Origin of the sequence: Bradyrhizobium sp. LjRoot220 (assembly GCF_964252915.1) — a bacterium.
GTDB lineage: Bacteria > Pseudomonadota > Alphaproteobacteria > Rhizobiales > Xanthobacteraceae > Bradyrhizobium.
This window is the reverse complement of the sequence record NZ_CAXUPS020000001.1, coordinates 228234-285904: the sequence shown is the minus strand read 5'-3', so window position 1 is coordinate 285904 and position 57671 is coordinate 228234. Positions and strand designations below refer to the sequence as shown.

The window sequence follows — 57671 nt, the reverse complement described above, 5'->3', positions numbered from 1 at the left end:
TGCGGACGCGCGGCGTGCCCGCCGTGCCCCTCGATCCTGATGGCGACGGCATCGCCGCCGGCCATGATCGGGCCGGGCCGAATGGCAAAGCTCCCGACCGGAATGCCCGGACCATTGTGCATGCCGTAGACCTGCTCGATGCCGAAACGGTCCATCAGGCCGTCCTTAAGCATCGCGACGGCGCCCGCGCCGCCCTCTTCCGCCGGCTGGAAGATCACGACCGCATCGCCGGCGAAATTGCGCGTCTCGGCGAGATAGCGCGCGGCGCCGAGCAGCATCGCGGTGTGGCCGTCATGGCCGCAGGCGTGCATCAAACCCGGGTTCCTGGAGGCGTAAGGCAGGTTGGTCGCTTCCTCGATCGGCAGCGCGTCCATATCGGCGCGCAGCCCGATCACCTTCATCTCGCCTTTGCCGGCGGGCCTGTTGCCCTTGATGACGCCGACCACGCCGGTGCGGCCAAGCCCGGTGACCACCTCGTCGCAACCGAATTCCCGCAACCGGTCCGCCACCAGCGCCGCCGTGCGGTGCACCTCGTACAGCAGCTCGGGGTGTTGATGGATATCGCGGCGCCAGGCCTGGATATCGGGTTGCAGATCGGCGACACGGTTGACAATGGGCATGGAACTGATCGGTTCTTTTTGGGGTGAGCGCTGTTTTCCTGTAGCATGCAAGGAGCGGTCCACCCAACACACGCGGCTGCAGAGGCCCATTTGCTTTGGCAGCTTTCCGTCATGGCCGGGCTTGTCCCAGCCATCCACGTCTGACTATTAGGACTGAAAGAACCTAGATGCCCGGCACCCGTCTCCGCCAGGGCTTCGACGAGGCCACGAGTGGCCGGCCCGCCGAAGCTTTAGCGAAGGCGGCAAGGCCGCGCATGACGACTATTGAATGGGTGGAAATCGAAAAGATGCCGAGCAGGCTTGAAGGTGATTTCGACTATATCGTGGTCGGCGCGGGCACCGCCGGCTGCATCTTGGCCAACCGGCTGTCGGCCGATCCCGGCAATCGCGTGCTGATCCTGGAGGCCGGCGGCAACGACAACTGGATCTGGTTCCACATTCCGGTCGGCTACCTCTTCGCGATCGGCAATCCGCGCTCCGACTGGATGTTCAAGACCGAGCCCGAGCCCGGCCTCAACGGCCGCGCGCTGGCCTATCCCCGCGGCAAGGTGATCGGCGGCTCGTCGGCGATCAACGCCATGATCTCGATGCGGGGCCAGGCCGCCGATTACGATCACTGGCGGCAGCTCGGCCTCACCGGCTGGGGCTATGACGACGTGTTGCCGCACTTCCTGCGGCTCGAGGATCATTTCCTCGGGAAGAGCGAGCACCACGGCACGGGCGGCGGCTGGCGGATCGAAGCGCCGCGGCTGTCCTGGGAAGTGCTCGACGCGGTCGGTGACGCCGCCGAACAGATGGGCATCCGCCGCATTGCCGATTTCAACACCGGCGACAATGAGGGCATCAGCTATTTCCACGTCAACCAGAAGCGCGGCCGCCGCTGGTCTTCGGCGCGGGGCTTTCTGAAACCGGTGCTGAACCGCCAGAATTTGCGGCTGGAAAAGCACGTGCTGGTCGATCGGCTGATTGTCGAGAACGGCCGCGCCGTCGGCGTGCGTTTCTATCAAGGCAATGACCTCATTGAGGCCCGCACCCAGGGTGAAGTCATTCTGTGCGCCGGTGCGATCGGATCGACGCAGATATTGCATCGTTCGGGGATCGGGCCCGCCGACTGGCTGTCGCCCCTTGGCATCGACGTCACGCTGGATCGCGGGGGTGTGGGACGCAATCTGCAGGACCATCTGCAGCAGCGCGCGATCTACAAGGTCGAGGGCGTCCGCACCCTGAACGAGACCTATTACAATCTGTTTCGGCGCGGCCTGATGGGGCTGGACTATGCGTTCCGCCGCCGCGGCCCGCTGACCATGGCGCCGTCGCAGCTCGGCATCTTCACGCGCTCCGATCCGCATCGCGCGCGCGCCAACATCCAGTTCCACGTGCAGCCGCTGTCGCTCGACAAGTTCGGCGATCCGCTGCACCGGTTTCCCGCCATCACGGTCAGCGCCTGCAATCTGCAGCCGACCTCGCGCGGCACCGTGCGGGTGCGATCCTCACACGCCGACGAGGCGCCCGCGATCGCGCCGAATTATCTGTCGACCGGCGAGGATCGCCAGGTCGCGGCGGATGCCATCCGCACCACCCGCCGACTGATGAAGCAGCAGGCGCTGGCGCGATTTCACCCGCAAGAGTACCTGCCCGGTCCCAGCGTCGGCGACGACGATGCGTCGCTCGCAAAAGCCGCCGGCGACATCGGCACCACGATTTTTCACCCCGTCGGCACCGCGAAGATGGGCACGGCGAGCGATCCGATGGCCGTTGTCGACGAGCGCCTGCGCTTTCACGGCATCGCCGCCTTGCGCGTCGCCGACGCCTCGGTGATGCCGACGATCACCTCGGGCAATACCAATACGCCGACCGCGATGATCGCCGAAAAAGCTGCGACAATGATTCTGGAGGATGCCCGCGCTTGACGGACCCGGTTCGGATTTCGATTGGAAATGCCGACGCGCGCATCGCACTGGCGAGATGGGGGCTTGAGGATCGAGCCAAGCCGCCTGCCCTTCTGTTGCACGGCACCGGTTTCGTCGCCGAGGTCTGGGACGACGTCGCCCGCGAACTCGCGTTACGCTACACGGTCTATGCGCTCGACCGCCGCGGCCATGGCGACAGCCACAAGCCCGCGGCCGACCACTATCACTTCCAGGATTTTGCCGAGGATGTGTGCCGGGTGATCGAGGCGCTCGACCTCACCAGCATCTATGGCATCGGACACAGCGCCGGCGCGACCGACCTGCTGCTGGCCGCGAAACTGCTTCCCGAGCGTTTTGCCCGCCTGTTCGTGATCGAGCCCACGATCATGGATCCGCGCGCGCCGCCTCCAGATCGCACGAGCGACTTTGCCAACGGCGCCGCGCAGGGCGTGCTGCGCCGCCAGGCCGAGTTCGAGAGCGCGGAAGCCGCGTTTGCGCGTTATCGCGCGGCGCCTGCCTTTGCGGCATGGACGGAGAATTCGCTGCGGGCCTATATCCGACACGGTTTCGCAGCTCAGGAAGACGGCCGGGTGCGGCTGCGCTGCACGCCGGAAATCGAGTCAGCCGTGCTGCTTCCGATCCTTCAGGCGATGGAGCAGGTTTACACAGGCGACGCGCGCGGCAATCCGTTCGCGTGGCTGCCCGAGATCAAGTGCCCGGTGCGCGTGGCGACCACGGAAAAATCCTGGCCGATCTACAAGGAGATGGCTTCGCGCGCCGTCGCGCTGTTGCCGGCCGCGACCGAAATGAAATTCGACGGCGTGGGTCACAGCGTTGCGCAGGAAGCGCCCGAACTCGTGCTAGGGGCACTGAAGGCGTTCGAAGCACAAGACCGGTAACGGCCATCGCAACATGACAGTATGGATTGCCTGCACGCGCAGGCGCGTTTGACTCGCCTGCGAAATGAATGTAGGTTCACATTTCCTGAATAAAAATTCACACTACTTGAAGTCCAGATTCACAATGGCGCAAGCGCAGAGACGACGGCAGCAGATCGAGGACACGCTCAAGAACGTCGTCAGGGTCACGCGCGAGCTGATCGCCGAGGGCGGGTGGTCGGCTGCGCAGATATCGGTGATTGCGAGCCGCGCCGGCCTGGCGACCGGCTCGGTCTATCGCTACTTCGATTCCAAGGTCGATCTGTGCGTGCAGGTGCTGTCGGAAGTTTCGAAGCGCGAGGCCGAAGTCGCCGCAAGCATCATCGATTCCGAAGGCGACGCCACCTCGCGGATGCATGACGCCGTGGCGACGTTCGTGCGCCGGGCCGCGCGCGAGCCGCGGCTGGCCTATGCCCTTATCGCCGAACCCTGCGAGCCCGCGCTCGACGAAGCCAGGCTGCAATACCGGGATGCGCTCGCCAAGCAGTTCGCGCGGCTGATCGACGACGGCATTCGCCGCGGCGAGTTCATCGACATGCCGAGCGACGTGCTTTCCACCTGTGTCACCGGCGCCATGATGGAGCCGCTGATCCGGCCGCTGGCGCGCGCCACCCGCCCCCGGAAACAGGAAATCGAGACGCTTGCCGAACAGGTGGCGATCGCTTGCGTTCGCATGGTCCGCGCCAATTCGCCAAGACTGACCAGCATCAAGAAGCCGCGGAGAGCCCAATGAACGTGACGCTCCAGGCCGCGCCGCTTGCGGATCATCCATTTCCGTCCATCGAAACCCACCAGGTTCTGAACCAGGCCAGTCCCTGCAGCGGCTACGACGCCTTCGCGGGCGATGTCGTGCTGCGCGACATGGTCGATCGCCATGCGCCATGGAGCGCCACCAACGCTTCGGTGGTCGGGGCGCTTGCCGGCGACGCGCAGGTCCAGGAAGCCGCACGGCTGGCCAACGAGCACGCACCGCAGCTCCGAAGCCACGACCGCTTCGGCAACCGCACCGACTGGGTCGAATTCCATCCGTCCTGGCATCAGCTGATGGGACTGGCGTTCGGCAACGGCGTCCACAGCCTGGCATGGACCACCACGCAGCCCATGGGCCATTTCGCGCGCGCGGTGCTCAGCTATCTCTGGAACCAGGTGGAAAGCGGCGTCGGTTGCCCAACCGGAATGGCCTACGCCGCCGCCGCCGGTTTTGCCGGCAAGCCTGAGTTTGCGCTGTGGCGCAAAAAGACGCTGTCGACGCACTATGATCCGCGGCGCCTGCCGATCGAGCAGAAAACCGGCGCGGTGATCGGTTACGCGATGACCGAAAAACAGGGCGGCTCGGACCTGCGGCAAACGCAAACCGTCGGCGTGTTTGCCGGCAGCGAAGACGGCGCGCAGATCTACCTGCTGACCGGACACAAATGGTTCTTCTCCGTCCCGACCTGCGACGGGTTTTACACGCTGGCGCGGACTAAATCCGGCGTCAGTTGCTTCTTCGTGCGCCGCCTGCTTGCCGACGGCAGCAGCAATCGCGTTTTCGTGCAACGTCTGAAGGACAAATGCGGCAACCGCTCCAACGCATCGAGTGAGGTCGAATTCAATCGCACTTTCGCGATGCTGGTCGGCGAGGAAGGTGGCGGCATCCGCGAGATCCTGTCCCATGCCCACCTCACGCGGCTCGACTTCGCGGTGGGATCGGCCGGCTTGATGCGGCAGGCACTGACACTGGCGATCAACCACGCCTCGACGCGCAATGGCTTTGGCCACCGGATGGCTGAGCTGCCGATGCAGGCCAACGTGCTGGCCGACCTCGCGCTGGAAAGCGAAGCGGCAACGCTAGCCGCGTTTCGGATTGCGCGCGCGACCGACGGCATGCACACCAGCGAAAGCGAACGGTTGCTCGCGCGGGTCGCCACCCCCGTCGTAAAATTCTGGAACTGCCAGCGCGCCGTTACCTTCGTGTATGAAGCGCTGCAAGTTCACGGCGGCAACGGCTTCATCATGGAGAACCCGATCGCGCGGCTCTACCGAGAGGCGCCGCTGAACTCGATCTGGGAGGGCACGTCGAACATGATGTGCATGGACGTGCTGCGGGCACTGAGCCGCGAGCAAGGCGCACGCGAGGCGTTCATGGCCGAAATGTCCGGCGCGGGCGCGGCGGATCGGGCCCATGGACAATTCCTTTCCGACCTGAACGACGATCTCGGCGACCGCGTCAATGACGAGGGTGACGGCCGCCGCATCGTGGCGCGCATGGCGCTGGCGTTGCAGGCCAGCGAAATGTTGAAGCACAGCCCCGCAAGCGTTGCGGATCGCTTCGTCAGCTCACGGATGGGAAACCGGCATGCCGGCCTGATCGGCACGCTCGCGAACGGTCCGGACTTCGGCGACATCGTCGCCCGCGCCAGCGTCACCGCCAACTGAGGACCTCCTGATGGGCAAGATGGAAGTCATCCCGATCTCGAATGTGCAATCCGCGGTTTCGAGCGAAGAATGGCGAACCCGAATCCACCTCGCCGCCTGTTACCGCCTGATGGCGGCATTCGGCATGACCGACTTGATCTACAACCACATCAGCGCCCGGATTCCCGGCGCAGCAGAGCACTATCTGATCAACCCCTACGGCATGTTGTACGAGGAGATCACGGCATCGAGCCTCGTCAAGATCGATGTCGAGGGCGCGACCATCCTGCAACCGGATCACGGTTACAATGTCAACGTGGCCGGCTTCTACCTGCACGCGCCGATTCACAAGGCCCGTCCGGACCTGCAGTGCATCATCCACACCCACAGCCGCGCTGGCACGGCGGTCAGCGGACTGCGCGAAGGGTTGTTGCCGCTGTCGCAGACGGCGATGCGCTTTCACGGCCGCATCGGCTACCACGATTTCGAGGGGCCGGCGATCAGCGGGGCGGAATGCGACCGCATCACCAGCGACCTTGGCCCTCACGACATCCTGATCCTGCGCAATCACGGACTGCTTGCCTGCGGCCGCAGCATCCCACAGGCCTTCAACGCCATGTACTGGCTGGAGAACGCCTGCCGCATCCAGGTGGACATGCTCTGCTGCAATCGTCCGCTGCACCCGCCGACCGCTGCCGCCATCGACAGTACGGTGACGTGCTTTGCAGGCACCGAAATCACCTTGCTGAACGAGGCCGAGACCAATCCCACCGTCAATGAAGGCGCCCGCGGCAACGCCGGCGGCTATGGCGGGCTGGAGTGGGACGCCTTGCTGCGCAAGCTCGACCGCATGGATCCCGCCTTCCGGAGTTGACGATGCAGGAACAGAGGCACGGCTTCGTCGGGTGCGGCCGCGTCGGCCGCACGCTCGCGCAAGCGTTTGCGAATGCCGGTTACCAGGTGACAGCTGCCTGGAGCCGGAAAGCCGCCGATCTGGCGTTGATGGCGAAAGAAGTACCTGGCTTGCAGCCGCTTGCAAGCGCGCAGGCGGTTGCCGATGCCTGCGACTTCGTCTGGCTGACCGTGGCCGACGACGCCATTGCGACGGTGGCCGACGGCATCGCGTGGCGTGCGCGACACCGGGTCATTCACTGCAGCGGCGCGACCGAAGTCGATGCGCTTCGAAACGCAGGGAATTGCGGCGCGTCGATCGGCGGATTCCATCCGATGCAGATGTTCACCAATCCGGCCGTCGCGCTGAAGGGGCTGCCGGGTTGCACCGTCGGGGTCGAGGCGGAAGCCGAACTTCTCGAATCGCTGCAGCAGATGGCATCGAAAATCGGTTGCGTTCCCGTGCAAGTGCCGCCCGGGCAGCGCGCGCTGTATCACGCCTCCGCCTACTATGTCGGCCCGTTCCTGATAGCGCTGCTCGCCGAAGGCGCGAACCTGTGGCGCACGTTCGGCGCGAGCGAGAAACAGGCGCTCGATGCCATGCTGCCGCTGCTTGCGGGCACGCTTTCTGCCGTCCGCGATGGCGGCCTCGCCAACGGCATGGGCGGGTGTGTCGCAAGGGGCGACATCGGAACGGTGCGCAAGCATTTGACTGCGCTGGACCACCTCGACGCCGATGCAGGTCAACTCTATCGCGCACTCGCAAGGCGCAACGTTCCGCTCGGCCTCGCCCGCGGCAGCCTGAGCGCTGCCGCGGCCGAACGCATCGGCGAGACGCTGGCGATGGACGCAAAGGCCGATGCCTGAGGCCATCAAGGTTGCGGGTGATGATCTGCCGGCCGGCTATGTCTGCGCAGGGTAACGTTCGAATACCGGCAATTCGTGCGCACGCTCCATCCAGCCGATCCGCTCGGCGACCTGGATGTGCGCCATGACAGGAACGACATCGGGATCGTCATAGGTGCCGCTTTGCACGTCGATCATCCCGGGCAGCATGTTCGCATTGGTATAGAACAGCCCGGTTCCGCAATTGGCGCAAAACTGCCGCCGGCCGTGTTCGGAAGAAGCGTAGATCTTGGGCTCGCCTTGCGTCACCTTGACCGCATCTTCGGCGTACATCGCCCAGCCCACCATCGGTGCGCCGGCGTGCCGCCGGCAATCCGCGCAATGACAGAGCGCATGCACGATCAGGTCGCCCTCCACCTGGTAGCGGATCGCACCGCAATGACAGCCGCCGGTAATGCGCATCGGTCTCCTCCTCGTGAATTTATTCGGGTGAAGAAGAATACTATCGCGCGGATCGGCCGAAACTGCGGCATAAGCGCAGTCGCGCCGCCCAGAATTCAGAAGGAGTCCTTGCACTCGCCGCGAGGGCGATCGCGCGCGGCGCGTAAGCGTTACGCCGACTTCCGCACGGCGTTGTCGACCAGGGTCTTGCCGAGCGACCAGATCGCGCCGGGCACCTTGTGGCTGGAGGCGATCACGGTGTCGAACGCCTTTTCGATCCAGCTGCAGTCTTCTTCGGAGATGACGAGCGGCGGCAGCAGCTTGATGGTGTGGCTGCCATGGCCGGAGACCTGGGTCAGGATCTTGTGATCCTTGAACAGCGGCACCGTGATGAGCTGGCAGAACAAGCCCTTGTTGGCGGTCTCAAGCACGTTCCAGGAAGCTTTCAGCCGCAGCGATTTCGGCGGACCGAACTCGATGCCGATCATCAATCCCTTGCCGCGCACTTCCTTCAGCAATTCGTAGCCGGGCACCATGCGGGTCAGCGCGAGCCGGAGCTCGGCGCCACGTTTCGCCGCCTGCTCGACCAGTTTTTCGGCCTTCATCACTTCGAGCGTGGCGATACCGGCCGCCATCGCCAGATCGTTCTTCGCAAAGGTCGAGCCGTGCACGACGGCGCGATCCATTTGATTGAAGATCTTGTCGAAGATGCTCTTGCGGGTCAGCAGCGCGCCGACCGGCACATGTCCGCCGGACAGCGCCTTCGCCAGCAGCACCATGTCGGGCTCGACATTCCAGTGCTCGACCGCCAAAAACTTGCCTGTACGGCCGATCCCGGTCTGGATTTCATCGGCAATGAACAGCGTGCCGTATTTGCGGCACAGCGCCAGCGCGCCCGGCAGAAATTCGTCGGTGGGCAGGTTGACGCCCTTGCCCTGAATCGGCTCGACGATGAAGGCGGCAACCTGACGCGACGACAGCGCCTGTTCCAGCGCGGCCAGATCGTTGAACGGGATCTGGGTGCATCCGGGCAACAGCGGCTCGAAGCCGGTGCGGAAGTTGGAATCGTCCATCAGCGACAGGGCGCCGTAAGACAGTCCGTGAAAGGAGTGCGAACAGGAGACGATGCCGGGCCGCCCGGTGGCGCCACGGGCGAATTTGATCGCCGCCTCGACGGTTTCGGCGCCGGAATTGGCGAAAAACACCTTGTCCAGATACGGCACATGTTCGAGCAGGCGTTCCGCCAGCACGCCGGCCAGCGTTGAGACGTCCAGCTGCACCAGGTTGGGGAAATCGCTGTCGAGCACGCTTTTCAGGGCATGGCGCAGCGCCGGATGATTGCGGCCAATCGCAAAAACGCCAAATCCGCTCAGTAGATCCAGATAGCGCGCCCCGTCACGATCGAACAGGTATTGACCTTGACCCTTCTGAAAGCCGACATCGTAACCAATGGTCTTGAGCACGCGGACCAGTTGCTCGTTCAAATGGCGCGAATGCATGGAACTGCGCTGCGCCTGGCGCTCCACAAACATCTCGGAAACGTCTAGATTTGAACTTAGCATTCGCTACATACGTCGGTTGCTGGTCATTTCGTCAACTGAAAACGCTCAATGCGGCGTTTTGACCCCGCTTGCACATCTACTTAAGCATAGGTTTGAACCATGTTGCACTGCCCAAGAACCCTCGCGCGCAGAATAGTTTTTTCCGGATTCTTTTTAGCCACAGGTGTTACCTCCGCTCTGGCCGCCGATCCCACCGGCGACTGGAAAGTGGCCGACGGCGTCGCCAACATTCGCGTCGCTCAATGCAACGGCAACATGTGGGGTGCCGTCGCCTGGGAGAAAACGCCGGGTGGCCGTGATTCGAATAATCCTGATCCCGCAAAGAAGAGCCGGCCGACGCTCGGCATGGCGATCCTGATCGACATGAAGAAGAAGCCCGGCGTCGATGCGTGGGAAGGCCAAGTCTACAACGCCAAGGACGGACAGCTTTATAGTTCGACCATCAAGCCAATTGGGACCGACCAGCTCGAAATTCAAGGCTGCGTGCTGGGCTTCCTGTGCGGCGGCGAGACCTGGACCCGTGCCGGACCGCCGATACCCTCAAGCCCGTCCAACAGCATGGCCAAGGGCGGCGCGCCGAAAAATCCGGGCGCCCCGAAGGCCGGTGCGGGTGCCACGGCAACCGCTCCGGCGGGCGGGCCTCCCGGGCCGAAGACCACCGGCGCCGTGGGCCCGGTACCGGGTCAGAAGCCGGTCGCCGGCCAGAAGCAGGCGGCCGCCGATGCCGTCGGCGATATCTGCCTACTCCCCGACGTCGCGCGGTTTGCCCATTAGCGCGGGCTGAAACAGCAGCACCGCGGCCAGGGTGGTGACGAGCGACAGCGCCAGCAATTTACCCATGCTGGCGGTGCCGGGATGACTGGATAGCCACAGGCTTCCGAAAGCCGTGGCGGTCGTCAGCGCGCTGAAAAAGATCGCGCGCGTCAGGCTGGTCTGCAGCAGGTTGGTTCTGCCCGACCGCCATGCCGTCACATAATAGATCTTGAAGGCGACGCCGATGCCGAGCATCAGCGGCCATGCGACGATGTTGGCGAAATTGAGCGGGAGCCCGATCAGCACGCAGATCTCCATCGTCACCGCACCGGCCACCAGCAACGGCACCAGCGTCAGCAGCACGTCGGTGACTCGCCGCAATGCCAGCCAGAGCAACAGGCTGATCACGATCAGCGCCCAGATGCCGGCGTGGATGAATGCCTTGACGACGGTATCGCCGGACTTGAGAATCGAGACCGGGCCACCGATCGCAGTCGGCTCGGCCGCCAGAACCGCATCGGCAAACTTGCGCAGAACGTCATTGTCGTTCGGGTCACCCTTCGGCAGCGCCTCGACGCGCATCAGGCCGTCCTTGGTCTTCCAGCTGCTCACCAGTTCGGGCGGCAGCGTTTTCAAGGTGACCGGCTGGGCCTGCATCGTGTTCTTGAGCTGGTCGAAGGTTATCTTGAGGGGAACGACGAAAATGCCCTGCGCCTTGTCGCGAACCGCCTGGGTTGATTCGGCAAGCTTCGACAGCGCGTCCGCCAGCCGTCGCGACGCGGCCGCGCCCGGCCCCTTGCCGTCGCCAGCGGTCCTGCGCAGGCTGTCGACCGAACTCTTGAGCGCTTCGACGTTCTCGGCATCGGTCGGCGCGGCATCGACGGACTCCGGATTGAGCGCGGGGTCGACCACCTTGGCGGCCTGCGCAATCAATTTCAGTTTGGCCGGCTGATCCTGCGGCACGAAACTGTCGAGCGACATCACGCGAAGCACTTCCGGCAGCTTCTCCAGCTTCGCCTCGATCTTCTTGGCGTCGGCCTCCGAGTTCGTCATCACGTTGATGGCGTTGGCGCCGGTGTTGGGATCCTTGCGCAGATCGAGGAAGGTCGCGATCGACTCCACCCTCGAGTTGCGCAGATTGATCGGGTTGAAGTCGAACTTCATGAAATAGAGCAGCGGCAGACCGGCCAGCGCGACCAGGATCGTGCCGACGATGATGATGACGCGGTGCCGCTCGAGAAAGTCGTCGACCGGCGCCAGGAAAGCATAGCCGACCGGCTCGCTTTCGCCGGGAGGATTGAGCAGGGTCAGCAGTGCCGGCAACGTCGTGATGCTGGTGATGAACGCCACCACCATGCCGGCGCCGGCGATCTTGCCGAGTTCGGAAATGCCCTTGTAATCAGTCGGCAGGAAGCACAGGAAACCGGCGGCGGTCGCCATCGCCGCCAGCGACAACGGGACCGACGAGCGGCGTGCCGCGCTCTCCAGCGCGAGCACCAGATCGTCATTCTTGAAGCGCTCCGAACGGTAACGGACGCTGAACTGGATTCCGAAATCCACGCCGAGTCCGACGAACAGCACCGCGAAGGCGATCGACAGCAGATTGAGCGAACCCACCATCATCAGACCGACCGCCGTGGTGATGGCAAGGCCGACGAACAGGTTCACGAACACCGCGAAGATAATCTTGCCTGAATGCAGCGCCATCCACAGAATCACGAGCACGATTGCAACGGTGCCGATGCCGTTGACGATCGCACCGTCCTGAACGGTAGCGTATTCCTCGTTGGCGATCGGAACCGGCCCGGTCAGCCGCACGCGCGCGCCATACTCGCTCGCGAAATTAAGCTCCTTGGCCGCCTGCCGGATCGCGTCGGTGGCGTCCTTGCCGGGCTCGAGCGCGTTGTAGTCGAGCTTCGGCTTGAACTCGATGAAGGCGCGTTTGTCGGAGTCGGCCAGCGGCTTGTCGCTGACGAGTTCGCGCCACGAGAACGTCGCGGTTCCCTTACTCAGGATGTTCTCGACCGTCTGCGAGATCAGGTTGAAGGGCCGTTCCGCGTTGTCGAGCTTCACCTGGCCGCGCTTGATGCCGGCAAGGCCGGTTTCCAGCGCGCCGGTCAGGCCGCGGATCGATGGATCGCCGGCCATGATTTCGATCAGGGGGGCGGCGGCTTCGAGCTGCCCGGCGACCTTGCCGACCTCCTCCACCGGCAGGAACAACAGCCCGCTCTTCTCAAAGAACTCGCCGGAGCCGAGCGGCTGCACCGATTCGAAATTCCTGGTGTCGCCCGCAAGCTTTTCGGACAGCGCCTTGGCAGCGGCGCCGGTGAGCTCGGGTGACGGGGCCTCGATGACGGCCAGGATGAGCTTTTCGCGATCGAACGCCTTCTCGAACTGGTTGTCGCGCTGGCGCCAGTCCAGGTCGGGCGAGATCAGCGTGTTGATGTCGGTATTGATGGAGAAATTCCGCGCGGCATAGAAGCCGCCGCCGATCGCGAGAAGCAGCGAAATGACGACGATGAAGCTGGCAAACCGCGTGCACGATCTAACAATTGAGACAACCAGACTGGTCAGCACATTATTTCTTTCTAGGTCTTAGGGAGCTTGCCGAAAACGCCCGCTGTCTAGCGGAGTTCCAGCGAGCGATCTACATGGGTCGATCTTGGGTCGGTCTAATGTTGGTTTTGGTTACTTTCAGAAGAGTCCCGCGCAGGAGCGGCAAAAACCGGCCGAAACGGCATCGAGGGACCTCATATAGACGCCCACTGCGGGCGAGAAAGTGACGAAATGATGAGAGGCGTGCGCACTTTTGGTATCATGATACTTCCCGCGGCCTTGATCGGCACACGGCCTTTTGCGTACCGGCTTTTCTAAACGCAAATTTTTTGACACAAAGCCCTGTGGTTCCATGCGCTTGGGCGGAGATTACCTCCCGGAACCGGTAGTGCGGTTTAACTGGAATTTGTCCGGCGGGACTGCACGAAGGCATTTGAATGAATTTGGTGCAACTTGCGTAATGAGCGTCCCATGGAAGTGTATCTGGCGCAGCCCCGCGGATTTTGTGCGGGCGTCGTGCGTGCCATCGAGATCGTCGAGCGGGCGCTCGAGAAATACGGCCCGCCGGTCTATGTACGGCACGAAATCGTGCACAATAAGTACGTGGTCGAAAGCCTGAAGAACAAGGGCGCGATTTTCGTCGAGGATCTCTCGGAAGTTCCCCCACTCGCCGTCACCGTGTTCAGCGCCCACGGCGTCGCACGCAGCGTCGAGGAGGAGGCTGCCGCGCGCGGCCTGCCGGTGCTCAATGCCACCTGCCCGCTCGTCACCAAGGTCCACAATCAGGGCAAACGGTATATGTCGAAGGGCCGGGCCCTGATCCTGATCGGCCATGCCGGACACCCCGAGGTCGAGGGAACCATGGGTCAGGTTCCCGGACCCGTCCTGCTGGTCCAGAACGTCGGCGACGTGGCGGCCCTGACGCTGCCAGCCGACACCCCGGTGGCCTATATTACCCAGACCACCCTCAGCGTTGACGACACAAAAGACATAATTGCGGCCCTTCAGGCCCGTTTTACAGATATTCAAGGCCCAGACATCCGGGATATCTGCTATGCGACACAGAACCGCCAAACTGCGGTAAGGGACCTGAGCAAACTTGTGGACGTCATTTTGGTGGTGGGGGCCACCAATAGTTCCAACTCAAACAGGCTTCGCGAAATCGGCACCGAGGTCGGGGTCGCGAGTTATCTCATTGCCGATGGGAGGGAGTTGAACCCTGATTGGCTGAAAGATGCAAAAGCCGTCGGCATCACGGCGGGCGCCTCGGCGCCCGAAGTTTTGGTCGACGACGTGATCGAGGCTTTGAGGCGTATCGGACCCGTCACGGTGTCGATACTTCCCGGCCGGGAAGAAAATATCGAGTTCCGGCTTCCGGCCGAACTGACTGCGGGCTGATCCACTTCACGACGACTTAGGTCCTAGAAAGAAATCCTGTAATGGCAATACCGTTCTTCAAGGAGTTGCGTATCGGCGGTTATCTGATCAAGCAGAAGCTGCTTGGCCGAAAGCGCTATCCGCTGGTGCTGATGCTCGAACCGTTGTTCCGCTGCAACCTGGCCTGCGTCGGCTGCGGCAAGATCGACTATCCCGATGCGATCCTCAATCGCCGCATGTCGGCACAGGAATGCTGGGATGCGGCCGATGAATGCGGCGCGCCGATGGTGGCGATCCCGGGCGGTGAGCCCCTGATCCACAAGGAGATCGGCGAGATCGTGCGCGGCCTCGTGGCGCGCAAGAAGTTCGTCTCGCTCTGCACCAACGCGCTGCTGCTGGAAAAGAAGCTCGATCTGTTCGAGCCCTCGCCGTACCTTTTCTTCTCGGTGCATCTCGACGGCCTGAAGGATCACCACGACAAGGCGGTGTCGCAGAAGGGCGTATTCGACCGCGCGGTTTCCGCGATCAAGGCCGCCAAGGCGCGCGGCTTCGCCGTCAACGTCAATGCCACGATTTTCGACGGGCATGCGGCGGAAGACATCGCCAAGTTCCTCGACTTCACCACCGAACTCGGTGTCGGCGTCTCGATGTCGCCGGGCTACGCCTATGAGCGCGCGCCCGACCAGGAGCACTTCCTCAACCGCACCAAGACCAAGAAGCTGTTCCGCGACGTCTTCGCGCTCGGCAAGGGCAAGAAGTGGAACTTCATGCATTCCGGCCTGTTTCTCGACTTCCTGGCCGGCAACCAGAGTTACGAATGCACCCCGTGGGGCATGCCGGCGCGCAACATCTTCGGCTGGCAGAAGCCCTGCTACCTGCTCGGCGAGGGCTACACCAAGACCTTCAAGGAATTGATGGAGACCACCGACTGGGAGACCTACGGCACCGGCAAGTACGAGAAGTGCGCCGACTGCATGGCCCACTGCGGCTACGAGCCGACTGCTGCCAACGCCGCGCTGGTCAATCCGTTGAAGGCGATGTGGGTGGCGCTGCGCGGCGTCCGGACCACCGGCCCGATGGCGCCCGAGATCAACCTCGATAAGCAGCGTCCGGCGCAGTACATCTTCTCGGCGGAAGTGCAGAAGCGCCTGTCGGAGATCCGCAAGGACGAGGCCGCCGCCGCAGCCGCCAAGCAGCAGCAAAAGGCCTCCACGGCCGCCTGAGGGCGACCGGCGCAACGCGGCTCGCCCGCGTTGCGCGAAGGCGAGACTGAGTTCAAACAAAATGCCGTCGCGTTGCGACGGCATTTTTCATTTCAGCGACTATTTCGGTGCAAGCTATTTCGAGCGTCAGGCGTTGGCCGCAACCAGCCTCTCGCCGCCGGTGATGAAGCCGCGGCAGCCGCGCAGCGAGCGTAGCGCACGGTTGAAATCGATTCCGGTGGAGACCAGCGCACGCAGCGTCCGCGGATTGCGTGCGAGGCCGCGCAGCACCTTGCGCAGGTCGATATCGCCGTTCGGCTTGATCGCGCTCTTGGCCAAGGCCGGCAGCGCGCGGCTGGCAGGATCGGAGATGACGCGCAGCGCCGCGAACGGAATGCCCGCCTTGGCGGCGTAGGCCGCCGCGATATGGCTCTCCATGTCGACCGCCGCCGCACCGGTCTCCGAATGCAGCGCGGCCTTGCAGGCGGTCGCCGCAATCACCTGCTCCACCCCGGCAAGACCGCCGCGAATCACGCGCCGGCGCCGCAGCGCCGCGCTGGCGATCATTTCCTCGTTGAGCGCCAGGCCCGCCAGAAACCGGGTATCGCCAGAAAGAACCTCGGTCGCGACCACGACATCGCCCGCCTTCAGCGACGGATCGAGCCCGCCGGCGACGCCGAACGAGATCACGCCCCTGAATGTCGATGAATCCAGTGTCGCGAGCAGCGCGCGCAATTGCTGCGGATCGCTACTGCTGCAGATCACGATCATGCCCGGACCGGCCGCGATGCGGGCCTCCTGTACCAAGCCTGTAACGATCAAAACCGGCCGCGGATCGATCGAACTGTCCCCGATCGAATTATCCGCGAACGCGGCGGCCCCCGCCCCCAAAGTCACATCCCGACCCCTACCACCCTGCTGTTGGTGCTTCTCAAATTCCGATACCGCGCCAGCGCCCAGAGCGGAAAGAACTTCGAGTAGCCATGATAACGCAAATAAAACACCCGCGGAAACCCCGTAGCCGTGTAGCGCGCCTCGTCCCACAGTCCTTTTTCGGTCTGTGTGGTTTTTAGGTACTCAATACCACGCGCAACGGCCGGGTTCCCGACCTCGCCCGCGGCCATCAACCCAAGCAAGGCCCATGCCGTTTGCGAGGAGGTCGATGGCGCCGCCTCGAATCCCCCGTAGTCCAGGCGGTAACTGACCGCATCCTCGCCCCAGCCGCCGTCCCGATTCTGGATCGACAGCAGCCAATCCACCGCCTTGCGAATCATTGGCTCCTGATGGTCGACACCTGCGACATTTAGTGCACAGAGCACCGACCAGGTGCCGTAGACGTAATTCAGCCCCCAGCGGCCGTACCACGAGCCTTCGGCAAGCTGGGTGCGGCGCAAATAAGCCACGCCGTCGGCGACCGCCTTGCTGGTCTTGGCGGTCTCGCCGAGTTGCGCCAGCATCGAAATACAGCGCGCGGTAACGTCTTCGGTCGGCGGGTCGAGCAGCGCGCCGTGGTCGGAGAACGGAATGTTGTTGAGATAATATTCGAGGTTGTTGACGTCGAAGGCGGCCCAGCCGCCGTCGCGGCTCTGCATGCCCTCGATCCACTCACGGCCGCGCGCGATCGCGGTATCGTACTCGTTGCTTCCTGACTGCCGACGCGTGCGGTCCATGGCCATGACGACGACGGCGGTGTCGTCGAGATCCGGATAGTAAGCGTTGTTGTACTGGAACGCCCAGCCGCCCGGCCGCACGTCGGGACGCTTCGCCGCCCAGTCGCCCTTGATATCCAGGACCTGCTTCGGCAGCAGCCAGTCGAGCGCCTGCTTGGTCTGCGGCAATACTTCCGTGCCACCCGCTTCGATCAGCGCGTGGCAGGTCAGCCCGGTGTCCCACACCGGCGACACACATGGCTGGCAATAGGCTTCGTGTTCGCCGACCACGAGCAACCTGTCGATACCCCGGCGCGTGATCGCGCGCGGCGGGTAATCCGCAGGCCGGCCGAGCGCCTCATACATCATCACGGTGTTGGCCATCGGCGGATAGATCGCGCCAAGACCATCCTCGCCGTTCAGCCGCTCTTCGATGAATGCGATCGCGCTTTCGATCGCCCGGGTACGAAGCTTTTTGGGAAACAGTGGCTCGATCTTGCGCAGGATGACGTCGAGCGAGCGGAACAGCGCGAACCAGCCCCAGCTCTGATGTGGCGCCTTCGCCGTCATCCCAACCGACGTCGGATCCTGCAGGAACAACTCGTCGATGCCGACGCCCTTCGGATTCTTCGCCAGCGGCTTCAGCGCCGCCATCACCATCAGCGGCACGATCGTGGTGCGCGCCCAGTACGAAATCTTGTTGAGATGGAACGGCGACCACATCGGCAGCAGCATGATCTCGATCGGCAGCACCGGCACCGCGCGCCAGGTCAGCACGCCGTAGAACGCCAGCAAAAACCGGGTGAACACGTTGACGTTGGCTGCGCCGCCGCGCGAGCGGATCGCCTCGCGCGCCCGCACCATGTGCGGCGCATCGATGGAATCGCCGATCATCTTCAGCGCGAAATACGACTTCACGCTGGCGCTCATGTCGAATACGCCGTCCTGCACCAGCGGCCAGCCGCCATGATCGCCCTGGGTGCGGCGAAGATAGTTGGCGATCTTGGCTTCGAGTTCGCTATCGACGGGCTCGGCGAGATAATGGCGCAGCAGAATATATTCCGATGGGATCGTGCTGTCGGCTTCCAGCTCGAAGATCCAGTGCCCGTCGGATTGGCGATAGCCGAGCAGCGCCTGCGTCGCCGCGGAGATCGACTTTTCCAATGCGACGGGGTCGACTGGCGCGGCGGGATCGACTGGCGCGACGGGGTCGGCTGGCCCGACTGCAACGCTGTGATCGACGGAAGACATTTCGTCAGACATCCTCTGTTCGCTAAACCGCACCGTGAACGCGGTCAGGCTCGCTTCCGGTCAGGCTTGTCGCCTGGCCAAAACCAGATCGGCGGCGCGGTCACCCGACCGCACCGATCCCTCGATGGTTGCCGGCAACCCCGTATCAGTCCAGTCGCCGGCGAGAAACAGGTTTTTGAAGGCCGTGACCGGGCCTGGCCGCAGCGCGTTCTGCTCCGGCGTCGCCTCGAACGTAGCACGGCGTTCGCGCACGATCTGCCAAGGGGGCAATTCGCCCTGCACGCCACCGGCCTTGCAAACATCCCGCCAGATCGCCTGCGCGAGTTCTTCACGCGGCATATCGACCAAACGGTCACCATTGCTGATGGTGACCGACAGGCGCTGCGGGAACGCAAACAGCCATTCCACCAAGCCGCCGACGACGCCGAGAATCGGCGGCGCATCCCGTGGCGGATCGAAGCGGAAATGTGCATTGACGATGGCGCGGAATTTCGTCGGCGTTTTGAGGCCCGGCAGCAGCGATGCCGCGGGGCGCGGCGGAACGGCGAGCACGACGACATCGTCAGGCGCCAGCGAAATCGCGTCATCGCCAAACTTCAGTCCGCCGACTTGGCTGCCGTTCATCACGAACTCACGCAGTTCATGCCCAAGCTGAACGCTGGCACCTTTGTCCTGCAGCAGCTTGACCGCGGGTTCGATCAACACCGAACTCAAGCCATCGCGGGCGATCAGCGGCCGGCAGGCCTGACCGCCGGCGAGCAGCGTTTCCCGGACGATCGCGCCGGCCAGACCCGCCGAGCCCTCCGGCGGATCGACGTTGAGCGCGGCCAGCAGCAACGGCTGCACCAGCCGCTGGTACAGCGTGCCCTCGCAGGGGATCGCCTTGCCGACCAGTTTGTCCGTCCCTGCCCAGATCAGCGGCATCAGTGCGAGATAATCGCGCAGGCCGGTGTCGGGCACCCGGCGCGCCTCGTCGAACACCCAGAGCGGCAGCCGGCCATCGCCGAGATCGAGCTGCCAGCGCTGGCCGGTCGAGACGTCGCAGAAGGGAAACTGCGCGCGCTTCGGTCCGACCAGTCCCGCCTCGGTGCCGATCGAGCGCGCATAGGCCAGCGCATGGCTGTTGCCTGACAGCAGCAGATGATTGCCGTTGTCGATCATCAAATTGGTGGCGGCGTCGAAATAGGAGCGGCAACGCCCGCCGGTGGTTTGCGTCGCCTCGTGGACGCACACCCTGTAATTGGCGTTGGCCAGCCGGACGGCTGCGGAGAGGCCGGAAATGCCCGCGCCGATGATGTGTGCGGTTTTCTGCATCAGATGATCGCGTAACGGAGAAGGATGGCAATCTTGGCCATCTTGTTGACGCGGACCGGCTCGCGCGGGGCGGCAAATCCCCGCTCCAGCAACAGGTCGAGGATCGCGCGGTAATATTTCGACATGATCCGGGGCGCACGCACCTTGCGCCGCGAATTGCGCTTCATGATCTCGTCGGCCTTCTCGAAATACGCCTTGGCCCGTTCGGCCAGCGGCTGGCATACTTTCGGCAACGCGCGCTCGGTAATCACCTTCTGCGGGTCGTCGCTGGTGATGCCGGCATGCAGCAGGGCTTCACGCGGCAGATACAGTCGGCCAAGGCTGGCGTCCTCATCGATGTCGCGCAGGATATTGGTCAATTGCAGCGCACGGCCGAGATGATGCGCGAGCTCAACGCCGTCGCCCTCCGGTAGGCCGAACACCCGCACCGACAGGCGCCCGACGGCGCTGGCGACGCGGTCGCAATAAAGATCGAGCGTTGCAAGGTCCGGCGCACGGATGTCCTGCGGCACGTCCATCTCCATGCCATCGACGACGGCGAGGAAATCCTCGCGCTTGAGGCCGAAAGTCCGCACCGAGGCGACGTAATCCTGCAGGCGCGCCGGCGGACGGCCCTGGTAGAGCGCGTCGATGTCGTCGCGCCATTGCTGGAGCGCAGCGAGCCGCTCCGGCCGCGGGCCATGGGAGTCGGCGATGTCATCGACTTGCCGGCAGAAACTGTAGATCTGGAACATCGCCTCGCGCTGGGCACGCGGCAGGATGCGCATCGCGGCATAGAACGAACTGCCGGACGCGGTGGTGCCGTAATTCGCGTTGGCCGCCGCCGTCTCTGATGTCATGCGCCGGCCGCCGGTTTCGACACGGGCCGGCGTCCCACCGCGCGGCGCGCGATCTCGCTGGCGATGGCGCCAAGACTCTGCGCCATCAATTCAAGCGGACTGAGGTGTACGCGCTCAGAGAGCGGATCGCGCACCTTCAGCAAGCCTACGATCTTGTCGGCAAAGGCCTGGATCACCGCAATCTCGAGCCCGAGGCGGAAATCCTTCACTTGCCCCGCAAGCGATTTGCTTTCGTTGAGCACGGTCTCGGTGCGCACCGCGAGCGCTTGCAGGCACTTCAACAGCGCCGGCGGCGATTTCGCCTCGCCCAGCATCTCGACATCAGCACCCGCGGCCGCGAGCGCGTCGCGCGGCAGGTAGACACGGTTGAGATCGCGAAAATCCTTACCGCAATCCTGCAGGTGGTTGTTGATCTGCAAGCCGGCGCATAGCGCATCGGAGGCCGCCCAGGTCGAGGTGCTCTCGCCGTGAACGTCGAGCATGAAGCGGCCGACCGGCATCGCCGAGTAGCGGCAATAGTGGATCACCTCGTCCCAGTTCTCGTAACGCAGCTTGGTGACGTCCATCCGGAACGCGATCAGCACGTCGAGCGCGTGGCGCGGCGGCATCTTGCGGGCGGCGAACGCGTTGCGCAGGCTGACCGCCTCCTTCTGGGTGTTCCCGTTACCGAGCAATTCGGCCTCGAGCAGGTCGAGCAGGCGCAACTTTTCGTCTGGCGGCAGCGTCGCGTGATCGGCGATGTCGTCGGCCGTCCTGACGAAATTGTAGAAGCTGAGAATCAGCGCCCGGTGACGCGGATGAATGATCCACGACGCGACCGGAAAATTCTCGTCACGGTGGGTCTTTCCGGATCGCAGTTCGCTCGCGCTGGTCATCAAAAAACTGGCTACGTTGGTCCAAAATGGCGACATGCGCCGATATCAGGCGCATGCAACGGATCGCGAGCCCCATATAGGGGAATACGCCGCCAAAACCAATGCTATCTGGGGCCATCGGCCGATGCCGCCGCGCCGGGAAACGAGCCAGAAACAGGCCTGGCGCGGCGGTTAACCGATGAGAACGCGCTTATTGTCCGTGGTTCTTCAGCACCTGATTGCAGGCAGGCGAGATCTTGGGACGATTTTGCTGCAGGCAGGCCAGGATGGTGAAATCGCCCTGATCAATCACCGCACGGCAGAGGCGCTGCACATCGCGGGCGCAGGCCTTCTGTTCATCCGGCGTTCCGCTCCGCTGCTGGGCGAAGGCATCCGATGACACCGCGATCGACAATAAGGAGAGAGCCAGGAAAAGTTTACGCATCGTATTCCTTCATTTCGGCAGCAAGAAACCCCGGACCCGAATCGTGTTCATGCATCGCCGGGAGGGATTTGTTTGAATGGCAGGCGCCGCGTAGCGCAGCAATGAGGCGACGACAAGCACTGGTAAATGCGGCCAAATTTGCGGCGCCGCCACTCATCCATTAACCGATTGATATTTAACATGGATTCGCGATGGAGATTTCTTCGCACTCGGCTGTTGCGGATCGGGACCCGCAAAGCTAGATGCTGGCGGCGAAGCTCACCGGGATATTTTGATTCCATGCATGAAAATGCCGCCTGTCCGGCGCAATCGCCGCAGTGGGCATTGCGTCATTTGAACCTAAAATATGGCGGGAACACTAAATCTTCGATGTGGGCGAGACGGGTCTTTGAAAGAACGTCTATTTTGATGGGAAAATCACAATGAAAATCTTTGGTTCCGGCTTGTTTGGTCAGGCTCTCGCGGCCGCTGGCGTTGGCGCCGCGCTGATATTGTCGGTTTCCGCAGGCCACACCCAGGCGGGAGGCCCGTTTGCCGGTTTCGACGGAAATTGGGCCGGCGCAGGCACCGTCGCGCTGTCCAACGGCACCACGGAAAACATCCGCTGCAAGGCCGACTACAAGGTCAATGCTTCCGGGATGGGCTTGAAGCAGAACCTGAACTGCGCCAGCGACAGCTACAAATTCGTTCTCTCCAGCGACGTCACCAGCCAGGGCGACCGGATCTCCGGCAACTGGAGCGAAAAGAGCCGCAACATCTTCGGCAATCTGCAGGGCACCGCCGGCGGCGGACAGATCGACGTGTTCGTCGAGGCGTCCGGATTTGCGGCCAACCTTAACCTGCGGACCAACGGCACCAAGCAGACCGTCCAGATCAGCTCCAAGGGCGAAATCCGCGGCGTCAACATCACCCTGACGAAGACCTGATCGAGCGGGCTTCTCAGAGCTTCTTAGCAAAGAGCCAGGTTCTGTTGATCAGAACCTGGCTCTTTTTCGTATCGCAGCTCTCTATTGACGGCTTGGTATTGACAGCTTGACCCGCCTACTCTGCCGGCTTGGCATGCGCGCCGGTGCCGCGGATCCTTTCCGACAGATTGATCAGGAACATCGACGTCGGTCGCAGGATGAAGAGATCCGCGACCAGTGCCGCAACCATCGAGAACGCGCTGAGCCAGCCAAACAGGCGCAGCGACGGCAGGTCGGAAAAGACCGTCACGACGAGGCCGCAGGCCAGCACCACCGTGGTCAGGATCAGCGCCGGCCCGACCAGCACGGTCGCGCGTTCCACCGCCAGTTCCGGACTGATGCCGGGCTTCGATTCCAGCCGCAGCCGGTTCAGGAAGTGGATCGTCGCGCTGAGGCCGAGGCCGAACGACACCGTCAGCGCCACCACGCTGGCGAACTGCAGCCCCTCCCCCAGCATCCACAGCACGGTGCCCGATGCCACCACCGGGAAGATGCCGGGCAGGATGCAGGAGAACATCACCACCACGGAGCGGAACGCGAGCCCAATGAAGACCGCGACCAGCAGGAATTCGATCGTGAGCCCGTGATTGAGCTTCTGGATCATGTTGGCGCTGTTGCGCGCGGCGATGGCCGACAGGCCGGTCACCGCGACCTCAAATCCCGGATGCTCGGCGCGCACCTTGTCGAGCGCCTTATCGAGCTTGTCGACCACGGGCAGGATCTCGCTCGAATCGAGATCGGGAACGCGGCCCGACACCACCACGGCGTCCTGATCGGCCGAGATGAAGCGCCGCACCAGATGTTCGGGGATGAAGCCGACATATTCCTTCAGCGTCGCGATGTCGGTACTCCCGGCCTTTTCGGCGAGCCAGCGGCGCAGCGTTTCCAGCGACCAGACATTGCCGACGCCGGCTGCGGTCTCCACCATCGCGTGGACGTCGGCGATCGCCTTCAGGGTGTCCGGCGCGTAGAGCGAGGCGCCCTTGGGAAATTCGATCAGCACGTCGATCGGATTGGCTCCGGTGAGCTTGGCGTCGAGCCGGCTAGACGCCGCCACCGCCTGACGCTTGTCGGGCACCTGATCGGCGAGCCGGTAGCGCGGCTCCAGCGTGGCATAGATGTAGCCGAGGCCGGCGACGAGGATCACCGCGAGCAGGCTGAACAGCCCGGGGCGGCCGACCATGCGCACGGCGATCCAGTAGCAGAAATTGCGCAGCGCCTGTACGCCGGCATCCGCGCCCTGGAACTTGACGGCGAGAACCTTTTCGTTGCGCACCAGCAGCACGCCGAACACCGGCACCAGCGACAGCACCGCGACCAGCGCGATGATGGTCGCGGCAAGTCCGGCCTCGCCGAATTTGCGGATCAGTTCCGAATCGGAGAATTGCAGCGCGATGAACGATATGCCCGCGGTGCCGTGCGTCAGCACGCAGGCGGGGCCCACCACCAGCACCGCGTTCTTGAAGGCGGTGAACTTGTCCTGTCCCGCGATCAGCCGGTCGCGCGCCGCAAAGGTCAGCTGCATCGAATCGGAGAAGCTGATCACCATGATGAGCGGCGTCATCACGTTGAGGAACATGTTGAGATTGAACCCGGCCCAGCCGAGGCTGCCGAGCGCAAGCAGAATGGCGATGATCGGCGGGAACGCCGCGACGATCATGAACGATATCTTGCGGAAGAACACGATCGCGATGATGCAGCCGGCCAGAATGCCGAGGATGTTGTAGGTCAGCCCGTCGCGCTTGACCGCGTTGCGGATCTCGAGCTGCATGACGGGAACGCCGGACAGCTGCGCGTTGAGCCCGCTGCCGGCGAGATCATCGGCCATGATCTTGCGGATATCGCCGATCACCTTGCTGAGGGCGTTGCTGCTGACGATCGACGGTTCGAGCGACAGCACCATCAGCGCCAGCGTGCCGTCCTCGGACAACAGCTTGCCGCGAATGATCTCGTTGGTCTTAACGGTCTCGACGAATTTGTCGTAGGCCGCGCCTTCCGGCAGCTCGGAGGGGAACAGCGCCGCCGGCAGCTTGCCGCGCTCCGGCGCCTGGCGCGCCGAAAACAGCGAGACCAGGCCGCGCACGCCATCGACCAGTTGCAGGTCCGTGACCATGTCACGGATCTTCTCGAGATTGGGCCGCGCCAGCAGCGCCTTGCCTTCGACCACGACCAGCACGTCGAATTCGGTCGCCGGGAAGCGCTTCGTGACGGCCTCGTACTGCTTGTAGTCCTTGGAATCGGAGCGGAACAGCTGGCTCAGCGAATCGTCGATCTTGATGCGCTGGATGCCGAAGATCGCCGCAATCATCAGCACGGCCAGGATGAGGCAGGACAGGATCGGCGCCTTGAGCGCGATCAGGCCCATGCGCTCGAGCCCGAAGGCGATGCTCTGCCCTCGCGGCGGCGGCGCCTCGATCTCCTCGACGTGGACCCGACTTTCGGTGTTCTTTTCGAGCATACCCTGTCCAGTTCTCACGTCGGCTTGAATTGTAGCTTGGGTTGCGGGCACGAATGCGGCTCAGTCAGCCCATGTCTGATTGCAGCCATGTCTGATTGGCGCTAGCCCTTGAAATCACGCGGTAAATTAACCGCCGCCGTTTTACAGGCCCGGACCGCATCCGGCAAGCGCGCGAGCGCGGGTAAAGCGGCGTGCGGATCGCGAAAATCAGCGCTAAGTCTCTGATTTGTCACACTGGATTTAGTTTGCTCCGATTTGGGCAGGCGCCCCGCCGCTTTCATCTTTTAGTGCGACGCCCGTGACCTGGCGGGCCAGGCCTTCGCGCACCAGCCAAGCGATCTTGAAGGCGGCTTCGTCGTAGCTCAGCCCGGCGCCGTGGATGTTGGAGACGCAGTTGCGCATCGCGTCGGTGAGGCCGAGGCGCGGCGCAAAGGTCAGATAGGCTCCGAGGCTGTCCGGCGCCGACAGGCCCGGCCGCTCGCCGATCAACATCAGGACCATGCGCGCGCCGAACAGGGCGCCGATCTCGTCGCCCAGCGCCACGCGCGCGCCCGAGGCGACCGCGGTACCGCCGACCTGGATCCCGGCTTCCTGCAATCGCGGAACGAGATTACGAACCAGTTCAACCGCGTGGACATTGACCGCCGCCGGCGACAGGCCGTCGCCGACCACGATGGCCAGCTGGCATGGGCCGCCGCTTCGATCGGCCAGTGCACGTAGCGAGGCCGGATCGAGCGTGCGTCCAAGATCGGGGCGGCGCAGATAGTCTCGCCGGTTGCGCGCCTGGCTGGAAAGCAGAACCGGCGCCAGCCCAATGCCGGTCAATCCTGCCAGAATCCGCGACGTATCGAACGTGCCATGAACCGCGTCGCGCGCCCGCGCGTGGTCGAGGGTGAAGGAGAGCAATGCTTGCGTCGGCATGCTGGCGCCGGCCCGGCCAAGCCCGACGCGTGCCGGCGTCAATTCCCGCAGATCGCTCAGCGAACGTGACGGCGGCGCCGGTGTTTTCATAGCCGGTGCTTTCATATCGGCGTTACTCGGCGGGAACCGATGCCTCGCGCAGCCGGATCGAATAGTTCGACGCGTTCTGCTGACCGCCGGAGGCATCACGCGCGAACATGATGAGATGATGCGCGATCATCGACGCACCAATCAGGCCTTCGATGTCGCCCTGCCGCAGCCGGCCCAGCGCAAATTTCCAGAACGCCTTCCTATAGTCGCCGAGCACCCCGACCTTCCAGAAGATATTGCGCAGCATGATCAGACCGCGCCTGATATTGGCCCAGCTTCGCATCTCCGGACTGACAGGCACTTTCAGCCGGTTGGCGTAGGTGTACTCGCATTGGTACTGATAGCGCTCGAACAGCTTGGCGGGCTCATAGGCGACCTCCATGCATCGGCGCCAGGAACTGACCACCTGATCGTAGGGCAACAGGAACTCGACATTGGAGTCGCGGCTGTCGTCGTCGTTGAGCAGACGGCCTTCCCGCTCCAGACGATCCCACAACGGCGTCTTCGGCAGCGCCTGCAGCAGATTGATGGTCAGCAGCGGAATCCGGGATTCATCGACAAAGGCCAGCAACGCGTCGGCGGTCTCGGGCTTGTCGGTATCGAGGCCCATGATGATGCCGGAGACGACCTCCATGCCGTAGGAGTTGATGGTATGGATGCCTTCCAGGATCGGGACCATCATGTTGTGGTCCTTGTGCATCGCCTTCAGCGCGTCGGGATCGGGGGTCTCGATGCCGCAGAACACGGTGACGAACAACGCCTCACGCATCTTCTCCAGGATCTCGGGCCGCTTGGCGATATTGAGCGTCGCCTCGCAGGCGAGGCGCGTGATGTAGCCGGTTCGCTTCTGCCATTCGACAAGATGCGGCAACAGGTCCAGCGCCGCCTTGCGGTTGCCGATGAAATTGTCATCGACGAAATACACCGTGTCGGTCATTCCGCATTCGCGCAGCTTGTCGAGTTCGGCGACGATCTGCTGCGGCGACTTGATGCGCGGGTTGCGGCCATAGAGGCCGGGAATGTCGCAGAACTCGCACTGGTAGGGACAGCCGCTCGAATACTGGATGCTGCCGAGCAGATATTTTCTGGTCTCGGCGAGCTCATATGCCGGAATCGGAAATTCCGTCATCGCAAGCCGATCGGCGGTCTTCAGCACCACCTGCTGCTCCGGCCGCGACGGGTCGCGCGCCAACCGCGCGATCAACTCGTTGGTCGCGTCGCCGAGTTCGCCGACATGGAGGTAGTCGAACGAGGGATAGTAATCCGGGCACGCGCTCACCGACGGCCCGCCGATCGCGACCGCGAGGTCGAAGGCATGGGCCCGGCGGCAGATGTCGTTCATCTGCTGGCGCTGGATGTGCATGCCGCTGACGAACACCGCTTCCGCCCACTCGAAATCTTCCGTAGTGGCAGGACGGAGGTTCTCGTCAACGAAGCGGACCGGCCAATTGGCCGGCAAATAGGCTGCGATCAGCAGCAGCCCTTGCGGCGGCATGAAAGCCCGCACGCCGTCGGTCAGGGGATAGGCGTATTCGAAAGTACCAAACGAAGACGTATAGCGCGGGAAGACGCACAGGATGCGCCGTGCCGTCTCGATGCCTTCAGCTCTCATCAAACTTCCTCAGCCAAAGCCTTTTCAGACAAAGCCCTTCAGACAACGCCTTCTCAGGCAAAGTCTTGCGCAAATCTAACCACGTCATTGAAGGGTGGGCCAGAATTTCTTCAACAATGTGGCGACCTCTCTTAACCCGCTGATGGCCCAATGGTTGCTTGAGATTGGTCGGCGGGCGCGTCCGGACGGTTCAAGCGATCAGCCGCGACGCAAATTCGGGCAGCAGGCCCGCGTCGCCCGCAAGGCGGAAATCGGCGCCGGCAAGACCGGTACGCACCAGCCACTCGTCGAATTCGGGTGCCCGCTTCAGGCCGAACAGGTCCCTGACGTAGAGCGCGTCGTGGAATGAGGTGGACTGGTAGTTCAGCATCACGTCATCCGCGCCGGGCACCCCCATGATGAAGGTGACGCCGGCGGCCGCCAGCAGCGTCAGCAAATTGTCCATGTCGTCCTGGTCGGCCTCGGCATGGTTGGTGTAGCAAACGTCGACGCCGAGCGGCAGGCCGAGCAGCTTGCCGCAGAAATGGTCCTCCAGCCCGGCGCGGATGATCTCCTTGCCGTCATACAGGTATTCCGGGCCGATAAAGCCGACCACGCTGTTGACCAGCAAGGGATCGAAGGCGCGCGCCACGGCATAGGCCCGTGCTTCCAGAGTCTGCTGGTCGACATTGTGATGGGCGCCCGCCGACAGCGCCGAGCCCTGCCCGGTCTCGAAATACATCACGTTGCTGCCAACCGTGCCGCGGCGCAGCGACAATCCGGCCTGTTGCGCTTCACGCAACAGCGCCAGATCGACGCCAAAGCTGCGGTTGGCGGCCTCGGTCCCCGCGATCGACTGAAACACGAGATCGACCGGGGCGCCCTGCCCGATCAATCCCAGCGTGGTGGTGACATGGGTGAGCACACAGCCCTGGGTCGGAATCTGCAACCGCGCGATGACGCCGTCGATCAGGCGCACGAGTTCGCCGATCACGGCCGGATCGTCGCTGGCGGGGTTGATGCCGATACAGGCATCGCCCGATCCGAGCAGGATGCCGTCGAGGATCGCGGCGGTAATGCCCCTGATATCATCAAAGGGATGGTTGGGCTGCAGCCGGACGCTCATCCGCCCCTTCAGCCCGATGGTGTTGCGGAACGCCGTCGTGACCGCGCATTTCTTCGCGACCAGGATCAGATCCTGGTTGCGCATCAGCTTGGACACGGCGGCCGCCATTTCGGGCGTGATCCCGCGCGCGACTTTGTTCAGCACCGCGGAGGTCGCAGCGTCCGACAGCAGCCAGTCGCGAAACCCGCCCACCGTCAGCGACGAGATCGCCGCAAAGCCTGCCGCATCGTGGCTATCGACGATCAGCCGGGTGACCTCGTCGTCCTCGTAAGGCACCACCATTTCCTGCAGGAACTGCTTGAGCGGGACATTCGCGAGCGCGATCCGCGCCGCGATCATCTGCTGGGCGCTGTCGGCGGCGACGCCGGCCAGGCGATCGCCGGAACGCGGCGGCGTCGCCTTGGCGAGCAGGTCACGCAAATCATCGAACACGTAAGAGGTGGCATCGATGGCTTGGCGATAGACCATGGCAACTCCAGGCCCGGCAGCGCCTGAATCCGCCGCCGGTCGCAGAGCAGACTATCACCGGAAGGCGTCCTACGCAGCCCGAACGGTGGCGAGAAATTTGACCACTTCGGTCTTCAGACGCTTGTTTTCGCTGGCGAGCATCTGCGCCGATGCAAGCACCTGCGAAGACGCCGTGCCGGTATCGCCGGCGCTGCGATTGACGTCCGCGATGCTGGTTGCGACCTGTGTGGAGCCGACGGCGGCCTGCTGCACGTTGCGGGCGATTTCCTGGGTGGCGGCGCCCTGCTGCTCGATCGCAGCGGCGATCGCCGCGGCGATTTCGGAAACCCGTCCGATCGTGCCGCTGATCTCCTTGATGGCGACCACCGAATCCTGGGTTGCCGCCTGCATGCCGGCAATCTGCATCGAGATCTCGCTGGTAGCCTTGGCGGTCTGCGCCGCCAGCGCCTTGACCTCCTGCGCCACCACCGCAAAACCCCGCCCGGCCTCGCCGGCGCGCGCGGCCTCGATGGTGGCGTTCAGCGCCAGCAGGTTGGTCTGCTCCGCGATCGTGGTGATCAACTGGGTGACGTCGCCGATGCGGTTTGCCGCCAGCGACAATTCGGCGATCCGCGCGTCGGTCTTCTGCGCCTGATCGACCGCCTCGTTGGCGATCCGGTTGGAAGCCGCCACCTGGCGTCCGATTTCGTTGATGGAGCTGGCCATTTCCTCGGTCGCAGAAGCGACCGATTGCACGTTGGTGGAGGTCTCTTCCGACGCCGTCGCGACCACCGTGCTGAGCTGCTGGGTTGCCGCGCTGCTCCCGTTCAGGACGCCCGCGGAATTTTCCAGCTCGCTGGAGGCCGAACTGACGTTGTCGATGATATTGCCGACCGCGGTTTCGAAGCTTTCCGCCAGATCGTGCAGTTCGGTACGGCGGGTCGTCTGCTGCGCGCGATGCTCTTGCTCACGCTCGGCGGTCTCACGTTCCGCCTTGGCGACGGCCTGCACCTTGAATTCCTGCACCGCGTGGGCCATCTGGCCGACTTCGTCGCGGCGCTCGAGGCCCGGCAGCTTGACGTCGAAATTGCCGGCTGCGAGTTCGCGCATCGCCCGCGACATCGCCACCACCGGGCGGGAAATGCTCCGGCCGATCAGGAATGAAACGACGATCCCGGCGAAAGCCACCACCAGCAGCACGACCATGAGCGTCAACTGCTGCTGCTCGAGGTTCATGCCCGCACGCGCGATTTCCCGATCCTTGCTCTCGCTGCTGCGCGTGATCAAATCGTCGGTCAGCTTCTCGATGTCGGCGAAATTCCGCTCCGCGCCCTTGATGAACATCAGCGCCGATCCGGTATCGCCGTCGGCCATTTCGATCGCGTTCTTCGATTGCTTGAGATAGCCGGCGACGGCGGTTTTCAGCTTTTCAATACCATCCGATTTGACCCCGCCCTGGGCGCTTTCGACCGCCTTTAGCGCTTCAGTGATCTTTGCGGCGGCATCGGAGGCTTCCTTGACGATGGCCGCGACCTTTTTGGCATCGGTTTCGTTGGCCGCGGTTGCCGCCAGGCGGTACAGCTTGGCGTGCGCCATCCAGGTTATGGTGGTGAGGTCGCTCGCCAGTTCGGATTGCCGCATCGGCCCGGAGACCAGTGCGTCGACCGCGGTCTGGTTCGACCGCAATGCCTGCAAGGCATAGGCGCCGACGCCGACCAGGACCAGGATCAGGAACGTCGGCGCGAGTTGTACTTTCCAGGACAGCCCGATATTTTTGATCCAGCCGAGCATATCACCCCTTCGCTGCGACGATCTTGAGCGCCACCGGTTGTCGCGGCGTCAGAGCTTGTAGATGCCGGCGCATACGGCGGTGTTTTCCAGCTTCTCGCAGTACATCTGCTTCGGCTCGACCTTCTTGCTCACCGGATTGACGAACTTGTAGTCCTGCCAGAACGAAGGCTGCTTGGCCGCCAATTCGACGCGCTCCTTGACGTAGAGCTTGCCGTCCACGTCCTGCGCATCGCTCATGTCCTTGCCGACGAATTTCGGGTTCGAGCCGTGCGCCAGCACCTTGCCGTCGAGTTGATAGACGACGACGTACAAGTCGCGATCGATGAATTTGGCATCCTTACCGGTAAATTCGGGATAGGCCTTGTCGGGGCTCTGCTCCTTAATGAACGCGACCGCCTTTTTGACCATCGCGACGGCGTCATCCTTGCTGGCGCCATCGGCGGCCATCGCGGCGCCGGCGGAAACGAGCGTGGCAACAAGGGCTGAAATCAACGGCTTCATGAAGCAAATATTCACCTTACTATCTCCCCGATTAGTTGGTTCGGCAGGCGGTCCACAACCGCGGCCCTCAAGGCTCGCAGAAAAGAGCGAACCAAGGGTTAAATTGCCTATCCGTAGTGCAACTGACCCCAAAAGCGGCCGTTCACGGGCAGTACTGGCATGCCAGGCGCGCTCCCCAGGTCCGGGGTCGCGCCTGAGTTCCACCGTGAGGAACATTCTGATCATATGGTTTTCTTATAAATTTCTTCTAAAAATTGCAGACACATGAATCTCGCGCGTTAAGGAACCCTCCACTAAAATTCGAGATAATTTGTCGATGGCCGACGGTGCTCACGGCCCTACAGGAGTGCCGCCATGGCCGAAATCGCGAAATCCCCCAGTGTCAATTCCGTCCGCGGCATGGCGTCACGCCTCTCGCTCGCCGCCAAGCTGTATTCGATCTTTGCGTTGTTCGCGGTTCTGGTCGCCGCCATCACCGCATTGTCCGATTACAACACGCGCCAGAATGCAGCGCTGACGGAAGCCGTCGCCACGGCAAGCCGCGCCGCGCTCAACGTCGAGCGCGTCAATTCGCTGGTCTACGCGGTGGTGATGGAGTCCCGCGGCGTCTACATGTCGAGCGAGCCCGCCGTCGTGAAGAAGTACGGCGACGGATTGCTCAAGTTCAACGAGAGCATTCTCGAAGTCGTCAGGAACTGGCAGGCGCTGGTCCAGGCCGACGATTCAGAGCAGTTCGCCACCTTCAAGAAGCGCATCGAACAATTCATCGACTTCCGCAAGGAACTGGTTCGCCGCGGCGTCGAAATCGGCGCCGCCGCCGGCCGCGAATGGGGCGACAATGACGGCAATCGCCAGGTGCGCTCGGCCCTGAACAAGGACCTCGAAGCGCTTTCCAGGGTCTACGCCGAGCGCAGCAGGAGGCTGGCGCAGCAGGCCGAGGCCAACCACACGATGGCCTTTGTGCTGACCGGCCTCGGCGTTCTTGCGATCATCGTGGTCATCATCGGCGTGCTGATCATTTCCCGTTCGGTGGCCCGTCCGCTGTCCGTCATCACCGACACCATCAAGCGCGTCGCCGACGGCGCCGAAGGCGTCGAGGTCCCGCACGCCCATCGTGGCGACGAGATCGGCGCGCTGGCGCGCGCCATCAAGATTTTCCAGGCGGCGATGGATCGCAACCGCAACCTCAATTCGCAGGTGCTGGAGGATTCCAGAGCCCGCGAACAACGCACAAAACAAATCGAAGCCGCGGTGGACGCCTTCCGTGAAGCGATCGGCGGCGTGCTGCGCGCCGTCACCGACAACGCGACGTCGATGCGCGGCACCGCCGAGACCATAGCCAGCGTGGCGTCGGACGCCAGCGGACGCGCGGTTGTGGCATCGGGTGCCACCGAACAGGCTTCAAGCAACGTTTCCGCAGTCGCCAGCGCCGCCGAAGAGCTGTCCGCTTCCGTCGAGGAGATCGGCCGGCAGGTCCGCCAGTCCGCCAGCGCGGTCGAACAGGCCGGCCTGCGCACCGAAAAATCCGTCACCGAGATCGAAGGGCTGGCGGCCGCAACGCAACGCATCGACGGCGTGCTCAGCCTGATCCAGGCGATCGCCGAGCAAACCAACCTGCTGGCGCTGAACGCGACGATCGAGGCGGCACGCGCCGGCGATGCCGGCCGCGGCTTCGCCGTCGTCGCCCACGAAGTCAAGGCGCTGGCCGAGCAGACCGCCAAGGCGACCGCCGAGATCGGCCAGAACGTCGGCCTGATCCAGAGCTCGACCAGGAATTCGGTGGATGCCGTCCGCGAAATCGGCAACGCGGTGCGCGAGATCAACGACGTGACATCGGCCATTGCCGGCGCCATCGAGCAGCAGGATCTCGCCACCCGCGAAATCTCGCAGAACGCGCAGCTGGCAGCGCAAGGCAACGGCACGCTGGTGGTCAATATCGGCTCGCTCAGCGACGCCATGGGCAAGACCAGCACCGCCGCGGCTTCCGTGCTCACGGCCTCCAGCGATCTCACGGCCACTGCGGAAACGCTCTCGCGCGAAGTCGAAACATTCTTCCGCAATCTGCGCGCCGACCCGGTCGATGGGATGAAGCGGACGGGGACCTAGCGCGAGCCCGTGTGATTTCGCGAAGCCGGTGCCTATCGCCGGCACGCGTGGCTACGGCGGATTTGGTTTGCCGAATGCGATGTCTGCTCGAGAAGGTAAAGCAGGCATCGCAATTGTCGGCGCCCAAGTCCGAAGTTAATCCCAACGCAAACATTCAGCGCATTGCTATGTTGTTGCTGTCGTAAGCGGCGGAAGATATTCGACTGTCGACATCCCTTGCTGGCACTTCTCGGACCTGACGCATCTGCTCGACGATATGTCAGCTGACCGGCAAGAGGCGAAGTTCGCGGCGCGCTGTCAAAGACTGAGTGGTCATCGCTCAGATGCTGGTTCCTGATTACGCCCCAACCATGAACGCTTGTTCAGTCATTTTGCTGACGCAATTTCTGTCTTAGTCGATGAGAACTAAGAACACCTGTGCGGACCACTGCGGTTCCCACAACGGTTCCGTCGCCAGGGCAGGCACGAATCCGCAAATACTTGGCGCGAGTCGATAACGCATCCGCGTTCGCTTGACCGTGTTTTGCGGCGTCGGGAACCGAACCATCCATAAATCAATCGAGGAGTTATAATGTTGTGTCGCTCGAGCGCCGCGATTTGCGGCGCCCTGGTTATGTTTGTCATTTCTGTTTCCGTTGCTCGAAGTGAAGCCGTTGCAGTTCATTCAAGCGCCGTCGTCAATGCCGCTTCCGGGGATGCGATCGTTGGCGCAGCATCCACGTACAATCCGTTCCGGCCCGGATGGCGGGAGGGCGGCCCGAACACAGCCTCCGGCGAGCGCTATGATGCCTCGGTCTGGGCGGCTGCCATCAAGACGACCTTGCGCCAGAAATTTGGTGGCGTCCGATATGGCGCAAGGCCGAAATATGCCCTCGTTGAAGCAGTCGGCAAGAAGGTCATCGTCAAGATAAATGACGTGGGGCCACTGACGCCTGGCCGCATCATTGACCTCAATGAGCGGGCGATGCGCCATTTCGATCCGAGCCTGCAGCGCGGGGTGATTCATGGCGTAACAGTCAAGCCGCTGTCCGGCGACTATTGGGTCCCCGGACCGGTTGGCTGAACATCGCAGGCGAAAGAAAATCGCGAACGGCCGCGGGAGCGCCTCGATGGCGTTCCCGCCCACGTGGAAACGAATCCCGCAACCACGAGGGGGACGACCATGATCAGCAATGAAATGATTGAAGCGAAGCTGTTGGCTCGCAAAGGCGAGAAGAGCGGTTACGATTCGAATTTCTCCTTCTTCTTACCCATGTGGGGGATGCGAGGTATGATGAGCATCGCCAGGGTCGATACCGTCGCAATAGCCGAGTAGCCGAACCCGATCGCCATCCCGATCGCGCCGGCAGCCCAGAGGCTCGCGGCAGTGGTGAGGTTCTTGACGCTCACACCTTCCTTGATGATGAGGCCCGCACCCAGAAAGCCGATTCCAGAGACGATCTGTGCCGCGATGCGCGATTTCGAGGCCGGATCGACCGTCATCGACATGAAGGTGAAGAGCATTGCCCCCACGATGACGAGCGTGTGTGTGCTGATTCCAGCATCCTTCCCGCGCGATTCCCGCTCAGCTCCGACGGCGAAGCCGAGCGTCATCGCGAGCAACAGGTCGAGGGTGTATTCGATTTCAACGGGGCCGATAATGGAATCCAGCATGCGACCAAAACTCAGCCGAGGGGTATGAGTTCCGTGAAAAAGCCAGGCAGCATCTGTCACGAGTGATTTTGTCGCAGGATCGTCTTTCAATCGCTGTGTTCCCTGCGCTATGACAAGTTCCCGTCATTTACAGCACGCGAGTCTGTCAAGTGGTGCAGTTACGACGCCGCGCGTATGCCTGCTCCTTGCCACTTCCGGACACGGCACGGCGTCCGACTTGAGTCCGTGCGCAGACAACTTCAAGTTTATAGGCTTTTGTCCGAGTCTGGAGCGGGATGAAATCAGGTCAGGACCGTGACGACGTAACATTACTTCTCGTGTCCGGACGCATCGCGGCACCCGTGTAGCAAGCCGGGGCCCGTATCTTTGCATGGGGTTGTTTTCGCGATTTTGTCCAAGCTGTGCTGGACAGCGGCGAGAAGGCGCTGGCCTATTCCACCGGCAGCACATCCACGGCGACCGCGAGTTTCTGCTTGCGGGAGCCGACGATGATGCCATCGACCGGCGAGACGTCGGAGAAGTCGCGCCCGACCGCCAGGTTGATGTGGTCGTTCTCGACCAGGAGGTCGTTGGTCGGATCGAACCCGATCCAGCCGATCTCGGCGCCGCACCACACCGAGACCCAGGCGTGGGTGGCGTCGGCACCCTGCAGACGCGGCTGGCCCGCCGGCGGGTAGGTGCGCAGGTAGCCGCTGACATAGGCCGCCGGCAGCCCGAGGCCGCGAAGGCCTGCGATCATCACATGGGCAAAATCCTGGCAGACGCCGTGGCGCTTCTCGAACACTTCCTTGAGCGGCGTCGAGATCACGGTGGCTTTTGGATCGTATTTGAACTCGCGGCGGATGCGATGCATGAGGTCGACGGCGCCAACGAGTATGCCCTTCCCTTGCGGAAAGCTTGCCGCGGCGTAAGCCGTGACCGGCTGCAACACCGGCACCAGCGAACTCGCAAACACATAGCCGATGGGCGAGGCCGGACCGAGGCTGGAGGCTTCAAAGGCGACGTCGCGGACGCTTTCCCATGATGGGCTCGGCGCCGTGCGGCCAAGCGCCTGCCGCGCTACCTGCACCCGCGACCTGGAATCGATCCGCAAGCTGCGATGCGCGGTCTCGATCAGCACGCTCTCGGTGTGGGTTCCGAAGAAATCGCGGCGTATCGTGCGTTCCGCCGGCTTGGGCCGGATCTCGACGGAATGCGAGACCAGTTGCTGGCCATCGCCGCTGCGCGGCTCCAGCCGCAGCGAGCAGCGCGCAAAGCTCACCGCGCTCTCATAGCTATAGGTCGTGACGTGCCGGATATCGTAGATCACGCGAGGCCCGTCAGCTTCTCCGGCCGGCTCGCATTGGGTCCGTGCGGGAAATAATGCAGCCCGATGGCGTCGGCGAGATTGAGCAAATCCTGCTCCAGCGCGAACAGAGTTTTGACATCCAGGCTAGAGGCTTCCGCTGTCGTCAGCATCGCCTGCAGCGCCACCGCCAGCCGCTGCGGCCGCTCGATCAGACCGTGCTCCTTGAGGCTCGGAAGGCTCGCAATGTGCTCATTGAGCGCCGCCACCTGGAAGGCGACCGAGCGCGGATTGTAGGGGTCGAGCACCGCCAGATCGCGCACCGGCGCCAGCGCCGGCCCGACCAGATAGCGCGAGCGGTAGGTGATCTGGCAATCGACCAGCGTCAGCAGAACGTCGAGGTCCTCGTCGCCGGCTTCGTCATAGGCGAACTGGCGGGCGAACCGCGCGGTGTTGATGGCGCGCTCGGCGCGGCGGCCCATTTCGAGGAAGCGCCAGCCGGCGGCACGGTTCATGTTCTCCTGCGCGAGCCCTGCGAAGCTCGCGAGTTCCTGCAAGCTCAGTTCGGCCGCGCTGAGCACGAAGTCGTCATCGTCGGCCTCGACGCTGAGGCGTTCGACCATCTCGGTGATGACCTGCCAGGCGTCGGGCGAGAGTCGCTCCCGCAATGAGGTCGCGGTGCGCTGGGCCGATCGCAGCAGCGACAGCGCCGAGCCGAACTTTTCCGGGCTCTGCAATGCCTCGGCGGCGACTTTGGCGGAATTGGCCCGGCTCGTCTGCGAAGTCGCGCCCCAGGCCACCAGCAGCCGCTGGATGCGCTCGACTGAGGGCAGCGCGGTCGATGCACCGGCTGGTGCGCCCTTGCCGGTATCGCGCATCGGCGCGCCGAGCGCGCGGATCAGCCGCAGCGTCGCTTCGGCGCGCTCAAGATAGCGCCCGAGCCAGAACAGATTATCCGCCGCGCGGCTCGGTACCACGCCGGCGATACGCCTGATCCGCACCGTGTCCGCCGCCGGCAGCAGCGTCGAAGCCGGGATCGCCTTGTCGGACACTACCCAGACGTCGGCCGACCGCGCGCCGTCGCCCATCGATACGGCACGGGCATCCGGTTGGTCGGCGATGCGGCAGAAGCCGCCGGGCAGGATGGTCCAGCCGTTCGGCGTGGCGGCGGCAAACACCCGCAGCACGAACGGACGCGGCGTGATCCGGCCGTTCTCCCAAGTGGGCGTCGTCGACAGCCGCACCAACTCCTGGCCGACAAAGTCGATGCCGCGGTCGGAGATGGCGCTCTTGAGCCGCTCGCGCTCGGGCGACGAGAGTTCGCCCGCAAGCACAGGTCCATTGCCCGGAAAACCCGGCACGGCCCGGCCATAGGCGCCCTCGATCGCGAAATCGTCGAGCCGCGACAGCACTTCCTCGCGCGCCGATTTCTGGCCGCACCACCAGGTCGCGATGTGCGGCATCAGCAAGTCCTCGCTGAGCAAGCGGCGGCACAAATTGGGCAGGAAGCCAAGCAGCGCCCGCGCCTCCAGCACGCCGGACCCCGGCATGTTGGCGACCACGACGCCGTTTTTGCGCAGCACGTCGATCAGACCGGGCACGCCGAGATGCGAGGACGCATCGAGTTCCAGCGGATCGAGGAAATTGGAATCGACCCGGCGCAGCAGCACATCGAGCCGCTTCAACCCGGCGACCGTGCGGATATGGATGCGGTCGCCGCTGACGGCGAGGTCGTCGCCCTCGACCAGCAGGAAGCCGAGATAGCGCGCGATCGTCGCATGTTCGAAATAGGTCTCGTTGAAGGCGCCCGGCGTCAGCAATCCGATCCGCGGCTCATCACGGTCGGCGCTGGCGCGCAGCGCGTCGCGGAATGCCTCGAAGAACGGCGCGACGCGTTCGACGTTCATCGACTTGTAGAGATTGGAAAAGGCGCGCGACAGCACCAGACGGTTTTCCAACGCGTAACCGGCCCCTGACGGCGCCTGGGTACGGTCGCTGAGCACCCACCAGCGTCCATCCGGACCGCGGCCGACATCGGCGGCATAGAGATGCAGGTAACGGCCGCCCGGCGGCTTGATGCCGCTGACCGCGCGCAGATATTCGTTGCTGCCGGCAATCGCCGCCGCCGGCACTGCGCCGTCCGCCACCAGGCGGCCCTCGCCATAGAGATCGCGCAGCACCATTTCGAGCAACTGCGCGCGCTGGGCGATCCCCGCGGTCAGTTGCTGCCAGTCGGTCTCGTCGATGATGAGCGGCAGATGGCTCAGCGGCCATAACCGGTCGGCGGTCTCGCCCGGCGCGCGATAGGTGACGCCGGCCTCCCGCAAATGGCGGTCCGCGGAGGCGAATCGGCGTTCGATGTCGGCAGGCGAAAGCGCTGCAAAGGCGTCGAAGAACCGGGCCCAGGCTGGCCGGGGCGCGCCGTCCTGCCCGATATATTCATCGGGAATTCCGGGCAGCCGCGCATAATCGCGCGTCCATTGCGCCATCCGGCGCTGGCCCGGACGGGCTTTGTTATCCTGACTGCCGGCTTGCCCCGCCATCCGACTCTCCGATCTGGGCATCCTTAGTGCAGGAGCGGCGTCCTCAAGTCGAGCGTCAAGGGAAATTCAATTGTGCGTTCCTCGGGCGGCGGTTCGATCCTGCCCGGGGTGTGGCCGTGGTCCTGAAACCGGGCCAGCCGCCGCGCCTCGGCTTCATAGGAATTGACCGGCTTGGTGTCATAGCTGCGGCCACCGGGGTGGGCGACATGGTAGACGCAGCCGCCGAGCGAGCGGCCGTTCCAGGTATCAATTAAATCAAATGTCAGGGGCGCGTGGACCGGAATGGTCGGATGCAGCCCCGACGCCGGCTGCCAGGCCTTGAAGCGGACGCCGGCAACGGCCTCGCCGGCACGGCCGGTCGCCGTCATCGGCACCCGCCGGCCGTTGCAGGTGACGACGTGGCGGCCTTCGACGAAGCCCGACGCCTTGATCTGCAACCGCTCCACCGACGAATCGACGTAGCGCACGGTGCCTCCGGCCGAGCCTTCTTCACCCAGCACATGCCAGGGTTCCAGCGCCTGCCGCACCTCCAGCGAAACGCCACCGTGATTGACCCGGCCGAACACCGGAAAACGAAACTCGAGCTGCGCCGAATACCATTCCGGCGAGAATTCGTAGCCGAATTGCTTGAGTTCTTCGAGCACGCCCAGAAAATCTTCCCAGAGGAAATGCGGCAGCATGAAGCGATCGTGCAGCGTGGTGCCCCAGCGCACAAATTGGCCCTGTTGCGGCTCGCGCCACATTTTGGCGATCAGCGCCCGGATCAAGAGTTGCTGCGCCAGCGACATCCGCGGATCGGGCGGCATTTCCAGCGCGCGAAACTCGACCAGCCCCAGACGGCCGGTCGGGCTATCAGGCGAATAGAGTTTGTCGATGCAGATTTCGGCGCGATGGGTATTGCCGGTGATGTCGACGAGGATGTGGCGGAACAGCCGGTCGACCAGCCACAGCGGCGCCTCGATGCCGGGCGGCGGCACGTGGGCCAGCGCAATCTCGAGTTCATAGAGCCCGTCATGCCGCGCCTCGTCGATGCGCGGCGCCTGGCTGGTCGGGCCGATGAACATGCCCGAGAACAGATACGACAGCGAGGGATGACGCTGCCAGTACAGGACCAGACTCTTCAACAAATCGGGCCGGCGCAGGAACGGCGAGTCCTGCGGCGTGCTGCCGCCGACCACGACGTGATTGCCGCCGCCGGTGCCGGTGTGGCGGCCGTCGACCAAAAAACGGTTGGCGCCGAGGCGGGTCTTTGCGGCGTCCTCGTAAAGCCCGAAGGTGATGTCGACCGCCTCGCGCCAGCTCTGCGCCGGCTGGATGTTGATCTCGATGACGCCGGGGTCGGGCGTCACCTTGATGACTTCGACGCGCGGATCATAAGGCGGCGAATAGCCCTCGACATGGACCTGCAGCTGCAGCTCTTCGGCCGTGGCTTCGACCGCCGTGATCAGTTCCAGATAATCTTCCAGTTTCTCGACCGGCGGCATGAAGGCGCACAGGATGCCGTCGCGGATTTCGATCGACATCGCCGTGCGCACGGGCTCGAGTTTTGGCTTCTCCTTCTCCTTGGCCTTGGTGTCTTCCGTCTTGGTGTCCGCGTCGGAAACGACCAGTTCGTCGCGCGGCTCCATCGGATCCTGCTCGACGATGTAGGGATATTCCTCCGGCGGAATGTGCTCCAGCGAAGCGATCGGCAGCCGCAGCCCGAGCGGGGAATCGCCCGGAAACAGGAACAGATGGCCGCGCTTCACTTTCCAGCGTTCGCTGCGCCAGCGCCCGGGATGCGGCTTTGCCGCGGCATTCCAGCGCTGGATCGGCAGGACAAAACCTTTGGGTTTGTTCAGCCCTGAATCGAACACCCGCGCCATCCGCAAGCGCTCTTCCGGATCGGCCAGTTTGGAGTCGGTCGGATCGACATTGCCCGGCAGCGCCGCTTCCTTTTGAATCCAGTGCGCGGGATCCTCGAATGCGGGCAGCACATATTCAGGACCCAGCCCGAGCTTCTTCGCGGTGCCTTCGGCAAAATGCTCGGCGTCGGCGATGTCGGCCTTGCGCGGGTTCTCGATGTTCGCGATCAGGTCGGCGTTCTTCCAGATCGGTACGCCGTCCTTGCGCCAATAGAGCCCGAACGCCCAGCGCGGCAGGCTCTCGCCGGGATACCATTTGCCCTGCCCGTAATGCAGCAGGCCGCCGGGTGCAAAACGCGCGCGCAATTTGCGGATCAAATCGTCGGCGAGCGTGCGCTTGGTCGGGCCGACCGCGGCGATATTCCATTCCGGCGATTCCAGATCGTCGACCGAAACGAACGTCGGCTCGCCGCCCATCGTCAGCCGCACGTCGTCTTTCCTCAGATCGGCATCGACCGCCTCGCCGAGCCTGTCGAGACGCGACCAGGATTCGTCGGAGAACGGCCGCGTGATCCGCGGCGTCTCGCGGATGCGCTTGACGCTCATCTCGAAGCCGAACTCGACATTGGCAAAGCCGGCGCTGCCCGAGATCGGCGCTGCCGAACGATAGTGCGGCGTGGCAGCGACGGGAATGTGCCCCTCGCCGGTCAGCATGCCCGAGGTGACGTCGAAGCCGATCCAGCCCGCGCCGGGCAGATAGACCTCGGCCCAGGCGTGCAGATCGGTGAAATCGCTTTCGACCTCGCGCGGACCTTCGACCGGATCGATGTCAGGCCGCAACTGAATGAGATAACCGGAGACGAAGCGCGCCGCGAGCCCAAGATGCCGGAAAATCTGGATCAAGAGCCAGGCGGAGTCGCGGCACGAGCCGGAGCCGGAAGCTAGCGTCTCCTCCGGCGTCTGGATGCCCGGCTCCATGCGAATGACGTAACCGATTTTCTTCTGCAGCCGTGCGTTGAGGTCGACCAGGAAGTTGACCGTGCTGTCGGCCTGGCGCGGGATGTCCTTCAGATAAGCATCGAACAGCGGACCATGCTCTGATGTCGCCAGATACGGCGCCAGCTCGGTCTTGAGATCGTCGGTGTACTGAAACGGAAAAGCGGTGGCGTAGGGTTCGACAAAGAAATCGAACGGATTGACCACGGTCATCTGCGCCGAGAAATCGACCTCGATCTTTAGCTCGCTCGCCTTCTCCGGGAAGACGAATCGCGCCAGCCAGTTGCCTTGCGGATCCTGCTGCCAGTTCACGAAGTGATTTGAAGGCGTGACCTTGAGCGAATAACTCAGGACCGGCGTGCGCGTATGCGGCGCCGGCCGCAGGCGTACGGTTTGAGGCCCGATGTCGATCGGTCGGTCGTATTTGTAGTGGGTGACGTGATGTAGTGCGACGAAGATCGACACGGACGGGCTACTCCAGCAGCTTTTTTAAGCAGAACACTGGTTCCGGTATGGATCAAGCACTAACAACGGGCAGGCGTTGCCTACTCGGCGGGCGAAAGCGCCGCCACCGTCATTGCGAGGAGCAAAGCGACGACGCAATCCATGGTTCCGCATGCGGCGCTATGGATTGCTTCGCTTCGCTCGCAATGACGTCAGAAGGTCCCTGCCTTACCCTCTCTCACATCGTCGCCCCAAGCACCCATGGCGCAAACTCCGCGCCGCCGAAGTCAAAGCTCTCGCTCTTGGTCGGCTGGCCCGATGCGGTCTTCAGCATCAGTTCGAAGATGCGCTGGCCGCATTGCTGCACGGTCTCCTGGCCGTCGAGAATGGTGCCGCAATTGACGTCCATGTCATCTTCCATACGGGTGTACATCGGCGTGTTGGTCGCCAGCTTGATCGAGGGCGCGGGCTTGCAGCCGAACACGCTGCCGCGGCCGGTGGTGAAGCAAACCAGATTGGCGCCGCCCGCGACTTGTCCGGTCGCCGCAACGGGGTCGTAGCCGGGCGTGTCCATAAAGACAAAACCCTTCTTGGTGACGGGCTCGGCATAGTTGAGCACGTCGACCAGATTGGTGGTGCCGGCCTTGGCCATCGCGCCCAGCGACTTCTCAAGAATCGTGGTGAGGCCGCCGGCCTTGTTGCCGGGGCTCGGATTGGCGTTCATCTCGGCGCCTTCCCGCGCCGTGTATTCGTCCCACCAGCGCATCAGGCCGACGAGCTTTTCGCCGACCTCGCGGCTAACCGCGCGGCGGGTCAGGAGATGTTCGGCGCCGTAGGTTTCGGGCGTCTCCGACAGGATCACGGTGCCGCCATGGCGCACCAGCAGATCGCTCGCCGCACCCAGCGCCGGATTGGCCGAGACGCCGGAGTAACCGTCGGAGCCGCCGCATTGCAGCGCCACCGTCAATTCGCTCGCCGGCACCGGCTCGCGCTTTACCTTGTTGGCGTCCGTCAGCGCCTCGCGCACGAAGGCGACGCCGGCCTCCACTGTCTTACGCGTGCCGCCGACTTCCTGGATGTCCATCGCGCGCAGGCGGCCCGCGAGTTTTTGTTCCTGCATCAAGCCGCCGATCTGATTGACCTCGCAGCCGAGGCCCAGCACGACAACGGCCGAGAAATTCGCATGCCGCGCATAACCGCCGAGCGTCCGCCGCAGCAGCGCCAGCGGCTCGTCCTGCGTCATACCGCAGCCGGTCTTGTGGGTCAGCGCGACCACGCCGTCGACATTGGGAAAATCCGCCAGCGGATTGTCGCCGCTGAACGGGTTCTTCTTGAAGATGTCGGCGACCATGCCGGCGACATGCGCGCTGCAATTCACCGAGGTGAGAATGCCGATATAGTTGCGGGTCGCGACGCGCCCATCGGAACGGCGAATGCCCTCGAAGGTCGCAGGCAAATCGAAATTCGGCGTCGGCTTAACATCGACGCCGAACGCGTAATCCTTGGCGAAATCGCCCATGCCGCAATTCTGGGTGTGGACGTGCTGGCCGGGCGCAATGGGAATCGTCGCAAAGCCGATGATCTGGCCGTAGCGCCGCACCGGCTCGCCGGTCGCGATCGGCTTGATCGCGACCTTGTGACCGGCGGGAATCCGCTCGACCGTGGTGACGCCGTCAGCCACGACCATGCCCGCAGGCAGGCTCGAGCGTGCGATCAGCACGCCATCATCGGGGTGCAGGCGGATGACGGGGGCTGGGGCCATGACAGGTCTCCTGGCTATCTAAAAACGACCATGCCCCGGATTGCTGAACAGCCATCCGGGGCCAACGTCTTACCACACAAAACGGTCCCGGCTCTGCGGTGCACCGCTAAAGCAGCGCTGCACCGCGTCCGGGATCCCAGAACTTACGCCTTGCCGGCGGAATCCTTGCGGGTCTGGTTCACCTGCATCTTGGCATAGGTCATCATCAGGCCGCTCTCGTTCGACAGCGTCACCAGCTTGAAGCCCATGTTGATCGCACGCACCGCGCCCTCGGCGCCCGAGCAGTGGATGCCGGGGTGAAGGCCGCGCTTGCCACATTCCTTGACGATCTTCTCATAGATCTTGAGGATTTCCGGCTCGTCGCGGTCGAGCTTCGGCACCAGGCCGTAGGAGAAGCCGAGATCGGAGGGGCCGATATAGACGCCGTTGATGCCCTCGACATCGAGGATGGCTTCCATGTTCTCGACCGCGGTCTTGGTTTCCATCATCGGCAGCAGCACGATCTCGTCATTGGCGGTCTGCTGATAGGTGCCGGCCGAGCCGTACATGCCGGAGCGGATCGGGCCGTTGGAGCGCGTGCCCTTCGGCGGATATTTCGCGTACTGAACCAGGTTCCTGGCTTCTTCCGGCGTGTTGATCATCGGGCAGATCACGCCATAGGCGCCACCGTCGAGCACCTTGCCGATGACGCCGGGCTCGTTCCAGGGAACGCGAACCATCGGCGTCACGGGATGACCGTTCATCGCCTGGAAACACTGCACCATCGACATATAATCCTGCACGCCGTGTTGCATATCCACGGTGACGCTGTCGAAGCCGCACTGCGCGATGACTTCGGCCGAAAACCCTGACGGGATAGCCAGCCAGGCGTTGACGACGGCCTTGCCCGAAGCCCAGACTTTCTTGACGTTGTTGGTAGTCATTGATCGCGTTTCCTTTTGTGGTCGTTGCAACCGGTTTGAGATTTCAAGTGTTGGATTTCGGTTGGCCGCCTAGCTCACGGCCCGCTGGATACTGCCTTCGCTGACACCGACCTCGCGGGCGGTGTTGACGATCGCTGCCCAGGTATCGTCCGGCAGCGGCACACCATTTCTGGTGCGGTCGGCACGCATTTTCTTCTCGGGATCGCCGGGGATCAGCACAGCGTCAACACCTGAGACCGGCTTGGTCGCCCGGATGAAGTCGACGTAGCGCGAGATTTCGCCGTCGAAGAAATTGCTGGTGTCGATCACCTTCGGATCGATATAGATCGCGAGCATACCGTTGGCGAATTGCCGGTGCGCCGAAGTGGCACCAGTGCCGGTCAATGCGCCGCCGAGCAGTTCGCAGATGAACGCGAGCCCCGAGCCTTTGTGCTCGCCGAAAGCGCGGATCGCGCCGGTGCCCTTGGTGTGATCGCGCGGCCCCTCCGCGCTGTGCGGCCCATAGAGCACGGCCGGATCCTCGCTCAGCGTGCCGTCGGCATCGACCAGGGCGCCGACTGGCAATTTCTTGCCGCCGCGGCTTGCGACCAGCACCTTGCCTTCGGCGACGACCGAGGTCGCAAAATCGAGCACGATCGGATCCTGCCCCTTTCGCGGAATGCCGACGCAATAGGGCGCGGTCGACAGCCGCTTCTCGACGCCGCCATAGGGCGCCACCAGCAGCGAACCGGCGGCGTTGACGAAATGCACGGATACCAGGCCTTCGGCGGCGGCCATCTCCGCCCAGTCGCCGACGCGGCCGATATGGCCGGCGTTGCGCAGCGCGATTGCGGCAAGCCCCGCCTTCTTGCATTTCTCGATACCGATCCGCACCGCCTGCGGCGTCACGGTCTGTCCGTATCCGAACTTGCCGTCGATGACAGCGAGCGAGGGTGTATCGACCACGACGTCTACGGTCTGGTCGGGAACCACCGTGCCCATTTTCCGCCAGTTGACATACAGCGGCACCCGGATCACGCCATGGCTGTCATGACCGGTGAGATTGGCTGTCGTCAGATAGGTCGCAATCCGCCTTGCTTCTTCCGGCGACGATTTCGAGCGCGAAAAAATCTCGGCAACGAAATCGATCAAATTGCTGACTTGGATAGTGACCATGTCTGGAGTTCAGCCTGCTCTTCGCCTCCGGTCCAGCCGCATCATCCCGCGACGAAACCGCCAGCTCCCGCGCCGGTTTTCGCGACCGGCTTGGCCGCACTTTGAGCGAAAAATCGCACGCGTGTCTATGGCCTCGGCCGCTATCCGGCGATGATTGCAATCATTTGCCGGCCGCTATGCGTAGCGCCGGTAGCATCATGCAAATTTGTGCTCACTCCTCGCCCTCGCCGCTTCCCTCGCCTGCCACTTCCATCGCCGAGAGGCTGCGTTCCAGCACGCCCAGCATGTCCTGCAATTCGGCAAGCTTGCGCGCGCCATAGCGGCTGGTGATTTCGGCGTAGATCGCTTCCGAGGTCGGCGCCACCGCCTCGATCAATTTCAATCCCTTGGCTGTTATCGACACCACGGCGCGCCGCAAATCGGCCTTCGCGGTGCGGCGCTCGATCAAATGGCGCGCTTCGAGGTCACGCAGGATGCGCGACAGGCTTGGTCCGAGCAGAAACGCGACGCGCGCGAGTTCAGTAACTTCAATGGCGTCCACCGTCGTCAGCGCGCGCAGGATCCGCCACTGCTGTTCGGTCAGGCCGTGATTGCGCAGGGAGGGGCGGAACTGCCGCATCACGGCTTCGCGGGCGCGCAGCAGCGACATCGGCAACGAGCGCGAGAAATCGCGCATCGGCGCGGGGCGCGCCGTCTCGGCTGCTTCCGCTCCGGGTTCAGTCTGTGATTTCTTCCGCGCCATCCGTCGATCGTCCGCCATCAGTAATGCTGATCAAAGGGAATAAAGTTTTGCGGTGCAGCAAGCATAAATTCGGTTTGATCGATTTCACTTAACATGTTAATCATCTCCCGGCACCAACTTTTTGCTGAGAGCATATGCCCCTTTCCAACGACCAAATCCGCAGCTGCGCCGAGCGGCTGGATCATGCGGAAAAGACCCGCACGCAAATCCGGCAGCTTTCGCTCGAGCACCCCGGCATTTCAATCGCGGATGCCTACGCGATTCAGAAGGCGTGGGTCGAGATAAAGATCGCGCAAGGCCGCATCGTCAAGGGCCACAAGATAGGCCTGACTTCGAAGGCGATGCAGAGCGCGCTCAATATCGATGAGCCTGATTCCGGCGTCCTGCTCGACGACATGTTCTTTGCCGATGGCGGCCTCGTGCCGACGGACCGCTTCATCGCCACCCGCGTCGAGGCCGAACTGGCGTTCGTGATGAAGACGCGGCTTTCAGGTCCCGACTGCACGATGTTCGACGTGCTCAACGCCACCGACTTCGTGGTGCCGGCGCTGGAGATTTTGGACACGCGCGTCGAGCGCGTCGACCCGCAAACCAAAGCGACGCGCAAGATCTTCGACACCGTGGCCGACAACGCCGCCAATGCCGGCATCGTGCTCGGCGGCCGGCCGATCCGCCCGATGGACGCCGACCTGCGCTGGATCGGCGCGCTGTGCTTTCGCAACGGCCAATTGGAAGAGACCGGGCTTGCCGCCGCCGTGCTCAACCATCCCGCAACTTCCGTGGCGTGGCTTGCCAACAAAATCGCGCCCAATGGATTGGCGCTGGAGGCCGGTCAGGTGGTGCTGGCGGGATCATTCATTCGCCCGATCGAAACCCGCAAAGGCGACACGATCCAGGCCGACTATGGCCCCTACGGCTCAGTAAGCTGCTACTTCGCTTGATGCTTGCGCGGGAACTGCTGGAGGACCGACATGCCGCATTTCACGATCGAATACTCCGCCAATCTGGACGCGCGCGTCGATATGGGCCTCGTCGTGGAACTGATGCGCAAGGCCGCCGTTGAAACCGGCATCTTCCCGCTCGGCGGCATCCGCGTCCGCGCGATCAGATGCGAGCATTACGCGATGGCAGACGGCAAGCCGAATTACGGCTTCCTCGACATGATACTACGGCTCGGCGAAGGCCGCGATCTCGCGACACGCCAGAAGGCCGGCGAGCACATTTTCAAGGCGCTGTCGGCCCATCTTGATCCGGTATTCACTGAGACCAAATTCGCGTTGTCGTTCGATATGCAGGTCAACGACAAGGACACCAGCTGGAAGCGCAACAACATCCACGAAGCTTTGAAGGCGGAGGCGGTCAATGGATAAGGTCACCCCGAAGGACGTGTTTCAGGCCAATCGCGACCGCGCCGCGCCCCTGCTCGCCAAACTGAAGGCCGAGGGCATCGGGCACATGATCGACGGCAAGGTCGTGCCATCGATCTCTGGGCGGACGTTCGAGACAAAATCTCCTATCGATGGCGCGGTGCTGGCATCGGTCGCGCGCGGTAATGCCGAGGATATCGACCGCGCCGCCACTGCAGCGTCCGTCGCTTTCAAATCCTGGCGCGACATGCCGGCGACAATGCGCAAGAAGCTGCTGCATCGCGTGGCCGACGCCATCGAGGATCGCGCCGACGATATCGCGGTGCTCGAATGCATCGACACCGGACAGGCCCATCGCTTCATGGCCAAGGCGGCGATCCGCGCCGCGGAGAATTTCCGCTTCTTTGCTGATAAATGCGCCGAAGCCCGGGACGGCCTCAACACCCCGAGCGAAGAGCACTGGAACATCTCGACGAGGGTACCGATCGGTCCGGTCGGCGTGATCACGCCGTGGAACACGCCGTTCATGCTGTCGACCTGGAAGATCGCGCCTGCGCTCGCCGCCGGCTGCACGGTCGTGCACAAGCCCGCCGAATGGTCACCGGTGACGGCCGATCTGCTGGCCAAATTGGTCAAGCAAGCGGGTGTGCCCGATGGCGTGCTCAACACCGTGCACGGCATCGGCGAAGAGGCCGGCAAAGCACTGACCGAGCATCCCGCGATCAAGGCGATCGGCTTTGTCGGCGAGAGTTCGACGGGTTCGGCGATCATGGCGCAGGGCGCGCCGACCTTGAAGCGTGTGCATTTCGAACTCGGCGGCAAGAATCCCGTGATCGTGTTCGACGACGCCGATCTGGACCGCGCACTTGATGCCGTCGTATTCATGATCTACTCGCTCAATGGCGAGCGCTGCACCTCGTCAAGCCGGCTCTTGGTCCAGCAGGGCATCGCGGAAAAATTCATCGAGAAGCTGACGGCGCGGGTGAAGGCGCTGAAGGTCGGCCATCCCCTCGACCCCGTCACCGAAATCGGTCCCCTGATCCACGAGCGGCATCTTGCGAAAGTCTGCAGCTACTTTGATGTCGCGCAGGAGGACGGTGCGACCATTGCGGTCGGCGGCAAGCCGCACGATGGTCCCGGCGGCGGGCATTACGTGCAGCCGACACTGGTCACCGGCGCACACTCGAAAATGCGGGTCGCGCAGGAAGAGGTGTTCGGCCCGTTCCTGACCGTGATCCCCTTCAAGGACGAGAAGGACGCGATCGAGATCGCCAACGGCGTGCAGTACGGCCTGACCGGCTACGTCTGGACCGGCGACATGGGCCGCGCGCTGCGCGTCGCCGACGAACTGGAAGCCGGCATGATCTGGCTCAATTCCGAAAACGTCCGCCATCTGCCGACGCCGTTCGGCGGCATGAAATCGTCCGGCATCGGCCGCGACGGCGGCGATTACTCGTTCGACGTCTACATGGAAACCAAACACGTCTCGCTGGCGCGCGGAACGCACAAGATTCAGAGATTGGGAGTTTAGGATTCACCGTCATTCCGGGGCGCGAAGCGAACCCGGAATCTCGAGATTCCGGGTCTGGTGCTAACGCACCATCCCGGAATGACGAAGCCAACTGGGAAAACGCCATGCCGGTACCAACACACGTCTTCGATCCGCCGTTCAACATCATCCGCTCCAGCCACGCCGTGCTCGACGTGACGGATTTGAACGCCAGCAGCGACTTCTACGAAAAGACCGTCGGGCTCCATGTCGAGGACCGTGACGACAGGGCGGTCTACTTACGCGGCGCCGAGGAGCATCAACATCACTCGCTGGTGCTGCGCAAGGCGCCCACCGCCGCCTGCAACCGGCTCGGCTTCAAGGTCGGCAATGATGGCGATCTCGACAAGGCCGCGGCTTTCTTTTCCGAGAACGGCATCACTTACGGCTTCGCCGAACAGCCGTTCCAGGGCCGCACGCTGCATTTCACCGATCCCTTCGGCTTTCAGATCGAACTCTATGCCTCGATGGAAAAGCGCCCGCATCTGTTGCGGCGCTACGACCTCTACAAGGGCTGCCATCCGCAGCGGCTCGATCATTTCAACGTGTTCGCCGCCGAGGTGCAGGGCACCGTCGATTTCTACGCGCGGCTGGGTTTCCGGCTGACCGAATATGGCGAGGAGGACGGACCGAACGGACGCATCGCGGCGGCCTGGATGCACCGCAAGGGCAATGTGCACGATTTCGCCATCACCAACGGCAAGGGCCCTCGCCTGCACCATTTTGCTTATTGGGTGCCGACGGCGATGAACGTGCTGCATCTCTGCGACGTGATGGCTTCCAGCGGGTTCCTTAAAAATATCGAGCGCGGCCCCGGCCGCCACGGCATCTCGAACGCGTTCTTCCTCTATATCAGAGACCCCGACGGCCACCGCCTCGAACTCTACACCAGCGATTATTTCACCGGCGACCACGACCACGAGCCGCTGCGCTGGTCGCTAAAAGACCCGCGCCGGCAAACGCTGTGGGGCGCACCGGCGCCGCGCTCCTGGTTCGAGCAGGGCTCGCCGTTCACAGGACAGGCGGTGCGCGAACCGGCGTTTGTCGCCGACGTCACGATCGCGGATTAGGATGCCCAGATGACTCAGCCTCGCCTCGCGACCTATTCGATCGGCGGCGTCACCAAATACGGTGCCGTCACCGATACCGGCATCATCGACCTCTCGGCGCGCTTCGGACAAGATTACCCGACGCTGCGCGAAGCCATCGCTGCCGGCGCATTGACAAGACTTGCCGAGGACGCCGCCAAGCGCTCGCCGGATCATGCGCTCGACGCCATCACATGGCAGCCGCCGATCCCGACGCCGGAAAAGATCATCTGCATCGGCGTCAACTATCCGGACCGCAACGCCGAGTACAAGGACGGCCAGGACGCACCGAAATTTCCCAGCATGTTCATGCGCACGCCGCGCTCCTTTGTCGGGCACAACGCACCGCTAATCCGGCCGCGCGCGTCGGCGCAGCTCGATTATGAGGGCGAACTGGTGCTCGTGATCGGCAAGGCCGGCCGCCACATCCAGGAAGGTGCTGCGCTGGACCACATCGCGGCAGTCACGCTTTGCAATGAAGGCACCATCCGCGACTGGGTGCGGCACGCGAAGTTCAACGTCACCCAGGGCAAGAATTTTGACTCGACCGGCAGCCTTGGCCCTTGGCTGGTCCCCTACACCAGTGAAGCGCAGATCGCGGACGTTCGCCTGACGACAAAGGTCAACGGCGAGACGCGGCAGGACGACCGCACCTCGCGGCTGATCTTCGGCTTCCGCTATCTCCTCAACTACATCTCGACCTTCACCACGCTGGTGCCCGGCGACGTCATCGTGACGGGAACGCCGACCGGGGCCGGCGCCCGGTTCGATCCGCCGCGCTACCTCAAGCCCGGCGACGTCATCGAGGTCGAAGCCGAGGGTGTCGGGATGCTGCGTAATGGCGTGGCCGACGAAGCCTGATCAATCCCTGAATGATGGAATGGTGACATGACTTCAACTTCCGGCGGCGAAGCGATCGTCAACGGACTCGTCGCGCACGGCGTCGATACCGTGTTCGGCCTGCCCGGCGCGCAGATCTACGGCCTATTCGACGCCTTCCATCAGGCGCAATTGAAAGTGATCGGCGCACGGCACGAGCAGGCCTGCGGCTACATGGCCTTTGGCTATGCGCGCGCGAGCGGCAAGCCCGGCGTGTTCAGCGTGGTGCCCGGCCCCGGCGTGCTCAACGCAAGTGCCGCGCTGCTGACGGCGCTCGGGTGTAACGAGCCGGTGCTGTGCCTGACCGGTCAGGTGCCGACGGCGTTCCTCGGCAAGGGCCGCGGTCATCTGCACGAGATGCCGGACCAGCTCGCGACATTGCGAACCTTCGTGAAATGGGCTGATAGAATCGAGTATCCTGACGAAGCGCCGACAAAAGTCTCGCGCGCGTTCCAGGAATTGTTGTCGGGACGCCGCGGCCCGGTTTCGCTGGAAATGCCGTGGGACGTGTTCACGCAGCGCGCGCAGATCGCAACCTCCACGCCGTTCGATCCCTTCCCGGCCCCGCAGCCCGATCCTGACCGCATCAAAGCGGCAGCTGCTCTGGTATCCGGCAGCAAGCGGCCGATGATCTTTGTCGGCAGCGGCGCGATCCACGCGCGCGAGGAAATCCTCGAACTCGCTGAAATGATCGATGCGCCCGTGGTGGCGTTTCGCAGCGGCCGCGGCATCGTCTCCAACGCCCACGAACTCGGGCTGACGATGGCGGCGGCCTACAAATTGTGGCCGCAGACGGATTTGATGATCGGTATCGGGACACGCATAGAATTGCCGGCCTCGGGTTTTCGATGGCCGTTCCAGCCGGCGGGCCTGAAGTCGGTTCGTATCGACATCGATCCGTCGGAAATGCGGCGGCTAACGCCGGACGCCGCCGTGGTCGCCGACGCCAAGGCCGGCACGGCCGATCTGGTCGCGGCGGTGAAAAAGGCCGGTTACAGCAGGACCAGCGGCAGGCGTTCCGCGATCCGCGAAGCCACGGCCGCGGCGCATCAGGAGATCCAGAAGGTTCAGCCGCAGATGGCCTATCTGAACATCCTGCGCGAGGTGCTGCCGCCGAATGCCATCGTCACCGATGAACTATCGCAGGTCGGCTTTGCTTCCTGGTACGGTTTTCCTGTCTATGAACCGCGCACGTTCATTACCTCAGGCTATCAGGGCACGCTCGGCTCGGGATTCCCGACTGCGCTCGGCGCCAAGGTCGCGCATCCTGACCGGCCGGTGGTTGCGATCACCGGCGACGGCGGCTTCATGTTCGGCGTACAGGAATTGTCGACCGCCGTGCAGTTCAAGATCGGCGTGGTGACGCTGGTCTTCAACAACAACGCCTACGGCAATGTGCGGCGCGACCAGCGCGAGCGCTTCGACGGCCGCGTGGTGGCGTCCGATCTGGTCAATCCGGATTTCGTAAAACTCGCGGAATCCTTCGGCGTTGGTGCCGCGCGCGTTACCTCGCCCGATCACTTTCGTCCGGCGCTGGAAAAGGCGCTGGCCGATGGCGGGCCTTACGTGATTTCGGTGGAAGTGCCGACCGACTCCGAAGTCAGCCCGTGGACATTTATTCATCCAGCGAAGCCGTGATTTTTTCACCGTCATTCCGGGGCGCGCGATAGCGCGAACCCGGAATCTCGAGATTCCGGGTCTGGTCCTTCGGACCATCCCGGAATGACGACGGATAGAGCTTAAGCCCTTCTCTCCTGCAGACTTCGCTGCATCCGCGACGCTGCGAGCACCACCAGGCCCGTGCCCGCAACCGCCCAGCAGGCGACTGGCGCCCAGTGCAGCAGCGGCGCGTATTCCGGCAGCTTCTGCAGGCCGCCGGCGACCGCCGCCATCCGCGCAAAGGTCGCCAGCGCCAGCGCTGAAAACACCAGCCCGATCACCTTGCCCTCGGCGCCGGTGTCCCCGATCGCCAGCGCTGCCGATACCGCGCTCATCAGCATGCACCCCCAGGCCGCGCCGGCGACGAACTGCGCGACAATGAGGACGTTGAGACTGCCCGACAGCTCGGCGGCGAGCACCGCCAGCGCGCCAAACAGGCCTGCGGCCCCCATCACGATCAGCCCGCCGCGATGCTTGACCACGACGCTCGCCGGAAACATCGCGATATTGAAGCCGATCCAGAACACCGGCAGAAGCCACTGAAGTTGATCGGCCGTCGTGAACCGTAGAAAGAACGATGAACTGTTGAGGCTGAAATGCAGCTGATAGCCGAGCGACAGGATCATCATCGACGCAATGAAGAACATTGGGATCGTGCTGAGCGCTTTTGCCGGCACAGCGGGCGCGCTCGGGGCGGGTGCCTGCGCGGCGGCGTCCCGCTCCACCTTCGACAGCGCCAGCGTGGTGAGCAGCAGCACGGCGCCCGATAACAGGAACGGAATCCGAGGGTCATGGTTGCGCAGCACCGTGCCGAGATAGGGCGAGATCGCGCCGGCCAGGCCGTAACCCAGCATCGCCAGCGCCGCCAGGAGCGGCACCTGTGACCGCGCGCGGTGCTTGCCGAGCAGCGTCAGCGGCGGCGCGCGCAACGCCGACGAGGTCACGACCCAGATCACGATCAGCACGATGAACCAGGCTTGCGCGCCCGGACCCGTGCCGGCCACGAACGGCAGCGCGACAAAGGCCGCGCAGGAGATCGCGGTCAGGATGCCGACGAAGACGCCGAGCCGGCCGATAAAGGGCGCGATCCTGTCGGCCGCAATTCCCATCGCGGTGTCGGTGATGGTGAAGATGGCCTGATCGAGCATCAGGATGAAGATCACCATGCCAGGTGCGATTCCGACTTGGGCCGCGAGCTTCGGCAAATAGATGACGTAAGTGGTCCAGCCCAGCGTGAAGATCAGTTGCAGCACGGCCAGGTAAATGCCGGTGCGGCTGGCGCCGGCGCCGCTGTCAGCCTTTACGTCTGTGCTGGTCATATCCCGCTCCCCGCCCGGGAAGAGCATAGACCAGACGAAACTTCGCTGGGAAGCGGGTAAGCTCGCGTCAGCGCGCTTTTCGAAACGTCAGATTGATGCGCTGGCGGCCCAACACGGCGTGTTCACCGTCGGTCAGGGGCGCAACGCCGTGAAAAAACAGGCGCGACGGCCCGCCCCAGACCACGACATCGCCATGCACCAGCCGAAACCGGGCCGGCCTGTCGGCGCGCTTCAATCCGCCGAACAGGAAGATCGCCGGTATCCCGAGCGACACCGAGACGATCGGCGCGGCAAAATCCTGCTCGTCCTTGTCCTGATGCAGCGACATCCGGGCGCCGGGCTCGTATCGGTTGATCAGGCAGGCATCCGGCGCAAAGTTCTTGAAGCCGGCCTCAGTCGCCGCTTCCGCGGCCAAGTCGCAAAACACCGCCGGCATTTTCGGCCATGGCTTTCCGGACTCGGGATCGACGCCGTCATAACGATAGCCGGTGCGATCGGTGACCCAACCGGCATTGCCGCAATTGGTCATCGCCACCGACATCTGGTGACCGCCCGGCGTCGACATATGACGAAACGGCGCTTGCGCCACGATCTCGCGCAGCGCCGGAATCAGACCGGCTTCAAAACGCAAACCGAAGCCGCGCAACAGCACGGCGCCATCAGCCATCGCTTCCCGCGACGGCTGCACTTCGGCAATGGCGTCGAATAAATCTGCCGTCATTTCGCTTCGTACTCACACGGTGAATCATTTGGCGTCGTGAAAGATCACGCCGACGGTGTGACGGTGGCCGGAGCGGATCTGGCTGACGCCGTGGCGCAGATTAACGCGATAGAACCCGCGCGTCCCCTGCACCGGCCGGTGATGCACAGCAAATGCCACAGCATCGCCCTGCATCAGCGGCACTACTTCCGGCCGCGACTGCATCCGCGGCCGCTGCTCGGTCAGCACGAACTCGCCACCGGTGAAATCGCGGCCGGGCTCCGAAAGGAGTATCGCGACCTGCAACGGGAACACATGCTCGCCATAGAGGTCCTGATGCAGGCAATTGTAATCGCCTTCGCCGTATTGCAGCAGCAGCGGCGTCGGCCGGACTTGTCCAGCGTCGTGGCAGCACTTCAGGAATGCCTGATGCGCCAAGGGATAGCGGATGTCGATGCCCATCGTCTGGTTCCAGCGATTGGCAATGCCGCACAGCCGCGCGTACAGCGCCGGGCGCAGTTCCGCGATCAGGTCGGGCAGCGGATAGGAGAAATATTTGTATTCGCCGCGCCCAAATCCGTGCCGCCCCATCACGATGCGGCTGCGGAATTTTGTGTCATCCGGATACAGCGCGGCGAGTGCCTGGCATTCGTCCGGCGACAGCAATCCCTTCAGCACGGCGCTGCCTTGCCCGTCGAGATCGGCGGTCACCCGCGTCCAGTCGATGCCATCGACGCGGGCGGCGATGTCGGGGGATGCATGGCGGTCGGCGGTTTTTGCAGTGGCTTTCATGGCAGGAAGTTTCTCAGACCGCTATCCCTCAAGCCACCCGATTTCCGAGGAACTCCGTCATGGCCGGGCTCGTCCCGGCCCATCCACGTCTTGCTTTACTCGATGATCGAAAGACGTGGATGCCCGGCACAAGGCCGGGCATGACGACCGAGTGGAACGCTACCCCAACACCGGCAGCGCGATCACGTCATAACCGTGGCCGATCTTTCGCTTCAGCACGGGATCTTCCAGTTCGAACTCGAACCGGCTCGCGGGGCGGATGCCGCCCTTGGCCGCAAACGTGCCGCCGAACATCGCGCAACCATCCGGCAGGCCCTTGCCGCCAAAGCCGCGGTCGATCAAATCCTTGACCGGCAGCATGCCATCGAGCGTGCCTTCCTGGTACAGCACCCGCGCGCCGTCGATGACGGCCCAGGAGCGCAGGATCATCTGGTCCCAGTGACCGATGACGTCTTCCAGCTCCCACAGCGTTGATGCCATCGGCTTGTCGCACATCTGTTTGGACACCGTGACGCTGTAGGCTTCCACCTTGCGGTCGGTATGGTCGGAGCCGCAGCCGACAAGGATGCGGCCCTGCCAGCCGATCAGCACAAACTCGACTTCGCCGCTGGAATCGCCGCCGCTGACTTCGATGCTGTCGGTGGTGGTGATGCGGCGCGTGGAGACGCGGTAATAGATCGGCGTCGAGGCCGGCCGCGCGATGCCGATCGCTTCCAGTTCCGCAATGTGCTTGTCGCGCGCCACCGGATCGCGCCCGGTCCAGCCGGCAATCACGGCCTGATCGATCGCAAGCGTCAGTGGCGTCGGCGCGCCCTTGTCTTCGACGGTAAAGGTAAGATCAAACACGGATGACGTTCTCCATTCCGGCCGCGAGTTCGAAAATGCAGCGGTCTCTTCCGCCGGCGCCCGCCAGCATCAGGCCAACCGGCACCTCGCCTTCGCGATTCGCCGGCAGCGAAATCGCGCAGCCGTCGAGCATGTTGATCAGCGTGCAGTTGCGCAACGCGCGCAAATTTTGCGTTGCGAACGCCTTGTCGTCGGCGAGGTCGGCGATGACGGGAGGTGTATTGGCCGTGGTCGGCATGACCAGCGCGTCATAGGGCGCGATGCGTGCTTCGGCGTGCGCGATG

At 63.5% G+C, this 57671-nt stretch carries 47 protein-coding genes (2 of these 47 cut by a window edge); 18 read left to right on the top strand and 29 right to left on the bottom strand.

Features of this window, described 5'->3' with window-relative positions; genetic code table 11:
• On the bottom strand, positions 1 to 620 hold the 5' portion of the coding sequence (locus ACSQ84_RS01255; RefSeq protein WP_436209832.1) for a M20 aminoacylase family protein. The gene continues 553 nt to the left of window position 1, outside the view; only the first 620 of its 1173 coding nucleotides appear in the window; its start codon is at positions 618 to 620; its stop codon lies off the left edge, out of view.
• Between the two features lie 287 nt (positions 621 to 907).
• Between ACSQ84_RS01255 and ACSQ84_RS01250 the strand changes: the two genes are divergently transcribed.
• The 6 genes from ACSQ84_RS01250 (at position 908) to ACSQ84_RS01225 (ending at position 7623) form a co-directional block, all read left to right on the top strand.
• Positions 908 to 2530, top strand: a complete 1623-nt coding sequence (locus ACSQ84_RS01250) for a GMC family oxidoreductase (RefSeq protein WP_436211139.1) — start codon at positions 908 to 910, stop codon at positions 2528 to 2530.
• Complete coding sequence (locus tag ACSQ84_RS01245; RefSeq protein WP_436209831.1) at positions 2527 to 3429, top strand: alpha/beta fold hydrolase; 903 nt, start codon at positions 2527 to 2529, stop codon at positions 3427 to 3429. Before ACSQ84_RS01250 ends, ACSQ84_RS01245 begins: the two co-directional genes overlap by 4 nt.
• 124 nt (positions 3430 to 3553) lie before the next feature.
• On the top strand, positions 3554 to 4201 hold the full coding sequence (locus tag ACSQ84_RS01240; RefSeq protein WP_436209830.1) for a TetR/AcrR family transcriptional regulator: 648 nt from the start codon (positions 3554 to 3556) through the stop codon (positions 4199 to 4201).
• On the top strand, positions 4198 to 5886 hold the full coding sequence (locus ACSQ84_RS01235) for an acyl-CoA dehydrogenase family protein (protein ID WP_436209829.1): 1689 nt from the start codon (positions 4198 to 4200) through the stop codon (positions 5884 to 5886). Before ACSQ84_RS01240 ends, ACSQ84_RS01235 begins: the two co-directional genes overlap by 4 nt.
• Before the next feature lie 10 nt (positions 5887 to 5896).
• Positions 5897 to 6739, top strand: a complete 843-nt coding sequence (locus tag ACSQ84_RS01230) for a class II aldolase/adducin family protein (RefSeq protein WP_436209828.1) — start codon at positions 5897 to 5899, stop codon at positions 6737 to 6739.
• Positions 6740 to 6741: 2 nt separating this feature from the next.
• Complete coding sequence (locus ACSQ84_RS01225; protein ID WP_436209827.1) at positions 6742 to 7623, top strand: Rossmann-like and DUF2520 domain-containing protein; 882 nt, start codon at positions 6742 to 6744, stop codon at positions 7621 to 7623.
• Positions 7624 to 7659: 36 nt separating this feature from the next.
• Here the strand turns inward: ACSQ84_RS01225 and ACSQ84_RS01220 are convergent, their stop codons facing one another.
• Positions 7660 to 8064: a GFA family protein gene (locus ACSQ84_RS01220; protein WP_436209826.1), complete on the bottom strand. Its 405-nt coding sequence runs from the start codon at positions 8062 to 8064 to the stop codon at positions 7660 to 7662.
• A gap of 149 nt (positions 8065 to 8213) precedes the next feature.
• Positions 8214 to 9605, bottom strand: a complete 1392-nt coding sequence (hpnO, locus tag ACSQ84_RS01215) for an aminobacteriohopanetriol synthase HpnO (RefSeq protein ID WP_436209825.1) — start codon at positions 9603 to 9605, stop codon at positions 8214 to 8216.
• Positions 9606 to 9704: 99 nt separating this feature from the next.
• Between hpnO and ACSQ84_RS01210 the strand changes: the two genes are divergently transcribed.
• The gene (locus ACSQ84_RS01210; protein ID WP_436209824.1) at positions 9705 to 10379 is read left to right on the top strand and encodes a DUF2147 domain-containing protein; all 675 of its coding nucleotides are present in this window, start codon (positions 9705 to 9707) and stop codon (positions 10377 to 10379) included.
• Here ACSQ84_RS01210 and ACSQ84_RS01205 read toward each other — a convergent pair.
• Positions 10347 to 12935 (bottom strand): MMPL family transporter, encoded by a 2589-nt coding sequence (locus ACSQ84_RS01205; RefSeq protein WP_436209823.1) that lies wholly within the window; start codon positions 12933 to 12935, stop codon positions 10347 to 10349. The genes ACSQ84_RS01210 and ACSQ84_RS01205 overlap by 33 nt on opposite strands.
• A gap of 450 nt (positions 12936 to 13385) precedes the next feature.
• On the opposite strand from ACSQ84_RS01205, the gene ispH reads away from it, so the two are divergent.
• Both ispH and hpnH read left to right on the top strand, forming a co-directional pair.
• On the top strand, positions 13386 to 14312 hold the full coding sequence (gene ispH / locus ACSQ84_RS01200) for a 4-hydroxy-3-methylbut-2-enyl diphosphate reductase (protein ID WP_436209822.1): 927 nt from the start codon (positions 13386 to 13388) through the stop codon (positions 14310 to 14312).
• A 41-nt stretch (positions 14313 to 14353) separates the two neighbouring features.
• Positions 14354 to 15514, top strand: coding sequence for an adenosyl-hopene transferase HpnH (gene hpnH / locus ACSQ84_RS01195; RefSeq protein WP_436209821.1), 1161 nt, complete (start codon positions 14354 to 14356; stop codon positions 15512 to 15514).
• Positions 15515 to 15640: 126 nt separating this feature from the next.
• On the opposite strand, the gene ACSQ84_RS01190 is transcribed toward hpnH, so the two are convergent.
• From ACSQ84_RS01190 to ACSQ84_RS01165, 6 genes are all read right to left on the bottom strand, one after another.
• Positions 15641 to 16390 (bottom strand): phosphorylase, encoded by a 750-nt coding sequence (locus ACSQ84_RS01190; RefSeq protein WP_436209820.1) that lies wholly within the window; start codon positions 16388 to 16390, stop codon positions 15641 to 15643.
• Entirely contained in the window at positions 16387 to 18393 is a 2007-nt protein-coding gene (gene shc / locus ACSQ84_RS01185; protein WP_436209819.1) for a squalene--hopene cyclase, read from the bottom strand. The genes ACSQ84_RS01190 and shc overlap by 4 nt, the downstream gene beginning before the upstream one ends.
• A gap of 60 nt (positions 18394 to 18453) precedes the next feature.
• Positions 18454 to 19707 carry a hydroxysqualene dehydroxylase HpnE gene (gene hpnE / locus ACSQ84_RS01180; RefSeq protein WP_436209818.1) on the bottom strand — a complete coding sequence of 418 codons (1254 nt, stop codon included), beginning with the start codon at positions 19705 to 19707 and terminating at the stop codon, positions 18454 to 18456.
• Positions 19707 to 20546, bottom strand: a complete 840-nt coding sequence (hpnD, locus tag ACSQ84_RS01175) for a presqualene diphosphate synthase HpnD (RefSeq protein WP_436209817.1) — start codon at positions 20544 to 20546, stop codon at positions 19707 to 19709. Before hpnD ends, hpnE begins: the two co-directional genes overlap by 1 nt.
• Complete coding sequence (gene hpnC / locus ACSQ84_RS01170; RefSeq protein ID WP_436209816.1) at positions 20543 to 21421, bottom strand: squalene synthase HpnC; 879 nt, start codon at positions 21419 to 21421, stop codon at positions 20543 to 20545. The genes hpnD and hpnC overlap by 4 nt, the downstream gene beginning before the upstream one ends.
• 190 nt (positions 21422 to 21611) lie before the next feature.
• On the bottom strand, positions 21612 to 21845 hold the full coding sequence (locus tag ACSQ84_RS01165) for a hypothetical protein (protein WP_436209815.1): 234 nt from the start codon (positions 21843 to 21845) through the stop codon (positions 21612 to 21614).
• A 422-nt stretch (positions 21846 to 22267) separates the two neighbouring features.
• On the opposite strand from ACSQ84_RS01165, the gene ACSQ84_RS01160 reads away from it, so the two are divergent.
• Positions 22268 to 22771, top strand: coding sequence for a hypothetical protein (locus tag ACSQ84_RS01160; RefSeq protein WP_436209814.1), 504 nt, complete (start codon positions 22268 to 22270; stop codon positions 22769 to 22771).
• Positions 22772 to 22886: 115 nt separating this feature from the next.
• Here the strand turns inward: ACSQ84_RS01160 and ACSQ84_RS01155 are convergent, their stop codons facing one another.
• From ACSQ84_RS01155 to ACSQ84_RS01130, 6 genes are all read right to left on the bottom strand, one after another.
• A complete protein-coding gene (locus tag ACSQ84_RS01155) occupies positions 22887 to 25268 on the bottom strand; it encodes an efflux RND transporter permease subunit (RefSeq protein WP_436209813.1) in 2382 nt (793 codons plus the stop codon).
• A 240-nt stretch (positions 25269 to 25508) separates the two neighbouring features.
• Positions 25509 to 26279, bottom strand: coding sequence for an ethanolamine ammonia-lyase subunit EutC (gene eutC / locus ACSQ84_RS01150; RefSeq protein ID WP_436209812.1), 771 nt, complete (start codon positions 26277 to 26279; stop codon positions 25509 to 25511).
• Between the two features lie 22 nt (positions 26280 to 26301).
• On the bottom strand, positions 26302 to 27891 hold the full coding sequence (locus ACSQ84_RS01145) for a B12-binding domain-containing radical SAM protein (RefSeq protein WP_436209811.1): 1590 nt from the start codon (positions 27889 to 27891) through the stop codon (positions 26302 to 26304).
• A 190-nt stretch (positions 27892 to 28081) separates the two neighbouring features.
• Positions 28082 to 29464 (bottom strand): ethanolamine ammonia-lyase subunit EutB, encoded by a 1383-nt coding sequence (locus ACSQ84_RS01140; protein WP_436209810.1) that lies wholly within the window; start codon positions 29462 to 29464, stop codon positions 28082 to 28084.
• A 69-nt stretch (positions 29465 to 29533) separates the two neighbouring features.
• Positions 29534 to 31234 (bottom strand): methyl-accepting chemotaxis protein, encoded by a 1701-nt coding sequence (locus ACSQ84_RS01135; RefSeq protein ID WP_436209809.1) that lies wholly within the window; start codon positions 31232 to 31234, stop codon positions 29534 to 29536.
• A gap of 48 nt (positions 31235 to 31282) precedes the next feature.
• The gene (locus tag ACSQ84_RS01130) at positions 31283 to 31735 is read right to left on the bottom strand and encodes a cache domain-containing protein (protein ID WP_436209808.1); all 453 of its coding nucleotides are present in this window, start codon (positions 31733 to 31735) and stop codon (positions 31283 to 31285) included.
• Between the two features lie 354 nt (positions 31736 to 32089).
• On the opposite strand from ACSQ84_RS01130, the gene ACSQ84_RS01125 reads away from it, so the two are divergent.
• Both ACSQ84_RS01125 and ACSQ84_RS01120 read left to right on the top strand, forming a co-directional pair.
• The gene (locus ACSQ84_RS01125; protein WP_436209807.1) at positions 32090 to 33841 is read left to right on the top strand and encodes a methyl-accepting chemotaxis protein; all 1752 of its coding nucleotides are present in this window, start codon (positions 32090 to 32092) and stop codon (positions 33839 to 33841) included.
• A 571-nt stretch (positions 33842 to 34412) separates the two neighbouring features.
• The gene (locus ACSQ84_RS01120) at positions 34413 to 34904 is read left to right on the top strand and encodes an RlpA-like double-psi beta-barrel domain-containing protein (RefSeq protein WP_436209806.1); all 492 of its coding nucleotides are present in this window, start codon (positions 34413 to 34415) and stop codon (positions 34902 to 34904) included.
• A gap of 158 nt (positions 34905 to 35062) precedes the next feature.
• Here the strand turns inward: ACSQ84_RS01120 and ACSQ84_RS01115 are convergent, their stop codons facing one another.
• The 8 genes from ACSQ84_RS01115 to hpaR form a co-directional block, all read right to left on the bottom strand.
• Entirely contained in the window at positions 35063 to 35494 is a 432-nt protein-coding gene (locus ACSQ84_RS01115; RefSeq protein ID WP_436209805.1) for an MgtC/SapB family protein, read from the bottom strand.
• Positions 35495 to 35924: 430 nt separating this feature from the next.
• Positions 35925 to 36803: a transglutaminase family protein gene (locus tag ACSQ84_RS01110; RefSeq protein ID WP_436209804.1), complete on the bottom strand. Its 879-nt coding sequence runs from the start codon at positions 36801 to 36803 to the stop codon at positions 35925 to 35927.
• Positions 36800 to 39322 carry a circularly permuted type 2 ATP-grasp protein gene (locus ACSQ84_RS01105; protein WP_436209803.1) on the bottom strand — a complete coding sequence of 841 codons (2523 nt, stop codon included), beginning with the start codon at positions 39320 to 39322 and terminating at the stop codon, positions 36800 to 36802. The genes ACSQ84_RS01110 and ACSQ84_RS01105 overlap by 4 nt, the downstream gene beginning before the upstream one ends.
• A 23-nt stretch (positions 39323 to 39345) precedes the next feature.
• Positions 39346 to 42627, bottom strand: a complete 3282-nt coding sequence (locus ACSQ84_RS01100; protein ID WP_436209802.1) for a DUF2126 domain-containing protein — start codon at positions 42625 to 42627, stop codon at positions 39346 to 39348.
• A gap of 217 nt (positions 42628 to 42844) precedes the next feature.
• On the bottom strand, positions 42845 to 44368 hold the full coding sequence (locus tag ACSQ84_RS01095) for a UxaA family hydrolase (RefSeq protein WP_436209801.1): 1524 nt from the start codon (positions 44366 to 44368) through the stop codon (positions 42845 to 42847).
• 143 nt (positions 44369 to 44511) lie between these two features.
• Entirely contained in the window at positions 44512 to 45291 is a 780-nt protein-coding gene (locus ACSQ84_RS01090; RefSeq protein WP_436209800.1) for an HpcH/HpaI aldolase family protein, read from the bottom strand.
• A gap of 69 nt (positions 45292 to 45360) precedes the next feature.
• Entirely contained in the window at positions 45361 to 46446 is a 1086-nt protein-coding gene (locus tag ACSQ84_RS01085; protein ID WP_436209799.1) for a malate/lactate/ureidoglycolate dehydrogenase, read from the bottom strand.
• A 211-nt stretch (positions 46447 to 46657) separates the two neighbouring features.
• Positions 46658 to 47188, bottom strand: a complete 531-nt coding sequence (hpaR, locus tag ACSQ84_RS01080) for a homoprotocatechuate degradation operon regulator HpaR (protein ID WP_436211138.1) — start codon at positions 47186 to 47188, stop codon at positions 46658 to 46660.
• Between the two features lie 134 nt (positions 47189 to 47322).
• Between hpaR and hpaH the strand changes: the two genes are divergently transcribed.
• The 6 genes from hpaH (at position 47323) to ACSQ84_RS01050 (ending at position 53709) form a co-directional block, all read left to right on the top strand.
• Positions 47323 to 48129 (top strand): 2-oxo-hept-4-ene-1,7-dioate hydratase, encoded by an 807-nt coding sequence (hpaH, locus tag ACSQ84_RS01075; RefSeq protein ID WP_436209798.1) that lies wholly within the window; start codon positions 47323 to 47325, stop codon positions 48127 to 48129.
• A 30-nt stretch (positions 48130 to 48159) separates the two neighbouring features.
• Entirely contained in the window at positions 48160 to 48558 is a 399-nt protein-coding gene (locus tag ACSQ84_RS01070) for a 5-carboxymethyl-2-hydroxymuconate Delta-isomerase (protein ID WP_436209797.1), read from the top strand.
• Positions 48551 to 50086, top strand: a complete 1536-nt coding sequence (hpaE, locus tag ACSQ84_RS01065; RefSeq protein WP_436209796.1) for a 5-carboxymethyl-2-hydroxymuconate semialdehyde dehydrogenase — start codon at positions 48551 to 48553, stop codon at positions 50084 to 50086. Before ACSQ84_RS01070 ends, hpaE begins: the two co-directional genes overlap by 8 nt.
• Positions 50087 to 50190: 104 nt before the next feature.
• Entirely contained in the window at positions 50191 to 51174 is a 984-nt protein-coding gene (gene hpaD, locus ACSQ84_RS01060) for a 3,4-dihydroxyphenylacetate 2,3-dioxygenase (RefSeq protein WP_436209795.1), read from the top strand.
• A 9-nt stretch (positions 51175 to 51183) separates the two neighbouring features.
• The gene (locus tag ACSQ84_RS01055) at positions 51184 to 52053 is read left to right on the top strand and encodes a fumarylacetoacetate hydrolase family protein (RefSeq protein WP_436209794.1); all 870 of its coding nucleotides are present in this window, start codon (positions 51184 to 51186) and stop codon (positions 52051 to 52053) included.
• A 27-nt stretch (positions 52054 to 52080) separates the two neighbouring features.
• Positions 52081 to 53709 carry a thiamine pyrophosphate-dependent enzyme gene (locus ACSQ84_RS01050; RefSeq protein ID WP_436209793.1) on the top strand — a complete coding sequence of 543 codons (1629 nt, stop codon included), beginning with the start codon at positions 52081 to 52083 and terminating at the stop codon, positions 53707 to 53709.
• A gap of 101 nt (positions 53710 to 53810) precedes the next feature.
• Here the strand turns inward: ACSQ84_RS01050 and ACSQ84_RS01045 are convergent, their stop codons facing one another.
• The 5 genes from ACSQ84_RS01045 to ACSQ84_RS01025 form a co-directional block, all read right to left on the bottom strand.
• On the bottom strand, positions 53811 to 55049 hold the full coding sequence (locus ACSQ84_RS01045; protein WP_436209792.1) for an MFS transporter: 1239 nt from the start codon (positions 55047 to 55049) through the stop codon (positions 53811 to 53813).
• Positions 55050 to 55116: 67 nt separating this feature from the next.
• Positions 55117 to 55770 carry a DNA oxidative demethylase AlkB gene (gene alkB, locus ACSQ84_RS01040; RefSeq protein WP_436209791.1) on the bottom strand — a complete coding sequence of 218 codons (654 nt, stop codon included), beginning with the start codon at positions 55768 to 55770 and terminating at the stop codon, positions 55117 to 55119.
• A gap of 24 nt (positions 55771 to 55794) precedes the next feature.
• Complete coding sequence (locus ACSQ84_RS01035) at positions 55795 to 56541, bottom strand: 2OG-Fe(II) oxygenase (RefSeq protein ID WP_436209790.1); 747 nt, start codon at positions 56539 to 56541, stop codon at positions 55795 to 55797.
• A 159-nt stretch (positions 56542 to 56700) separates the two neighbouring features.
• Complete coding sequence (locus tag ACSQ84_RS01030; RefSeq protein ID WP_436209789.1) at positions 56701 to 57387, bottom strand: DUF2848 domain-containing protein; 687 nt, start codon at positions 57385 to 57387, stop codon at positions 56701 to 56703.
• Positions 57380 to 57671: the 3' portion of an amidase gene (locus ACSQ84_RS01025; RefSeq protein ID WP_436209788.1), read on the bottom strand. 1061 nt of this gene lie beyond the right edge of the window; 292 of the gene's 1353 nt are visible here — the last part of the coding sequence; its start codon lies beyond the right edge, outside the window; its stop codon occupies positions 57380 to 57382. The genes ACSQ84_RS01030 and ACSQ84_RS01025 overlap by 8 nt, the downstream gene beginning before the upstream one ends.

Bases quoted from the DNA above. Each gene is read 5' to 3' on its own strand.
- ACSQ84_RS01250 (WP_436211139.1), top strand. From the start codon at position 908: ATGCCGAGCAGGCTTGAAGGTGATTTCGACTATATCGTGGTCGGCGCG.
- ACSQ84_RS01240 (WP_436209830.1), top strand. From the start codon at position 3,554: ATGGCGCAAGCGCAGAGACGACGGCAGCAGATCGAGGACACGCTCAAG.
- ACSQ84_RS01235 (WP_436209829.1), top strand. From the start codon at position 4,198: ATGAACGTGACGCTCCAGGCCGCGCCGCTTGCGGATCATCCATTTCCG.
- ACSQ84_RS01230 (WP_436209828.1), top strand. From the start codon at position 5,897: ATGGGCAAGATGGAAGTCATCCCGATCTCGAATGTGCAATCCGCGGTT.
- ACSQ84_RS01225 (WP_436209827.1), top strand. From the start codon at position 6,742: ATGCAGGAACAGAGGCACGGCTTCGTCGGGTGCGGCCGCGTCGGCCGC.
- ACSQ84_RS01220 (WP_436209826.1), bottom strand. From the start codon at position 8,064: ATGCGCATTACCGGCGGCTGTCATTGCGGTGCGATCCGCTACCAGGTG.
- hpnO (WP_436209825.1), bottom strand. From the start codon at position 9,605: ATGCTAAGTTCAAATCTAGACGTTTCCGAGATGTTTGTGGAGCGCCAG.
- ACSQ84_RS01210 (WP_436209824.1), top strand. From the start codon at position 9,705: ATGTTGCACTGCCCAAGAACCCTCGCGCGCAGAATAGTTTTTTCCGGA.
- ispH (WP_436209822.1), top strand. From the start codon at position 13,386: ATGGAAGTGTATCTGGCGCAGCCCCGCGGATTTTGTGCGGGCGTCGTG.
- hpnH (WP_436209821.1), top strand. From the start codon at position 14,354: ATGGCAATACCGTTCTTCAAGGAGTTGCGTATCGGCGGTTATCTGATC.
- shc (WP_436209819.1), bottom strand. From the start codon at position 18,393: ATGTCTTCCGTCGATCACAGCGTTGCAGTCGGGCCAGCCGACCCCGTC.
- hpnE (WP_436209818.1), bottom strand. From the start codon at position 19,707: ATGCAGAAAACCGCACACATCATCGGCGCGGGCATTTCCGGCCTCTCC.
- hpnD (WP_436209817.1), bottom strand. From the start codon at position 20,546: ATGACATCAGAGACGGCGGCGGCCAACGCGAATTACGGCACCACCGCG.
- hpnC (WP_436209816.1), bottom strand. From the start codon at position 21,421: ATGACCAGCGCGAGCGAACTGCGATCCGGAAAGACCCACCGTGACGAG.
- ACSQ84_RS01165 (WP_436209815.1), bottom strand. From the start codon at position 21,845: ATGCGTAAACTTTTCCTGGCTCTCTCCTTATTGTCGATCGCGGTGTCA.
- ACSQ84_RS01160 (WP_436209814.1), top strand. From the start codon at position 22,268: ATGAAAATCTTTGGTTCCGGCTTGTTTGGTCAGGCTCTCGCGGCCGCT.
- ACSQ84_RS01155 (WP_436209813.1), bottom strand. From the start codon at position 25,268: ATGCTCGAAAAGAACACCGAAAGTCGGGTCCACGTCGAGGAGATCGAG.
- eutC (WP_436209812.1), bottom strand. From the start codon at position 26,279: ATGAAAACACCGGCGCCGCCGTCACGTTCGCTGAGCGATCTGCGGGAA.
- ACSQ84_RS01145 (WP_436209811.1), bottom strand. From the start codon at position 27,891: ATGAGAGCTGAAGGCATCGAGACGGCACGGCGCATCCTGTGCGTCTTC.
- ACSQ84_RS01140 (WP_436209810.1), bottom strand. From the start codon at position 29,464: ATGGTCTATCGCCAAGCCATCGATGCCACCTCTTACGTGTTCGATGAT.
- ACSQ84_RS01135 (WP_436209809.1), bottom strand. From the start codon at position 31,234: ATGCTCGGCTGGATCAAAAATATCGGGCTGTCCTGGAAAGTACAACTC.
- ACSQ84_RS01130 (WP_436209808.1), bottom strand. From the start codon at position 31,735: ATGAAGCCGTTGATTTCAGCCCTTGTTGCCACGCTCGTTTCCGCCGGC.
- ACSQ84_RS01125 (WP_436209807.1), top strand. From the start codon at position 32,090: ATGGCCGAAATCGCGAAATCCCCCAGTGTCAATTCCGTCCGCGGCATG.
- ACSQ84_RS01120 (WP_436209806.1), top strand. From the start codon at position 34,413: ATGTTGTGTCGCTCGAGCGCCGCGATTTGCGGCGCCCTGGTTATGTTT.
- ACSQ84_RS01115 (WP_436209805.1), bottom strand. From the start codon at position 35,494: ATGCTGGATTCCATTATCGGCCCCGTTGAAATCGAATACACCCTCGAC.
- ACSQ84_RS01105 (WP_436209803.1), bottom strand. From the start codon at position 39,322: ATGGCGGGGCAAGCCGGCAGTCAGGATAACAAAGCCCGTCCGGGCCAG.
- ACSQ84_RS01095 (WP_436209801.1), bottom strand. From the start codon at position 44,368: ATGGCCCCAGCCCCCGTCATCCGCCTGCACCCCGATGATGGCGTGCTG.
- ACSQ84_RS01090 (WP_436209800.1), bottom strand. From the start codon at position 45,291: ATGACTACCAACAACGTCAAGAAAGTCTGGGCTTCGGGCAAGGCCGTC.
- ACSQ84_RS01085 (WP_436209799.1), bottom strand. From the start codon at position 46,446: ATGGTCACTATCCAAGTCAGCAATTTGATCGATTTCGTTGCCGAGATT.
- hpaR (WP_436211138.1), bottom strand. From the start codon at position 47,188: ATGGCGCGGAAGAAATCACAGACTGAACCCGGAGCGGAAGCAGCCGAG.
- hpaH (WP_436209798.1), top strand. From the start codon at position 47,323: ATGCCCCTTTCCAACGACCAAATCCGCAGCTGCGCCGAGCGGCTGGAT.
- ACSQ84_RS01070 (WP_436209797.1), top strand. From the start codon at position 48,160: ATGCCGCATTTCACGATCGAATACTCCGCCAATCTGGACGCGCGCGTC.
- hpaE (WP_436209796.1), top strand. From the start codon at position 48,551: ATGGATAAGGTCACCCCGAAGGACGTGTTTCAGGCCAATCGCGACCGC.
- hpaD (WP_436209795.1), top strand. From the start codon at position 50,191: ATGCCGGTACCAACACACGTCTTCGATCCGCCGTTCAACATCATCCGC.
- ACSQ84_RS01055 (WP_436209794.1), top strand. From the start codon at position 51,184: ATGACTCAGCCTCGCCTCGCGACCTATTCGATCGGCGGCGTCACCAAA.
- ACSQ84_RS01050 (WP_436209793.1), top strand. From the start codon at position 52,081: ATGACTTCAACTTCCGGCGGCGAAGCGATCGTCAACGGACTCGTCGCG.
- ACSQ84_RS01045 (WP_436209792.1), bottom strand. From the start codon at position 55,049: ATGACCAGCACAGACGTAAAGGCTGACAGCGGCGCCGGCGCCAGCCGC.
- alkB (WP_436209791.1), bottom strand. From the start codon at position 55,770: ATGACGGCAGATTTATTCGACGCCATTGCCGAAGTGCAGCCGTCGCGG.
- ACSQ84_RS01035 (WP_436209790.1), bottom strand. From the start codon at position 56,541: ATGAAAGCCACTGCAAAAACCGCCGACCGCCATGCATCCCCCGACATC.